Annotated in this window: 49 protein-coding genes and 2 pseudogenes (2 of these 51 only partly in view); 19 read left to right on the top strand and 32 right to left on the bottom strand. The window is 42.0% G+C overall.

All coding sequences use genetic code 11. The features are described 5' to 3' along the window. The 8 genes from glmU to E0H77_RS06140 all read left to right on the top strand — a co-directional run. Positions 1 to 117 carry the 3' portion of a bifunctional UDP-N-acetylglucosamine diphosphorylase/glucosamine-1-phosphate N-acetyltransferase GlmU gene (gene glmU / locus E0H77_RS06105; RefSeq protein ID WP_131375836.1) on the top strand. It extends 1,248 nt beyond the left edge of the window, so 117 of the gene's 1,365 nt are visible here — the last part of the coding sequence; the start codon falls outside the window, past its left edge; its stop codon occupies positions 115 to 117. A 12-nt stretch (positions 118 to 129) separates the two neighbouring features. Continuing rightward, positions 130 to 1,971 carry a glutamine--fructose-6-phosphate transaminase (isomerizing) gene (gene glmS / locus E0H77_RS06110; RefSeq protein ID WP_131375837.1) on the top strand — a complete coding sequence of 614 codons (1,842 nt, stop codon included), beginning with the start codon at positions 130 to 132 and terminating at the stop codon, positions 1,969 to 1,971. Between the two features lie 232 nt (positions 1,972 to 2,203). Next, entirely contained in the window at positions 2,204 to 2,803 is a 600-nt protein-coding gene (locus E0H77_RS06115) for a LysE/ArgO family amino acid transporter (RefSeq protein WP_131375839.1), read from the top strand. A gap of 512 nt (positions 2,804 to 3,315) precedes the next feature. After that, on the top strand, positions 3,316 to 4,923 hold the full coding sequence (gene mqo, locus E0H77_RS06120) for a malate dehydrogenase (quinone) (RefSeq protein ID WP_131375841.1): 1,608 nt from the start codon (positions 3,316 to 3,318) through the stop codon (positions 4,921 to 4,923). A gap of 90 nt (positions 4,924 to 5,013) precedes the next feature. Beyond that, positions 5,014 to 6,264 carry an MFS transporter gene (locus tag E0H77_RS06125; RefSeq protein ID WP_131375843.1) on the top strand — a complete coding sequence of 417 codons (1,251 nt, stop codon included), beginning with the start codon at positions 5,014 to 5,016 and terminating at the stop codon, positions 6,262 to 6,264. 15 nt (positions 6,265 to 6,279) lie between these two features. After that, complete coding sequence (locus E0H77_RS06130) at positions 6,280 to 6,723, top strand: hypothetical protein (protein ID WP_131375845.1); 444 nt, start codon at positions 6,280 to 6,282, stop codon at positions 6,721 to 6,723. 126 nt (positions 6,724 to 6,849) lie between these two features. Then, the gene (locus tag E0H77_RS06135; RefSeq protein WP_131375943.1) at positions 6,850 to 7,725 is read left to right on the top strand and encodes a homocysteine S-methyltransferase family protein; all 876 of its coding nucleotides are present in this window, start codon (positions 6,850 to 6,852) and stop codon (positions 7,723 to 7,725) included. Between the two features lie 5 nt (positions 7,726 to 7,730). Beyond that, complete coding sequence (locus E0H77_RS06140) at positions 7,731 to 9,071, top strand: basic amino acid/polyamine antiporter (RefSeq protein ID WP_131375847.1); 1,341 nt, start codon at positions 7,731 to 7,733, stop codon at positions 9,069 to 9,071. Positions 9,072 to 9,132: 61 nt separating this feature from the next. Here E0H77_RS06140 and gltP read toward each other — a convergent pair whose 3' ends face one another. Further along, positions 9,133 to 10,419: a glutamate/aspartate:proton symporter GltP gene (gene gltP, locus E0H77_RS06145; RefSeq protein ID WP_131375849.1), complete on the bottom strand. Its 1,287-nt coding sequence runs from the start codon at positions 10,417 to 10,419 to the stop codon at positions 9,133 to 9,135. Positions 10,420 to 10,943: 524 nt separating this feature from the next. Here gltP and E0H77_RS06150 point away from each other — a divergent pair. Beyond that, a complete protein-coding gene (locus tag E0H77_RS06150) occupies positions 10,944 to 12,314 on the top strand; it encodes a phosphohexomutase domain-containing protein (protein WP_165491499.1) in 1,371 nt (456 codons plus the stop codon). Between the two features lie 56 nt (positions 12,315 to 12,370). Here the strand turns inward: E0H77_RS06150 and E0H77_RS06155 are convergent, their stop codons facing one another. From E0H77_RS06155 to E0H77_RS06230, 16 genes and pseudogenes are all read right to left on the bottom strand, one after another. Next, entirely contained in the window at positions 12,371 to 14,203 is a 1,833-nt protein-coding gene (locus tag E0H77_RS06155) for an LTA synthase family protein (RefSeq protein WP_131375851.1), read from the bottom strand. A gap of 116 nt (positions 14,204 to 14,319) precedes the next feature. Beyond that, on the bottom strand, positions 14,320 to 15,336 hold the full coding sequence (gene galE / locus E0H77_RS06160; RefSeq protein WP_131375853.1) for a UDP-glucose 4-epimerase GalE: 1,017 nt from the start codon (positions 15,334 to 15,336) through the stop codon (positions 14,320 to 14,322). Between the two features lie 2 nt (positions 15,337 to 15,338). After that, on the bottom strand, positions 15,339 to 17,006 hold the full coding sequence (gene pgi / locus E0H77_RS06165; protein WP_131375855.1) for a glucose-6-phosphate isomerase: 1,668 nt from the start codon (positions 17,004 to 17,006) through the stop codon (positions 15,339 to 15,341). After that, on the bottom strand, positions 17,003 to 18,262 hold the full coding sequence (locus E0H77_RS06170) for a UDP binding domain-containing protein (RefSeq protein ID WP_131375857.1): 1,260 nt from the start codon (positions 18,260 to 18,262) through the stop codon (positions 17,003 to 17,005). The genes pgi and E0H77_RS06170 overlap by 4 nt, the downstream gene beginning before the upstream one ends. A 15-nt stretch (positions 18,263 to 18,277) precedes the next feature. After that, positions 18,278 to 19,153: a UTP--glucose-1-phosphate uridylyltransferase GalU gene (gene galU / locus E0H77_RS06175; RefSeq protein WP_131375859.1), complete on the bottom strand. Its 876-nt coding sequence runs from the start codon at positions 19,151 to 19,153 to the stop codon at positions 18,278 to 18,280. A 17-nt stretch (positions 19,154 to 19,170) separates the two neighbouring features. After that, complete coding sequence (locus E0H77_RS06180) at positions 19,171 to 19,788, bottom strand: sugar transferase (RefSeq protein WP_131375861.1); 618 nt, start codon at positions 19,786 to 19,788, stop codon at positions 19,171 to 19,173. Positions 19,789 to 20,545: 757 nt separating this feature from the next. Next, complete coding sequence (locus tag E0H77_RS06185; protein ID WP_131375863.1) at positions 20,546 to 21,658, bottom strand: glycosyltransferase family 4 protein; 1,113 nt, start codon at positions 21,656 to 21,658, stop codon at positions 20,546 to 20,548. Beyond that, complete coding sequence (locus tag E0H77_RS06190) at positions 21,655 to 22,803, bottom strand: glycosyltransferase family 4 protein (RefSeq protein ID WP_131375865.1); 1,149 nt, start codon at positions 22,801 to 22,803, stop codon at positions 21,655 to 21,657. The genes E0H77_RS06185 and E0H77_RS06190 overlap by 4 nt, the downstream gene beginning before the upstream one ends. Then, positions 22,800 to 23,696: a GDP-mannose 4,6-dehydratase gene (locus tag E0H77_RS06195; RefSeq protein ID WP_131375867.1), complete on the bottom strand. Its 897-nt coding sequence runs from the start codon at positions 23,694 to 23,696 to the stop codon at positions 22,800 to 22,802. Before E0H77_RS06195 ends, E0H77_RS06190 begins: the two co-directional genes overlap by 4 nt. Beyond that, a complete protein-coding gene (gene gmd / locus E0H77_RS06200) occupies positions 23,696 to 24,730 on the bottom strand; it encodes a GDP-mannose 4,6-dehydratase (protein WP_131375870.1) in 1,035 nt (344 codons plus the stop codon). Before gmd ends, E0H77_RS06195 begins: the two co-directional genes overlap by 1 nt. 52 nt (positions 24,731 to 24,782) lie before the next feature. Continuing rightward, positions 24,783 to 27,281 carry a glycosyltransferase family 4 protein gene (locus tag E0H77_RS06205; RefSeq protein WP_131375872.1) on the bottom strand — a complete coding sequence of 833 codons (2,499 nt, stop codon included), beginning with the start codon at positions 27,279 to 27,281 and terminating at the stop codon, positions 24,783 to 24,785. A gap of 10 nt (positions 27,282 to 27,291) precedes the next feature. Then, a complete protein-coding gene (locus E0H77_RS06210) occupies positions 27,292 to 28,605 on the bottom strand; it encodes a class I SAM-dependent methyltransferase (protein ID WP_131375874.1) in 1,314 nt (437 codons plus the stop codon). Next, the gene (locus E0H77_RS06215) at positions 28,602 to 29,822 is read right to left on the bottom strand and encodes an ABC transporter ATP-binding protein (protein WP_131375876.1); all 1,221 of its coding nucleotides are present in this window, start codon (positions 29,820 to 29,822) and stop codon (positions 28,602 to 28,604) included. The genes E0H77_RS06210 and E0H77_RS06215 overlap by 4 nt, the downstream gene beginning before the upstream one ends. Beyond that, on the bottom strand, positions 29,822 to 30,616 hold the full coding sequence (locus E0H77_RS06220) for an ABC transporter permease (protein WP_131375878.1): 795 nt from the start codon (positions 30,614 to 30,616) through the stop codon (positions 29,822 to 29,824). Before E0H77_RS06220 ends, E0H77_RS06215 begins: the two co-directional genes overlap by 1 nt. Then, on the bottom strand, positions 30,616 to 32,037 hold the full coding sequence (locus tag E0H77_RS06225) for a mannose-1-phosphate guanylyltransferase/mannose-6-phosphate isomerase (RefSeq protein WP_131375880.1): 1,422 nt from the start codon (positions 32,035 to 32,037) through the stop codon (positions 30,616 to 30,618). The genes E0H77_RS06220 and E0H77_RS06225 overlap by 1 nt, the downstream gene beginning before the upstream one ends. Positions 32,038 to 32,347: 310 nt before the next feature. Further along, positions 32,348 to 32,801, bottom strand: a pseudogene (locus E0H77_RS06230) (recombination directionality factor); the annotation flags it as partial. A 109-nt stretch (positions 32,802 to 32,910) separates the two neighbouring features. On the opposite strand from E0H77_RS06230, the pseudogene E0H77_RS06235 reads away from it, so the two are divergent. After that, positions 32,911 to 33,997: pseudogene (locus E0H77_RS06235) on the top strand (IS3 family transposase). A gap of 219 nt (positions 33,998 to 34,216) precedes the next feature. Here E0H77_RS06235 and E0H77_RS06245 read toward each other — a convergent pair. From E0H77_RS06245 to tviB, 7 genes are read right to left on the bottom strand one after another with little or no spacing between them, the layout of a single operon-like run. Then, positions 34,217 to 35,389 (bottom strand): glycosyltransferase family 4 protein, encoded by a 1,173-nt coding sequence (locus E0H77_RS06245; RefSeq protein ID WP_131375882.1) that lies wholly within the window; start codon positions 35,387 to 35,389, stop codon positions 34,217 to 34,219. Positions 35,390 to 35,392: 3 nt separating this feature from the next. Then, positions 35,393 to 36,430, bottom strand: coding sequence for an NAD-dependent epimerase/dehydratase family protein (locus E0H77_RS06250; protein WP_131375884.1), 1,038 nt, complete (start codon positions 36,428 to 36,430; stop codon positions 35,393 to 35,395). Beyond that, positions 36,427 to 37,533, bottom strand: a complete 1,107-nt coding sequence (locus E0H77_RS06255; protein WP_131375886.1) for a glycosyltransferase — start codon at positions 37,531 to 37,533, stop codon at positions 36,427 to 36,429. Before E0H77_RS06255 ends, E0H77_RS06250 begins: the two co-directional genes overlap by 4 nt. 12 nt (positions 37,534 to 37,545) lie before the next feature. Then, positions 37,546 to 38,628 carry a glycosyltransferase family 4 protein gene (locus tag E0H77_RS06260; RefSeq protein ID WP_131375888.1) on the bottom strand — a complete coding sequence of 361 codons (1,083 nt, stop codon included), beginning with the start codon at positions 38,626 to 38,628 and terminating at the stop codon, positions 37,546 to 37,548. Next, a complete protein-coding gene (locus E0H77_RS06265) occupies positions 38,625 to 39,584 on the bottom strand; it encodes a glycosyltransferase family 2 protein (RefSeq protein ID WP_131375889.1) in 960 nt (319 codons plus the stop codon). The genes E0H77_RS06260 and E0H77_RS06265 overlap by 4 nt, the downstream gene beginning before the upstream one ends. A 10-nt stretch (positions 39,585 to 39,594) precedes the next feature. Continuing rightward, positions 39,595 to 40,863 carry an oligosaccharide flippase family protein gene (locus E0H77_RS06270; RefSeq protein ID WP_131375890.1) on the bottom strand — a complete coding sequence of 423 codons (1,269 nt, stop codon included), beginning with the start codon at positions 40,861 to 40,863 and terminating at the stop codon, positions 39,595 to 39,597. Between the two features lie 8 nt (positions 40,864 to 40,871). Further along, the gene (gene tviB, locus E0H77_RS06275; protein WP_131375891.1) at positions 40,872 to 42,149 is read right to left on the bottom strand and encodes a Vi polysaccharide biosynthesis UDP-N-acetylglucosamine C-6 dehydrogenase TviB; all 1,278 of its coding nucleotides are present in this window, start codon (positions 42,147 to 42,149) and stop codon (positions 40,872 to 40,874) included. A gap of 286 nt (positions 42,150 to 42,435) precedes the next feature. Here tviB and E0H77_RS06280 point away from each other — a divergent pair, with 286 nt between their 5' ends. Together E0H77_RS06280 and E0H77_RS06285 are read left to right on the top strand one after the other, a co-directional pair. Then, complete coding sequence (locus E0H77_RS06280; RefSeq protein WP_131375892.1) at positions 42,436 to 43,134, top strand: FKBP-type peptidyl-prolyl cis-trans isomerase; 699 nt, start codon at positions 42,436 to 42,438, stop codon at positions 43,132 to 43,134. A 307-nt stretch (positions 43,135 to 43,441) separates the two neighbouring features. Next, positions 43,442 to 44,134, top strand: coding sequence for an FKBP-type peptidyl-prolyl cis-trans isomerase (locus E0H77_RS06285; RefSeq protein ID WP_131375893.1), 693 nt, complete (start codon positions 43,442 to 43,444; stop codon positions 44,132 to 44,134). Between the two features lie 55 nt (positions 44,135 to 44,189). Here the strand turns inward: E0H77_RS06285 and murJ are convergent, their stop codons facing one another. Then, a complete protein-coding gene (gene murJ, locus E0H77_RS06290; RefSeq protein WP_131375894.1) occupies positions 44,190 to 45,737 on the bottom strand; it encodes a murein biosynthesis integral membrane protein MurJ in 1,548 nt (515 codons plus the stop codon). Positions 45,738 to 45,807: 70 nt separating this feature from the next. Then, on the bottom strand, positions 45,808 to 46,383 hold the full coding sequence (gene ampD, locus E0H77_RS06295; RefSeq protein ID WP_131375895.1) for a 1,6-anhydro-N-acetylmuramyl-L-alanine amidase AmpD: 576 nt from the start codon (positions 46,381 to 46,383) through the stop codon (positions 45,808 to 45,810). A gap of 153 nt (positions 46,384 to 46,536) precedes the next feature. Here ampD and E0H77_RS06300 point away from each other — a divergent pair, with 153 nt between their 5' ends. Then, positions 46,537 to 46,914: a diacylglycerol kinase gene (locus E0H77_RS06300; protein ID WP_131375896.1), complete on the top strand. Its 378-nt coding sequence runs from the start codon at positions 46,537 to 46,539 to the stop codon at positions 46,912 to 46,914. Positions 46,915 to 46,952: 38 nt separating this feature from the next. Here the strand turns inward: E0H77_RS06300 and rph are convergent, their stop codons facing one another. After that, positions 46,953 to 47,669, bottom strand: coding sequence for a ribonuclease PH (gene rph / locus E0H77_RS06305; RefSeq protein ID WP_131312563.1), 717 nt, complete (start codon positions 47,667 to 47,669; stop codon positions 46,953 to 46,955). A 375-nt stretch (positions 47,670 to 48,044) separates the two neighbouring features. Between rph and E0H77_RS06310 the strand changes: the two genes are divergently transcribed. Further along, complete coding sequence (locus E0H77_RS06310; protein WP_131375897.1) at positions 48,045 to 48,641, top strand: TetR family transcriptional regulator; 597 nt, start codon at positions 48,045 to 48,047, stop codon at positions 48,639 to 48,641. A gap of 50 nt (positions 48,642 to 48,691) precedes the next feature. Here the strand turns inward: E0H77_RS06310 and E0H77_RS06315 are convergent, their stop codons facing one another. Next, positions 48,692 to 49,309 carry a thiol:disulfide interchange protein DsbA/DsbL gene (locus E0H77_RS06315; RefSeq protein WP_004902889.1) on the bottom strand — a complete coding sequence of 206 codons (618 nt, stop codon included), beginning with the start codon at positions 49,307 to 49,309 and terminating at the stop codon, positions 48,692 to 48,694. 183 nt (positions 49,310 to 49,492) lie between these two features. Here E0H77_RS06315 and ubiG point away from each other — a divergent pair, with 183 nt between their 5' ends. The 4 genes from ubiG (at position 49,493) to E0H77_RS06335 (ending at position 52,292) form a co-directional block, all read left to right on the top strand. Beyond that, positions 49,493 to 50,206, top strand: a complete 714-nt coding sequence (gene ubiG / locus E0H77_RS06320; RefSeq protein WP_131375899.1) for a bifunctional 2-polyprenyl-6-hydroxyphenol methylase/3-demethylubiquinol 3-O-methyltransferase UbiG — start codon at positions 49,493 to 49,495, stop codon at positions 50,204 to 50,206. Positions 50,207 to 50,209: 3 nt separating this feature from the next. Then, the gene (locus tag E0H77_RS06325) at positions 50,210 to 50,881 is read left to right on the top strand and encodes an HAD family hydrolase (RefSeq protein ID WP_131375901.1); all 672 of its coding nucleotides are present in this window, start codon (positions 50,210 to 50,212) and stop codon (positions 50,879 to 50,881) included. Between the two features lie 32 nt (positions 50,882 to 50,913). Next, the gene (locus E0H77_RS06330; protein ID WP_131375903.1) at positions 50,914 to 51,660 is read left to right on the top strand and encodes a YciK family oxidoreductase; all 747 of its coding nucleotides are present in this window, start codon (positions 50,914 to 50,916) and stop codon (positions 51,658 to 51,660) included. Between the two features lie 248 nt (positions 51,661 to 51,908). Beyond that, positions 51,909 to 52,292, top strand: a complete 384-nt coding sequence (locus E0H77_RS06335; protein WP_131375905.1) for an RcnB family protein — start codon at positions 51,909 to 51,911, stop codon at positions 52,290 to 52,292. Between the two features lie 26 nt (positions 52,293 to 52,318). Here the strand turns inward: E0H77_RS06335 and E0H77_RS06340 are convergent, their stop codons facing one another. The 4 genes from E0H77_RS06340 to ribF all read right to left on the bottom strand — a co-directional run bounded on the left by E0H77_RS06340 (position 52,319) and on the right by ribF (position 57,223). Continuing rightward, positions 52,319 to 52,801, bottom strand: a complete 483-nt coding sequence (locus E0H77_RS06340) for an FKBP-type peptidyl-prolyl cis-trans isomerase (RefSeq protein ID WP_131375907.1) — start codon at positions 52,799 to 52,801, stop codon at positions 52,319 to 52,321. Position 52,802: 1 nt separating this feature from the next. After that, positions 52,803 to 53,327: a signal peptidase II gene (gene lspA / locus E0H77_RS06345; RefSeq protein WP_116727834.1), complete on the bottom strand. Its 525-nt coding sequence runs from the start codon at positions 53,325 to 53,327 to the stop codon at positions 52,803 to 52,805. Further along, a complete protein-coding gene (gene ileS, locus E0H77_RS06350; protein ID WP_131375909.1) occupies positions 53,320 to 56,154 on the bottom strand; it encodes an isoleucine--tRNA ligase in 2,835 nt (944 codons plus the stop codon). The genes lspA and ileS overlap by 8 nt, the downstream gene beginning before the upstream one ends. Before the next feature lie 67 nt (positions 56,155 to 56,221). Next, positions 56,222 to 57,223, bottom strand: coding sequence for a bifunctional riboflavin kinase/FAD synthetase (gene ribF, locus E0H77_RS06355; protein ID WP_131375911.1), 1,002 nt, complete (start codon positions 57,221 to 57,223; stop codon positions 56,222 to 56,224). A 218-nt stretch (positions 57,224 to 57,441) separates the two neighbouring features. Between ribF and E0H77_RS06360 the strand changes: the two genes are divergently transcribed. Continuing rightward, positions 57,442 to 57,671, top strand: partial view of a 5'-methylthioadenosine/S-adenosylhomocysteine nucleosidase family protein gene (locus tag E0H77_RS06360; protein WP_131375913.1) — the beginning only. The gene runs 343 nt beyond the window's last position; only the first 230 of its 573 coding nucleotides appear in the window; it begins with the start codon at positions 57,442 to 57,444; its stop codon lies off the right edge, out of view.

Here is a 57,671-nt window from a genome sequence, read left to right on the forward strand (position 1 = left end):
ACCGTGGGTGCAGGTTCTGTAATTACTCGTGATGTTGCGGAAAATGCGCTGGCATTTGAACGCGCTCAGCAAGTCGAAAAAGCAAATTATCAACGTCCTCAAAAGACTAAGAAATAAAAGGTAAATTCTATGTGTGGTATTGTTGGTGGCGTTGCAGAACGAAATATCAGCGAGATTTTAATCGAAGGTCTCAAGCGTCTTGAATACCGTGGTTACGACTCGGCAGGACTGGCACTCATTAATCATGGACAAGTGCTTCGTGAGCGTCGTGTAGGTAAAGTGGTCAATCTTGAAGAAGCGGTTAAAACCCATCAAGTTGCAGGGACGTTGGGGATTGCGCATACGCGCTGGGCAACTCACGGTAAACCGACTGAAACCAATGCCCATCCGCATATTTCAGGCAAAGTGGCTGTAGTACATAACGGCATTATTGAAAACTATGCTGAACTGAAAGCCGATTTGCAGGCACAAGGTTATGTGTTTAGCTCTCAAACTGATACTGAAGTAGTCGCGCACTTGGTGGCTGAAGCTCTAAAAACTGCCGATTCATTGTTAGTTGCGGTACAAAGCATTGTGTCAAAACTCAAAGGTGCCTATGCACTGGGGATTGTACATGCAGACTACCCAGATGAACTGATTACCGTACGTGAAGGCTCTCCACTGGTGATTGGTGTCGGGATTGGGGAAAACTTTATTGGTTCAGACCAGTTGGCATTGTTACCGATTACCAACCGCTTTATTTACCTTGAAGAAGGTGATATTGCCCGCCTAACACGCACCAGCATTGAAATTTATGCGCATGGTACTCAAGCCATTCAACGTCCTGTGAAAGAGCTTGATGCAACGGTGAGTAATTCATCTAAAGGTGAATACAAGCACTACATGCTCAAAGAAATTTATGAGCAACCTGAAGCCCTACAGCAAACTATTTCTCAAGCGCTTAATGGCAATGCTTTACGTGAAGATTTCCTTGCTGATGCAGAAATCAACTTTAGTAATATTGAGCAAATTCAGATTATTGCCTGTGGTACCAGTTACCACGCAGGGATGATTGCCAAATACTGGGCAGAACAACTGATTGATGTGCCTTGCCAAGTGGAAATTGCCAGTGAATTCCGCTATCGCTCGCCTGTGATTATTAACCGTACTTTGTACGTGTGTATTTCTCAGTCTGGTGAAACTGCCGATACGCTTGCTGCACTACGCGACACGCAAAAACGTGCTGCAGCTAAAGGCTTAAGTATTGCCACCATGACCATCTGTAACGTTGCTACTTCATCAATGGTACGTGAAACTGATCATCATTTATTGACGTTGGCAGGCCCTGAAATTGGTGTGGCTTCGACCAAGGCATTTACCACGCAGTTGGCAGCATTAATGCTGTTATTACTAAAAATTGGTCAGGTCAAACAGCGTATTTCTGCCGAGCAGATGACTGAAATTACACATGCGCTTTGGCATTGCCCGAAAGTTATCCTAGATACTTTACAGCACAATGCTGAAATTCTGCGCTTGTCTGAGTTATTTGTTGAAAAGCAGCACTGTCTGTTCTTGGGTCGCGGGACTCATTTCCCAATTGCCTTGGAAGGTGCTTTAAAACTTAAAGAGATTTCCTATATTCATGCTGAAGGCTATGCAGCAGGCGAATTAAAACATGGTCCACTGGCACTGGTTGACAACGATATGCCTGTCGTCATTCTTGCACCAAAAGATGATATGCTCGACAAACTCAAATCCAATATGGAAGAAGTTCAAGCACGTGGTGGTGAGCTGTTTATTTTTGCCGATGAACAAAGTGGCATTGCTGAAAAAGACCGTCAACATGTGGTCAATATTCCAAGTGTCAGCACATGGCTAGCACCAATTGTTTACAGTGTACCTGTACAATTATTGTCTTACCATGTTGCAGTACTTCGTGGTACAGACGTAGACCAACCACGTAACTTAGCGAAGTCAGTGACTGTAGAATAAGTTTTAAAAAAAAAAATCGAAAAATGTATGAGAGTAATAAAGTACTTTCATACAAAAAATTCTCTCTAACAATACGTTGTGAGCAAACAGCCAGTGATTTTTAAATCACTGGCTGTTTTTGTTTATGTTCAAAATAAAATTTTTTTAGCCACCCTGATATTTTTTTAGTTTTACAGCTTTAAAAGCCTTTAAAAATCATAATGCTGATAATTTAATTTTCACTGAGTTGATCATGTCGGCATTTTTTTATGGTCTGGGTACAGGGTTTTCTTTGCTGCTCGCGATTGGCGCACAAAATGCGTTTGTCCTCAAACAAGGGCTCAAACAACAATATCTATTTGGAGTTGCATTCGTGTGTGCCCTCTCCGATTCTATTTTGATTTTTCTTGGCGTGACGGGTTTTTCACATGTGATTGTTCAATTTCCACAAATCCCAACTATTGCCCAATACGTTGGGGCAGTGTTTTTATTTGGCTATGGCTTACGCAGTTTTTATCAAGCCATTTATAGCGATGCTACCTTGGCTCCAAGTCAGCATGAGCCTGAAAGTCGGTTAAAAATTATTGGGATATGCTTGGCATTGACATGGCTTAACCCACATGTGTATTTAGATACATTATTGCTAGTCGGTTCTATTTCTACTCAATTTGCACCTAAAATTGATTTATTTGCCAGCGGTGCAATCCTCGCATCGTGGCTGTTTTTCTTTAGTCTGGCTTATGGCGCCAAAATATTACTGCCTGTATTTCAGCGCCCTCAGTCATGGAAAATTCTGGATGCTGTCATTGGCTGTATCATGTGGGGAATTGCATTGCACTTAGTCACGGGCTAAAACCACAAAATTAGCCGCACATTCTGGCAATGTGCAGTTTTTTTTTAAATCGCCATTTCCACTATGACGATGCTTTTCCAAATGGCGATCACGTTCATAACAACAAAAAAAATTTGATCTGGTATTTGGGTATGCATCATCATAACTTTTCAACCTTTAAGGTATTTATAACTTTATCTAAACAATTATTATGATTTAAATTTATCTATATTTTTCATAAATTTATATAAAATTTTAATCAATAATTGAAAAAATTGAATATTTTAAGAAATTAATCAAAATATAAGCAATTGAATATATTTATTTTTTTATAAAAATCAGTTTAACCAATTATATTAAAAAAAACTTTCTATTAATATATCTACACAATTGTTATACTAAAGTATTATTTTGTTCAATTTTTTTAGCTTTCTAAATCACCAGTTTTATTTTTTTAGCGTCTTTTGAACATTTTTTACATAGATCTTTTTGCCATTTTTTTGGCAAGTCATTTCATTTTTAAGGTCAATTGAATGCGTAATTTTTTAAAAGCATTACTCATACTGCTTTTGGTATTCATCATTCTTGCTGTGATATTCTTATTTAGACCAGTTGTGTCTAAAAAAATTAATACAACTCAAGGTGAACCTGTTGTTGATGTCGTACTGATTGGCGGCGGGATCATGAGTGCAACACTTGGGACTTATCTGAATGAGTTACAGCCAAACTGGCAAATCCGCATGTATGAGCGCCTCGACAATGTTGCTCAGGAAAGCTCTAACGGCTTTAACAATGCAGGTACAGGTCACTCAGGCTTCATGGAAATGAACTATACCGAAGAAAAAGACGGTAAAATGGACATTTCTAAAGCAGAAAAAGTCGCGTCTCAGTTTGAAGTCGCAAAACAGTTTTGGGCATACCAAGTCAAACAAGGCGTTTTGGGCACACCAACCAGCTTTATTAATCCTGTACCCCACCACGCTTTTGTGATGGATGACAACGTTCAATTCCTTGAAAAACGTTATGCAGCCATGATCAAAAGCCCATTCTTCCAAGGCATGAAATTTACTGAAGACCCAAATCAGATTAAGCAATGGGCACCTTTAGTCATGGAAGGGCGTGATCCGAAACAGAAAGTTGCGGCAACCCGTATGGAAATTGGTTCTGATGTGAACTACGGTTCAATCACACGCCAATTGGTCGGTAATTTGGAAAAATCGTCAAACTTCAAGTTGCAAACATCGACTGAAGTGACTGGCATTAGCCAAAACGATGACAAAACTTGGTCTGTTGCATTTAAAGATTTAAAAACAGGCAAAGTCGACCATGTCAAAACTCGCTTTGTGTTTATTGGTGCAGGCGGCGCGGCCATTAAGATGTTGCAAATGACAGGTTTACCAGAAGCGAAACAATATGCTGGTTTCCCTGTTGGCGGTGAATTCCTGATTACAGACAATCCAAAAGTTGCAGCACAACATACGGCGAAATTGTATGGTCGCGCAGATTTTGGCGCGCCACCAATGTCCGTACCACATATCGATACTCGTTATATTGATGGTAAGAAATATGTGTTGTTTGGCCCATTTGCAACTTACTCAAACAAGTTCCTGAAAAATGGTTCACAGCTTGATTTGATTGCCAATACCAACAAAAACAACGTTTTGCCAATGACTGCAATTGGTATGAAAAACATGGACTTGGTGAAATATCTGATTAGCCAAGTGATGATGTCGGACGAAGACCGTTTCCGTGAATTGAAACGCTACTATCCAAATGCCAACCCGAAAGACTGGCACTTGAGCCAAGGTGGTCAGCGCGTACAGATCATTAAGAAAGAACCAGGCAAACCTGCAAAATTGCAGTTTGGGACTGAAGTCTTTGTTTCCAAAGACCACGCTATTGCAGCATTAATGGGCGCATCTCCAGGTGCATCTACTTCTCCATACATCATTTTGAATGTTCTGGAAAAAGCATTCCCGACACAAACCAAAGGTGAATGGAACGGCAAGTTGCATGAAATTATCCGTTCTTATCAACAGGACTTGGGTGAAAACCCAGCCTTGTTAGATCAGGTACGTCAATACACCAGTTCAACACTGGGCTTACATTACACGCCTGTTGCACAACAAGCGCACAAGTAATTTAAATCATTAAAAGCAGAAGGGATGAAGCCATTCATCCCTTTTGTCATTTTTAAGCCCTAACCTATTTTTTGATTTTCAAGATCTCTAATGTCTGACACGATTTCACCTTTTGCTGCCCTGACTTGTCGCGATTTCTCGTTGCTGACGCTGAATCAGTGCTGCCTGACGCTGGCGATTTTGATTCAGGAAGTAGTGCTGGGTTTTTATCTATATCAACTGACCCACAACCCGATTATGCTGGGTTTGGTCGGCTTGGCAGAGTTTGCTCCCTTTGTGCTGCTATCATTTTGGGGCGGTTATATTGCAGACCGTTTTAACCGACAACGTATTTTACAACTCAGTTTTAGCAGTTCGATTCCTTTATCGGCTCTGCTGTGGCTGTGTTTTTCAAGCCATCAACAACAGCTTTTATCCGATACACTGTTTTTAGTGGGTGTTTACGGGATCATCTTTTTATTTGGCTGTATTCGGGGGATTTATAGCCCATGTTTTAATTCGCTGCGTCCATTTCTGGTTCCCGAAAAACTGTACAGCAATGCTGCAACATGGACAGCACTCTGCTGGCAAATCAATGCGGTGCTTGCTCCTGTTTTGGCTGGACTACTGCTGGCGCATGCAGGTTTAAATACAACTTTTATGCTGATTGTACTGCTATTTATGCTCGGTAGTCTGGCACTTTGGCGACTCAAAGCGCGAGATTTTCCACCACTTGCCAATGGCTCAGTCTGGTCGAGTCTAAAAGATGCTGCGACATTTTTACTGCAAAGTCGGGTGCTGTTCTGGGCGATGTTGCTGGATGTCAGCTCGGTATTTTTTGGTGGTGTAATTGCACTGCTGCCGATGTTTTCTCAAGATGTGCTGCGTCTTGATGCGGACGGTTTTGGTCTGCTGCGTGCCGCACCTGCCTGTGGCTCATTGCTGATGATGAGCGTGTTAGTGAAATTTCCACCTCAACAGCAACTTTGGCAAAAAATGCTGTATGCCGTTGCGGGTTTTGCTTGCTGTAGTTTTACCTTTGCGCTCAGTCGACATTTATACCTTGCAGTGCTGATCTTGCTGCTGATGGGTGCATGTGACAGTTATAGCATTGTGATTCGGCAGACTTTACTGCAGCTCATCCCACCCAAAGCCATGCTGGGGCGGGTTGCCGCAATTAACGGTATTTTTGTGACCTCAGGCAATCAACTCGGTGCATTACAGTCCTGTATTCTGGCGCGTTTACTTGGGGTTATTCCTGCAATACTACTCGGTTCAAGTTTGTCTTTATTGACGGTGATTCTAAGTTATCGACAAACCCGTGATCAGACCTCTGATCGTTCTTTTTCCAATAAAACTTAAATGTATTTGCCGTCTATGTCTTGGTCAAAATTGAGCCTCTATCTTCTATATAGTTTATTTGGCTTGGCGATTTTACACGCCTGCTATATTGCAATTTTAGGTGGCACGGCGATTTTCTTTTGGCTCGACCTCAGCTTGGTTGTGGTTTATCAATTGCAACTCAAACAAAGTTTGTTACGCAGTTGTAGCTTACTGATTTTACCGATTTGTCTGTTGTTATCGCTGTATCTGCATTTGTCTTTTATTGGCTTGTTGTTACCGCATTTGAGTTTGTCCGCCTATTATTTTTGTCGTCGTTCTAAACAGCTCAATGAATGTCAACATTTACTCTTGGCGAGCCTGCTGAGTGTATGTTTGCTGATTTTTTTGAGCGTGCAAATCACCTATTTGCACCACCTGCAACAGCACTATGCTTCATTTCATACAGATGAGTCATGGCAACAGTTTGGCACTTTATAAATGGTTAAGAATATCTGCTCAGCTTCATGATTTTACTGAATATGATTATCAGAAACTCCATTAACCGACAAATAAGCTTTTGCGTATACTAGAGCGCTTTTCGTAAAACTTTAGAAGAATTGTATGATGAAAATTTTAGATGGTGGTGTAGGACGTGAATTGGCGCGTCGTGGTGCACCATTTCGTCAACCAGAGTGGTCTGCACTTGCCCTTTGGGAAGCTCCCGAAATTGTCAAAGATGTACATCTCGACTTTATTCAGTCAGGTGCAGAAGTCATTACTACCAATAACTATGCAGTTGTTCCTTTTCATATTGGTCAGGAACGTTTTGATGCTGAAGTTCGTCAACTGGTTCAAGTCGCGGTTGATCAGGCCAAACAGGCGGTTCAAGAAAGTGGTCGCAATGTCCAGATCGCAGGTTGCTTGCCACCATTATTTGGTTCGTACCGCGCCGATTTATTTCAAGAAGATCATGTGCGTGAACTGGCTTTGCCGATTATTGAAACATTGGCAGATCAAGTTGATTTTTGGTTGGCTGAAACTCAATCCAGCCTGAAAGAAGTGGAAATGGTACACAACCTCCTTCCAAAAGATGGCAAAGCGTACTGGGTTTCTTTCACCTTGCAAGATGTGCTGCAACAAGACCGTGCTTCCTTGCGTTCGGGTGAAAACCTTGCACAAGCGGTTGAAGTAATTCGTCGCATTGGAGCAGAAGCCGTACTATTTAACTGCTGTCAGCCTGAAGTGATTTTGCAAGCCATTCAGGAAATCAAACAACTTGCCCCCGAGTTGACCATTGGTGCTTATGCCAATGCTTTCCCGCCACAAGATGAATCTGCCACTGCCAACGATGGCTTGGATGAAGTGCGTCAAGATCTTGACCCAACGGCATATTTGGGTTTTGCCAAACAATGGCAAGATGCAGGCGCATCTTTAATTGGTGGTTGCTGTGGCATTACCCCTGCGCACATTGTCGAGCTTTCTGCATTTTTTAAAGAATAATTATCATGTCTTCTGCAAAAATTGGTTTACTATCGCTGACCGCGCTGGTATTTAGCTCCATGGTCGGCTCTGGGGTATTTAGCTTACCGCAGAACATGGCAGCTGTCGCCAATGGTTCAGCCCTGCTGATTGCATGGTTGATCACAGGGGTCGGCATTTTATTCTTAGCATTTTCGCTGTTGTATTTATCGCGTCAATACCCTGAACTAGACGGCGGAATTTATAATTATGCCCGTGCAGGTTTTGGCGAACTGATTGGCTTCTGCTCTGCATGGGGCTACTGGCTGTGTACCACGATTGGCATTGTCGGTTATGTAGTGATTGTATTTTCAAGTCTCGGCACATTCGTGGATAGCAAAGAGCATGTGATCTTTGGCGACGGCAATACCATTTATGCCCTGATTGGTTCATCAGTCTTTGTTTGGTTGGTGCATTGGCTAGTCAGTCGCGGCATTAAAGAAGCGGCAGTGGTCAACTTGATCGCCACAATTGCTAAGATTGTGCCGATGGTGGTATTTATTGCCTGTAGTTTGGTCGCATTTAAACTGGATTTATTCACACTCAATTTGAATGACTTCTCCTTAAAAATGCCACTTTGGAAACAAGTCAAAGACCTGATGCTGATTACCTTATGGGTATTTACAGGGATTGAAGGTGCGGTCGTGCTGTCTTCTCGGGCGCGTAACCGTAATGACATTGGTAAAGCGACTGTTTTCGGGGTGTTATTGGCACTGGCTTTTTATATAATGGTGACCATCTTATCGTATGGCGTAGCGAGCCGTGCCGAGATTGCAGGTATGCATAACCCGTCTATGGCGACTATTTTGACCCAGTTGATTGGTTTACCAGGCACGATTGTGATTACCGTCGGTCTGATGATTTCGGTGGCATCCTCTTATTTAAGCTGGACATTGTTCGCTACGGAAATCCCGTTCTTGGCTGCGAAGAATGGCGCTTTCCCTGCAACCTTCCTCAAGACCAATCAAAATAACGTGCCGATTTCATCGCTGTGGCTAACTTCGATTGTGGTACAAGCTGCACTGATTGGCGTGTATTTTTTCAATAAAAACTACACATGGTTATTGATGATCTCTTCTGTCATGATTCTGTTGCCGTATTTGTTGGTTTCGGCTTTTTATCTAAAAGAATCAGGCAAAAATAAACAGCCTAAACATATCCTGATTGCCTTGGTTGCTACCATGTATGCAGTATGGTTATTGTATGCGGCAGATCTATCATTGCTGTGGGATTCGGTACAACTGTACACGGTTGGCTTAATGATTTTCATCTATAGCTATGTAAAACATAAAAAACGTCTTAGCGCTGATGACCAATCATTCACATAAATTAATCCCTGACATAAAAAACGGCTCTGATGAGCCGTTTTTTTATCTGCCAAAAATCATCTTATTTGTAAGATGCTTCATAGGCTTTTGCTTTGTCTTCGTCAAATTGCTTCTGCCATTTACTGATGACCAGTACAGCCAAGGCATTACCCACCACGTTCAATGCAGTACGTGCCATGTCTAAAATACGGTCAACACCTGCGATAAACGCCAGACCTTCCAGTGGAATACCCACTGAACCCAAAGTCGCTAGTAGCACCACGAAAGATACGCCAGGAACACCTGCAATCCCTTTTGATGTCACCATGAGGGTCAAGACCAACACGATTTCTTGAGTGATCGACAAGTCAATGCCGTAAAGCTGAGCAATAAAGATTGCTGCGATACTTTGATACAGTGTAGAACCATCAAGGTTGAATGAATAACCTGTCGGTACCACAAAGCTCGCAATGGCTTTTGGTGCACCGTAAGCTTCCATTTTTTCCATGATACGTGGCAAAACGGTTTCAGAACTTGCAGTTGAGTACGCCAAAATCAATTCGTCTTTGAGAATCTTGATCAGGGTAAAAATGTTCAGACCACAAATTTTTGCCACCAGACCGAGTACACCGATCCCGAAGAACAAAATTGCGCCATAAACCAAAATCACCAGTTTTGCCAAAGGCACTAAAGATGCAAAACCAAAAGTTGCCACAGTCGCTGTAATCAGTGCAAATACACCCACAGGCGCATATAGCATGATCATGTGCGTGACTTTAAACATCGATTCAGAAACCGCTTTCAACACATTCAGTAATGGTTGTTTGGTTTCTACAGGAAGAGCCGCTAAACCAATCCCGAACATCACCGAGAAGAAAATAATCGGTAACATCTGCCCACTTGCCATCGCACTGAAGATGTTCGATGGAATCAGGGACAAGATCGTTTGCATCAAACCATGAGACTGCGATTTTACTTCTTCAGTCGTATGTTCATATTGGGAAATATCCACTTTATGAAGCAACGACATGTCAACGCCTGTACCAGGATGGAAGACATTGGCACACACAATACCGACAACAATGGCAATTGTTGTAATAATTTCAAAGTAAACAATGGTTTTTACACCCAAGATCCCAAGCTTTTTGGAATCTCCAACCCCGGCAATACCCAAGATTAAAGTTGAAATCACAATCGGCACAACGATCATCTTGATCAAGTTAATAAAAATTTGACCGGCTGGTTTCAAAAAGTTATTCACAACATTTTGCTGAATATCGGGTTGGTTGTGTAAAATTGTTCCCACAACGATACCCAAAATCAATGCAATTAAGATTTGCCAAGCAAGACTAATCTTGAATTTGTTCATAGGCTGAGACCTTATACGATCCAGTTAGTTGTCCACAGTAATGGGCAGACATTAACGACGGAAGATGGAAAAGAATAAAGCATATAAGTCGAAATCCAATTTCGAGGCCGCTCCAAAATGCGACTACTCTACTCATGGGTTATTCTCTCGTCAACATAAAAAATTTACAAACAACGAACAAAAAAATCTAAAAATACAAATCTTCATTTAATTCAAAATCTTATTTTTACTTTTAAATTTATTTTTTATTAAGAATTTATTAACAATTCATTAAAACATCTTACTCTATATGAATAAAATACAAGAAATATAACTATAAGTTATTATTTTTCATATATTTAATTTCTATTTTTTTATAAAAAACCTCAATATTAATTGGAAAAATGTCTAATTGCTTAAAATGCCAATTTATGCTTTAAAAGTTCATGGTTTCGAGGTCATCTGTTGTATTCATACGTATAAACATATCCCTAAAGCCCGCTATAATGTGTTCTTCCAATAATAGTATTATCCTTATTCAAATCATGACTAAACTCAGCTGTTTTAAAGCCTACGACATTCGAGGCAAACTCGAAACTGAACTCAATGAAGAAATCGCCTATAAAATTGGTCGCGCTTACGGTCAGATCTATCAACCTAAAACCGTTGCCGTAGGCTGTGATGTGCGTCTCAGTAGCGAAAGTTTAAAACAAGCCACGATTCACGGTCTAAATGATGCAGGCGTGAATGTTCTCGACTTAGGCATGACAGGCACAGAAGAAGTTTACTTCGCAGCTTTTCATCTCGATGTTCAGGGCGGGATTGAAGTGACTGCCAGCCATAACCCAATGGACTATAACGGCATGAAACTGGTTCGGGAAAATGCCCGCCCAATCAGTGCCGATACAGGATTAAAAGAAATTCAAGCATTGGCTGAAAGTGCTGCATTTACTGAGGTCAGCCAAAAAGGTACAACCCAAAGCTATAATATTTTAGCTGAATTTGTGCAACATCTTTTGACCTACATTCAACCTGAAAAAATTCGCCCACTCAAATTAGTGGTCAATGCAGGTAATGGTGCGGCAGGTCATGTGATTGATGCGATTGAAGCACAATTTAAAGCACTCAGTATTCCTGTCGAATTCATCAAGATTCATCATGAAGCCGACGGTACTTTCCCAAATGGTATTCCTAACCCATTGTTGATTGAAAACCGTGACAGCACTTCACAAGCTGTGATTGCACATCAAGTCGATATGGGGATCGCATGGGATGGCGACTTTGACCGCTGCTTCCTGTTCGATGAAAAAGGTCAGTTTATTGAAGGCTACTATATTGTCGGATTGTTGGCACAGGCTTTCCTATTACAACATCCCAATGAAAAGATTGTGCATGACCCTCGTCTGGTCTGGAATACACAAGATCTTGTCGAGAAATATCAAGGGCAAACTGTACAGTCCAAATCAGGTCATGCTTTTATTAAGCAAATCATGCGTGAAGAAAATGCGATTTATGGCGGAGAGATGAGTGCCCATCACTATTTCCGCGATTTTGCCTACTGTGACAGCGGTATGATTCCATGGTTATTAGTTGCGAACCTGTTGTCTGAAACCCAGCAATCTTTGTCGAGCTTGGTAGAAGACATGATTGCCAAGTTCCCATGCAGTGGTGAAATCAACTTTAAAGTGGCTGACAGCCAAGTCACCATTCAGAAAATTTTTGATCATTACGCCGATCAAAATCCAGTCATTGACCGTACAGATGGCGTGAGTCTCGACTTTGGCGCATGGCGTTTAAATATCCGTGCATCCAATACGGAACCATTACTACGCTTAAATATTGAAAGTCGTCGTGATAAACAACCTCGCCCAATGCAAAGCTATGTGGATGAACTTTCAACCATGATTCAAAGTTAATCACGGCTCATCATTCGGCAATTAAAAAGCTCGGAATCAACCGAGCTTTTTAATGCTTAATTTGCTGTTTGAGGCTTGAGCAGCTGATAAGTAAAATTTTGTCCATTTAACGTATCATTGTTTAAGGCTTTATATTGATCAAGCAATTGCGCCTTATCGAACTGACACGAGGCTTTTTCATGAATAAATTTCTGATGAATCACATCGTAACAGCGTGAAATACGTTCAATGAACTGATAATACGGTGGCAAAGGCAAATTCGCTAGATGCAAAATTTTCGGTGCTAAAAAGCTGGTTGCTATATACGGCTGCGCCAGTATTTTTCGCTGTACAGGATAATTACTCCACAACATTAACGGCGTTTCGTAAGCATTCAGCTCCTCGCGATTCGGGTCATTCTCAAAATAATGATATTCATCATACACATTTTGCAAATTGGGCAAATGGTCACCAAAAGCAATCACAATGGTTGGACGATCTAGGGTTTTGACAAACTCAGTCAAATTCCGAATATGCTGATCGGCACGCGCCACCCCTGCACTATAGGTTGCCATTTTCTGCTGTGCGCTTTCTGACAGGTTCGGATTGAGTTTATAGGACTGTGTCCCATAGCGGTCATCCGAATATATCGGATGGTTTTCGACTGTAATCGCATAAATAAATTTAGGCTGGTCGCTAGCTAAACTCAATTCGCTTTTAATCGAATCAAAGATCACATCATCATTCGCCCAGCCTGCCTGATTAAACAACGTAGTACGATTGGCTGAATTCATCATGTTTTCTAGAGACACAAACTTGTTAAAGCCCATCTGCTGATAAACACGGTTACGGTTGTAGTAATAACGCCAGTTGTTGTGCATGGCGATGGTGTCGTAACCCAAGCTGTTCAAATATAACGGCAAGGAATAAATCGGTTTACGGATTTTGGCCACATAAACCAGCTCGTTACGAAAGAAAATCGTATTTAAACTGGTGAGCGCTTCAAATTCGACATTGGCAGTTCCACCACCGAATGATGGAGACAGGAGTGCCGACACCCGATTTTGACTGGTAAATGGAGTTAAGTTCTTGGGCAATTTTTTATCGAGTAAGCGCGGATTCCACATCGACTCATCCATGACCACTACAATATTCGGTTGCCCAGTTACACTCGTGGCGATAGGCGCGACTGGCGTTTCTAACGGTTTAAAAATCTGTTCAATGGTTTCACGTGAAACCGTTTCATGGGGTAAAAAAGCCTCAGTTAAGCTATCCAAAATTTTCGACATGAAAAATGTGGTAAAGCCAAAATTCTGAATCTTACGAAAATCGCCCATCCAGTCACTGCGGGTATTGGGAAAGCCTGACATATTTAAGCAAATACTGGGATAATCAGGTTTGCTGCATGCCCCTATCGGGCTTTTGATATAATTTAAATAAATTGCTGAGCAGAACATCACCACACTCAGTGTAATCTGTAGCCAATAAGTTTTGAGTAATGTCCTTTTTTCTTTTTTAAAACAAACCATCAGCACTGCAATAAACACCACAACAAATGCAAAAAAGACAATATTGAGTGCTACAGGTGCAGCCTTAAAGGCTTCTGAAAACAATAAAATATCGTCAGGGCTAAAGTTGGTGGAGAGATATTTTTCTTTTTTAAAATTAATAAATTCAATCAAGCCCACAAAAACCTGACTCAGGATCAACGCGGTATATTGTCGCCTTAAAACCGCCGCAAACAGCAAAATCAAACTGTAATTAAAAATACAAGACATCAATGTCTTAGCAAGACGATCTGAAAAAAAGCCATCAAGGAAAAAATTCCAGTTTGAGGCAAGGTAGATTGAAAAAAATGTAGAAAAACAAGCCACAAGCAAAAAGAGAATTTGCTGGCGTAAGGTGTTCATAAGGCAGGAGCAAGGAAATTAATCAAACAGATGGTAAATTATAACAAAAGAGTCAGCCCTACGGGAAACCGCCAATAAAAATGGCGCATTCAGCGCCATCTCTATCATTGTATGGGTTAACGATAACCTTGTGGATTCTGTTTTTGCCAGTTCCAGCTATGTTTCAGCATATCCTCTAACTGATACTGTGGCTGCCAGCCCAGTTCTGCAATTGCACGAGCATTATCGGCAAAACAGGTGGCGATATCGCCTGCACGGCGTGGGGCGAATTCAAAGGCAATCGTCACACCATTAATCTGTTCAAAGCTGTTTTTAATTTCAAGAACTGAAAAACCCCGTCCTGTACCAATATTCCATACACGACAACCCTGCTGTTGCAGACGGTTTTTCAGCGCGCAAACATGGGCATTGGCTAAATCCACCACATGAATATAATCTCGCACCCCTGTACCATCAGGCGTGTCATAATCATTGCCAAAGATTGCCAGTTTTTCGCGTTTTCCAACAGCAACCTGTGTGATATACGGCATTAAATTGTTGGGAATACCTTGTGGATCTTCACCGATATGCCCCGTTGGGTGTGCGCCGACAGGGTTAAAATAACGCAGCAAGGCAAATGACCAGCGTTCATCGGACGCTGCCAGTTTTTCCAGCATTTGCTCAACGACTAATTTAGTATAGCCATAGTTATTATTCGGCATGGCAGTTGGCATGTTTTCATTCAGTGGCGATGGGTGTGCATCACCATATACCGTTGCAGACGAGCTAAAGACTAGACGAAATACCCCCGCCCGCTGCATTGCCTGTACCAAGTTAATACTGCCAGAAATATTATGATCAAAGTAAGTCAACGGGATCTGCTGGCTTTCACCCACAGCTTTTAAGCCTGCAAAATGGATCACTGCATCAATCGCATACTCGGCAAAAATCTGATCCAGTAATTGACTGTCGCGAATATCACCTTCGATAAATTGCAGTGATTTTCCTGCAATTTTTTGTACGCGCTGCAAGGCTTCAGGTGAACTGTTACTTAGATTATCCAGTACCAACACTTCATAACCTGCTGCAAGCAAGGCGATACAGGTATGCGAACCGATATATCCAGCTCCGCCCGTCACTAAAATCATTGCCATGTTTATTTTCCTAACAGAATCTTGAGTAAGCCTTGTGTCGATGCATCCAGTTGCGACTCATCTTGCTGCTGACCATTTAAAATCGGCAATAACTGATTGGCAATTTCTTTACCTTTTTCCACGCCCCACTGGTCAAAGGGATTAATGTTCCAAATCACAGATTGCACAAAAACTTTATGTTCATAACAGGCGATCAGCATGCCTAAGCTATACGGATTGAGCTCATCCACCAACAGAGTTGAACTGCCTTGGTTACCAGCATACTGTTTATAAATGGGTAAATGATCCAGCTCACTTTTATCCAAAGCTTGATTACCAAATGCCAGTAAGCGTGATTGTGCCAAACAATTCGAAAGCGCCAGATGATGCTGTTCGATCAGGGCACTGGCATTTTCCACATAAGTAAATTGTCGGGCATTGTAACGTTGTACAGGAGCAATAAAGTCACAACTGACCGCATGTGTCCCCTGATGGAGCAATTGGTAAAATGCATGCTGGGCATTTGGGCCAACTTCCCCCCAAACAATCGGGCAGGTTTTCATGCTCACTTTTTGCCCATTGCGCTGAATCGATTTACCATTCGATTCCATTTCCAGTTGCTGCAAATACGCCGCAAAATATTTTAAACGCCCATCATAAGGTAAAATGGCATGGGTCTGTACATCGAGAAAATTGGTATTCCAAACGCCAAGCAGCCCCATGAGTACTGGAATATTCTCTGCAAAATCAGCTGAACGGAAATGCTGATCAATCGCATGTGCCCCTGCTAAAAACTGCTGAAAACCTTTAACGCCAATGGTTAAAGCAATCGGCAGACCAATACATGACCATAGCGAATAACGCCCACCCACCCAGTCCCAGAGCAGAAATTGTTTATCCGCAGCAATTCCCCATGCCGTCATCTTGTCTGCTTTGGTCGATACGCCAATAAAATGGCTTTTCGTGACCTTATCTTGCTGGCCCAAAGCTTTTTCAAGCCACAAACGCGCAGTTTGTGCATTGGACAGCGTATCAATCGTACCAAAAGATTTAGATGAAATAATAAACAGTGTTGTTTCGGGTCGTAGCTGATGCAGCAAATCTGAAAGTTGGCTACCATCCATGGTCGAAACAAAATGCACATGCAACGATTTTGCTGTATTGACTTTAAAATCAGACAAAGCATGTGTCGCCATCAGTGGCCCTAAGTCAGAGCCGCCGACTCCGATATTGACCACATCCTGAATCACTTCGCCTGTTGCACCGCGATATTGCCCTGCATGAATTTTCTCCACCAAAGCATACATACGCTGTAATTGCTGCTGAACTTGATCAGAAAATGCAGGAAACTCAGCGGACTTCGCAGGCAAACGCAGTGCCCAATGCATCGCTGCACGCTGTTCAGTATAGTTAATCCGCTGCTCGGAAAATAAGGCTTGAATCCATTCCTTAAGCTGTTGTTGCTCAGCCAAGCGAACTAGCTGCTGGATAATCCGCTGGTCAATACGTTGCTTACTATAATCCAGAAACAACTGTTCAAACCGCAATGAAAACTGTTGAAAACGCTCAGCATCCAGCTCGAATAACTCCGTCAGATGTAACTGTGACATCGTTTCAGCCAAACTGCTGAGTTGTTGCTGTGCCAAACTGGTTTGGTGTTTGGGGAAATGGGTAATATTTTCTTCTGTCATTGTCGACCAACCCCTGCGTAGGCAAAACCTTGTGCCTTCACATAATCAGGATCATAAATATTGCGTCCATCCAGAATTAAAGGATGTTGCATCAACTGATGCAAAAGACGATAATCTAAACTTAAATACTGTTTCCATGCTGTGAGCAAACACAGTGCTACTGCACCTTGCGTGGCTTCATACTGATCTTCACACAACACCAGATCAGCACGGTTTCCATATTGCTCAGCAATCAGTGGTAAGGCCTGTGGATCATGTAATTGTACAATTGCACCTTGTGCCCAAAGCGCCTGCAACATGGTATGAATCGGAGAGTAATCCGTACGTGGCGTGTCCTCTTTAAATGAAGCACCCCAAATTGCGATAACTTTGCCTTTCAGATCACACTGATAATAATTCCATAGCTTACGAAACAGAATTTCTTTTTGTTGTTCATTAATTTCCCAGACCTGCTCCAACAACTGACCTTTCACCCCTGCATCCGCAATCGTTTTAGACAGCGTTAAAATATCGTGGGAAAAGTTTGCTCCACCAAAGCCTGCACCTGCTGCCAAATAACTCGAACCAATTCGATTATCTGCACCAAGGCCTAAGCGAACATTGGCAATATCAATATTGAGTTTTTCTGCCACCTGAGCCAAATCATTCATATAACTAATGCGTGTTGCCAACATGCCTGAAATACTGAGTTTAGTAAACTCAGCATCCAGAATTGGCATAAAGACATAATGATGATTTGCATGATAAAAAGGTCGTAAAATCTCTTTGATTTGTGCTTTCACGTCCAGATGATCAATACCAATCACCACATGAGAAACTTGCAAGACACTATTAATGGCATTACCTTCTTGCACCATATCTGGCAAATAGCACCAATAATCTTGAGGCAATTTTTGTTTTAAAGCTGTTGTCCCATTTAAACCAAAGCTAGAACCATTAATCATTAACTTCGGATGAATAATCGGCTGTTGTTGTAAATAATTTAAAATAAAATCAACTTGTTGTTGTTCATTACTGTTAAATGCAAAAAAATAAGCATCTATATGTAAAGGGATCTCGGCTAAATCACATATCGATAATCTTTTCGTCTGTGCCTGAGTAGAGATGAGCTGATTAACCGTTTTATCTTGATATTGAATAGAACTCGTTTGATCATCTTTTGAATATGGGCTCCAAAAAACCTGATGTCCATATTCTGCAAATAACCCAGCCATAACGCCCGCATTCAATGTCGCTCCATAAACTGCGATTTTCATGGCATTTCATCTCTCTTAAAGTTTTAGTTCCTGAATAAGTTCAATAAATTTTTCACCCAATTTAGGATGTTCAACAGCATAATGTAATACAGCCTTGAGGTAACCCAGCTTACTGCCACAGTCAAATGTCACACCAGACATCCGATAGGCTTCCACCACATCAGTTTGTTGAAGCATGGCAATCGCATCGGTCAGCTGGATTTCATTGCCTGCGCCTTTCGGTGTCTGCTGTAATAACTGCATGATTTTGGCAGGTAAAATATAACGTCCGACCACAGACAAATTGCTTGGTGCAGTGCCTACAGCAGGTTTTTCAATAATGCCCTGCATGACTATACTTTGCCCTTCAACAGGGACTGTATGCACATCGACAATGCCATATTGATCGACCAAATGGTCAGGCACAGCTTCAACCATAATTTGCGCAGCTTGTACCTGTTGATAACGCGCTGCCATTTGCGCCAAATCATTTTGCTCAGTTTGGCTTTTGACCAAGACATCGGGCAACAATACTGCAAATGGCTCATTACCAATCACTGATTTGGCACATAAAACTGCATGTCCTAAACCCAAAGGCTGCGGCTGCCGTACACTGACAATACTGACATGCTCAGGCACAATCTGGCGAATCTCTGCCAACAAGTCCCATTTTTGTTTTTGTTCTAATGTGGTTTCAAGTTCAAAATTACGGTCAAAATAGTTTTCAATCGAGGCTTTCGAAGAATGTGTCACCAAAACAATCTGTTCAATACCCGCTTCGACTGCTTCACGCACCACATATTCAATTGCAGGTCGATCAACCACGGTGACCATTTCTTTTGGAATTGACTTGCTGGCAGGTAAAAACCGTGTTCCCAAGCCTGCAACAGGCAATATGGCTTTTTTAATCATTCATTCATTCACAATTATCAAGTTTTTCTTTGTTTTGATGCGTCAGAATCACTGCCTGTAAATAACGATGGCCCCACATGTCCTGGCGCATTAATGCCTTCTTTTTTCAGCATCACCGATACGGTCTTGAACATGATTTTAAAGTCCACCCATGCATTGTGATGATCGACATACCAGACATCGCATTTAAAACGTTCTTCATAATCAAGCTCATTGCGCCCACTAATCTGCGCCAGACCCGTCATGCCTGGACGCACTTCCAGACGGCGTGCCTGTTCAGGGGTATAGTGCTCAACAAACTCTTTGAGCATCGGACGAGGCCCCACTACACTCATATCGCCTTTAATGACGTTGAGCAATTGCGGCATTTCATCCAGACTGGTTGAACGCAACTTTTGGCCAAACGGCGTAATGCGCTGATCGTCTGGGAGTGGATTGCCATGCTGATCAAGCGCGTCTTTCATAGAGCGAAACTTCATCATTTTAAACAGCTTGCCATCTTTCCCTGGACGTTCTTGGTAAAAGAAAATTGGTGAACCCAAATTCTTTTTGACCTTGAAGGCAACATAAATAAACACAGGCAGCAAAAGAATAAAAGCTGTTATAGAAATCAAAATATCAATAAATCTTTTCATTACCTTCTACTACTTAAATCACATTACTTTTTTCTTAGAAAAATACTATAAATTTTTTCTAAGAGAGAGCTGGGCATTAATCGAATAGAAGAGGGAAAAAGCATCAAAGTCAAAGCACTAGGTAAAGTTTGAAACCTCAGCTGTCTCTTCAACTTTAAAATTGTAACTCGCTTTTGATATACTTATACCCTTGACGCCGACCATGTACACCGTGGTCAATTCTAGCATAAACTAGAATCTCTGGTAAATTTGCAAATTGATACCCTTTAGCTAAAAGCCTCAAAAAAAGATTATAATCTTCCATCCACCAATGATGGATTGGATAGACAAAATAAATTACTAATTAAGTTTCAATCAGTTATATTTTTTAAAAAAATTATGGCGTAAAAAATAATTGGTTGGTTAAATACCTACCCATTATTCAATCTAATTTTCAGTTAACTACCTAACTGCTAATCAGTGTGCAAAATTGACTAGAAATCTGTGGGAAAAAGCGTCCAATTTTGACCACATCAGGCTAACAAAGGGAAGTCCACCTTTAATGGCTGCTTAAACTCTACTTTTAACTTCGGTTATTTATGGAAAGATTACCAAACCATCTATATGTCGACGGTATTTTTTAAGATGAGGAATATTTGGTTGAGGAATATTTATTGATAGTATTTACCAGTTTTTATTACCTATAAAATTTAAATTTTTATTTGATAAAATGTAATAAATATCGATTGATCATAGCAAAAAAAAACAAGAAAGTACTCTAACTATTCAGCAAGGTATTATATACGTCCATATACTGACCAACCATTCGCTCAGCAGTAAATAATTTTTGATAACGTTGTTGGGCATTTTGTCCATACCGTACAGCCAATGCAGGATCTTTCCACAATTTAAGCATTGCATCACGTAAAGCTCCCGGTTCTGATGGTGGAACTACCAAACCCGTTTCTTGATGAATATTAATGTATGTTGTACCAGTACCAATTTCACTTGAAATTAAAGGTTTGCCATACATAGCCCCTTCCAATAAAGAAATACCAAATGCTTCGGAACGAAGGTGTGATGGAAACACTATGCCATAACATAACTCAAGTAAGGCAAATTTATCCTCATCAGGCAACCGCCCCAAGAAATGAATATTATTTAAACCCATTTTGGCAGCTTGCTGACGCAATTCATCCTCCATAGGCCCTGCCCCCATAATGACAACAGGCAAATCCACATCTCTCATAGCTTCGACCAAGATGTGTAGTCCTTTGTAATAACGTATTGCTCCAACAAACAAAAAGAAACGCTCTCCCAAACACTGCTGCCAATATTCTCGGCGTGCTATGTCACTTGGAAGATAAGCAGCGCGGTCAAGTCCAAGAGGAATGACGCTGGTTTTATGTTGGTAATGCTGCAGTATCGGACTAGTAGCTAGATAGTTTGGAGAAGTCGCAACAATTTGATCAACACTATGCATAAACCGATGCAACAAAGGGCGATACAGTTGTAATAGCATCTTCTGCTTAACAATATCTGAGTGGTAGGTTAATACAGTAGGTTTCTGACAATTGGTTGAAAAATGCACCAAATCCATGAATGGCCATGGAAAATGGTAATGTACTATATCCGCCTGCGAAGCTAGCTCGCGAAAGTCTTTAAACACTGACAGTGAAAGCCCTGTAGAAGCGAGATATAAATCTAGTTTAGCTGCATGGGTAATGTGATGTGCATATGGCTGATTACGAAATGGACCCCGTTTACTCAATGATAACACCTCGGATGTCACTCCATGAGCTCGACTACCTTCCGCTAACTGGCAAATAACCTGTTCCACGCCTCCAACCGAGTCAGGATAATAGCATTTGAAAAAATGCAGAACTTTCATGTCCTAGTCATCCATACACTACGGTAAACTTCAGCCGTCTGTTCGGCACAACGCGCCCAAGAAAAACTTTTAGCTCGCTCTAATCCTCGCTCTCGAGCCTGAGTTCTCCATATATCGTCTTGCAAACCCTGCTCTAAAAGTTGTGATAAACGTTCAACATTCTGCGCCTCAATCATCAATGCAACATCCCCAACCACCTCTGGCAGTGATGAACTGTCAGAACATACAACTGGTATACCTGATGCCATGGCTTCTAGCACTGGCAAGCCAAAACCTTCGTATAATGAAGGAAAGACAAACAGCCGAGCTCCAGCAAATAACAATGGTAATTGTTCAGCAGGCAAGAAACCTAAATACTTCGCCCAGCCTTCATTCTCGGCTTTTTGGATGCGTTCATGAATTGCTTCACTACGCCAGCCATGATAACCAGTCAGCACCAAAGGCCATCGTTGACGGATAATAAGTGGCAACATGGCATAAGCATCCAGTAAAGCCAAAATATTCTTTCGAGGTTCTATGGTGCCAACAAATAATGTGTAAGCGCCCATTTTCAATCCGTACTGCTGTAAAAGCGGCTCCAATTCATCTGCTGATCGAGGATGAAACTCATCTCCACAAGCCAACGGCACAGCATGAATCTTGTCGATAGGCCACGAAAAGTAATTTGCTAATTCTTCACGTGTATATTCGGAATCAGTAATCAGCGCATCTGCTGTATGAATTGTTTTTTGCAGCTCTTTTTGCATATAATGAATGCGTTGTGGTGTATTACACTGTGTCCAAGTAAATGGCGATAAATCATGGAATGTCGCCACCTTCGGACCAGCAAAAGGTGGAAGAAAGAAATTAGGTCCATGATAAATATAATTCTCATGGCCACGCAATGCCTGAGCTTTTAGCTGCGGCATCAGCAATCTGTAGGCTTCACTAGCTAGATAACTGCCTTGGACTAACCGTTTAAGTTTATGTTGTCTTCCGGCCTGTTCTTCTACTTGAGGCAATCCAGGTAAAAACTTTCTGCCAGCAAAAAAACGAAGATCCGTGATCTCCGTCGATTGCTGTAAATGTCTAGCTAGCTCATACGTATAACGACCAATCCCTGTGAGAGGAAAACGCACAGGCTCTACAGATAATATAACCTTCATTTAGCTTCCAACATCCAGCATAAAGTTTCTTGTAATGGCGGGGTCTGCCAATTTCCAATCAGCTTGCGCAATAAACCTGCATCACCACAAAGTGTTTTGACTTCACCTGCACGTACAAATGCAGGGTTAACCCGGATATCTAGATGATGTCCACTTACTTCTTCAATCATTACCACGACTTCTCGTAACGAATGGGCATTGCCAGAACACACATTGACGGTATGACCGAAAGCTTTCGCTTCAATCAGGCGACGATAGGCATTCACGACTGCCCTGACATCACTGAAATCTCTCCACACATCAAGATTACCTAACTCAATTTCGTTCGCCTGATGACGGAAATGAGCCACAATCTTCGGCAAAAGGAAATTTTCAGTCTGCCCCACCCCTGTATAATTAAAAGGTCGGGTGATGATAATCGGCAACCGATCTTGCCACAGTCGCGCCATATACTCCATGGCCAACTTACTAACGGCATAATCATTGGCAGGAGCTGCTAGAGTGAACTCAGACAGCACACCTTCCGAGGTATTACCGTAAACATTGGCACTGCTTGCTAGCAATACGGCCTCTGGAGTTTTATCTAAAGCAGCTAATGCAGCCAACAAATTGCGCGTGCCTTGTAGATTCACCTGGTAAAATGCGTTCGCATAACCATGCCCAACAAATGCAATTGCAGCCAAATGTATAACAATATCTGGTTGTACTTGATTAAGTACTACAGAAATCTCCGCAATACTTAATAAGTCAGCCTGATAATAATCAACAGCTGTAGAAAATTTAGTCCCTAAACCAACTACATGATATCCGGCAGATCGCATTTCTTCTGCCATATATTTTCCAGTGAAACCTTCACTACCTGTAATCAATACTGTTTTGGCTGCATTTATCATCAGAATGAAAAACCTTGTGTATTACGGCGTAAGTCTTCTTCCACCATCATTTGACAAAGCTCTTCTAAAGTAGTCTTAGGCTCCCAGCCCAATTTTTCTTTTGCTTTTAATGGATTACCAATAAGCAATTCAACTTCAGCAGGACGATAGAATTTAGGATTGACGCGAACCAACACTTTGCCGCTCGCAGCATCAATTCCCACTTCATTCTCATCTTTACCTTCAAAACGTAGGGTATAGCCAGCAGCTTTGAATGCCATAGAGACAAAATCACGCACAGTTTCAGTACGGTTAGTCGCCAATACAAAAGTATCAGGTTCATCCGCCTGTAACATACGCCACATGCCTTCTACATATTCTTTGGCAAAGCCCCAGTCTCGTTTTGCATCCAGGTTACCAAGTTCTAATACATCAAGTTTATCTAGCTTAATTTTTGCAACCGAATCTGTAATTTTACGGGTCACAAATTCACGACCACGGAGTGGAGATTCATGGTTAAATAAAATACCGCTACAGCCAAAAATACCGTAACTCTCACGATAGTTAATTGTCATCCAATGTGCATATAATTTTGCCACGCCATATGGGCTACGTGGGTAGAATGGGGTGTCTTCGACCTGAGGAATAGCTTGCACTTTACCAAACATTTCCGAAGTAGAGGCTTGATAGAAGCGAATTTTAGGATTAACAATTCGGATTGCTTCTAGCAAATTAAGCGGGCCGATCCCGGTAATTTCTGCAGTCGTCACTGGCTGATCAAAAGATACGCCTACAAAACTTTGTGCTGCCAAATTATATACTTCAGTTGCACCTGTAGTTTGTAATAAACGAATGCTCGCGGACAAATCTGTTAAATCATATTCGACCAGATATAAGTTTGGATGTTTATCAATTCCCAGTTCTTCTATACGCCAAAAATTTACTGAACTTGTCCGACGGTAAGTACCATAAACTATATATCCTTTTTCAAGTAATAATTGTGCTAAATAAGCACCATCTTGTCCTGTAATGCCCGTAATAATAGAAGTCTTCATGAAAATATACCTTATACAATAAAAGTGTTAAACTCAATCCAAAAACATCAAATCAAATTAAATCAAAAGCTATCAAAAGCTGGTAAGCGCTTTGCTTCCATGTTAATGTATTAATAGAACAAGATTTTGGATATTGATCCTGTGAGAAAAGCTCAATCCAGTTATCTATAAAAGTTGCCAATTCAATATCATCATTACAATTAAAATAAGCTGCATGCTCTCCTGCAACTTCTCGAAATACAGGAATATCCCTAGCAATTATAGGAATATTATGTTTTGATGCTTCAATAATAGGAAGGCCAAAACCTTCTCCTAAGCTTGCCGCAATAAGACAACTAGAAGAGTTATAAACTAAATCTAAGTACTCGTCACTAATACCCTGTAACCAAAATAATTTTTTACCTAACTCTTTGTGACTTTTTATCCTATTAATAACCTGTTTATTACGCCATCCTTCTTTACCAACAATAACCAGTACTTTATCAGATTCAGACTGTGACCAAAATTTTTCAAATGCATCTAGCACTAGACCATGCCCTTTACGCGGTTCAACCGTACCCACCATCAAAAATGATTTTGATTTTTTTATCGTTTCTAAAACATAATTAGAATTATCTGGGAGTCCTCTAGAAGGGATGGAATTATCTATATCTGCACCAAGATAAAAATGACGAATTTTTAAGAACTTATTTGACACAGTAACATTCTTTTTAATCCAATCTTGTAATTTATTTGCAACATCTTTAGATATACATAAAGCATAATCTGCAAGAGCTACCACTTTAAGCCATTCTACAAATTCTGATGATAAAGCAGGTACAAAAAATTCAGGAAATTGTACTGGTAATAAATCATAAACTACTACCCCAATTACTACTCCACGTATTTGCAATTCATTTAATATCGCTTTTTTTGAAATAAAGCTACCAGGGTGAAGATCAATAATTAAAATATGATCACCTGGAAAAAAATGCACAATAGAATCAGTTAATGCTGAGTCTTCAACTGGGTAAAACCTACCATCTTTATTTAAAGAATGATAAAAATGATGATGACCAGCATAAGAAAAGATTGGTGTTACAGTGTAGCCTTCAAATTCATTAGTTGATAATTCATGCAATATAGCTCTTACAACACGCTGTATACCAGTAGCATGATCAAAATGTATTAAGCAACTAATATCAATATATATTTTCTTTTCATCACTTAGATAATTAGCAGCAATAGATTTACTTATTAACTTAATTTCTTTTTCCTTAAAAGAATATTCTTTTACTAACTCCCCCACTTTTTTTATAATTAAATCACTCTGGTTTAATTCTGTTTTTTTAAATATTTTGCTTAAATAAATATCTTCAAATTTTTCTAAAATTATCTGAGCAGATTTATCCCAAGAAAATTTATTAAGCTGTTCATTTTGAAATTTAATTAATAACTTACGATAGGATTCATCAGTAATAATTTTGCTGATTTTTTTTGCTAATTCATCAATGTTAAATGGATCAAATAAAGCATCTTCACATCCTACTACTTCTGGCAAACTGGAGGAATTAGCTGCCAAGACTGGAGCACCGCATGCCATAGCCTCTAAAGGTGGTAACCCAAATCCTTCACTATAAGAAGGAAAAACAAATGATGTGCAAGTATTATATAATACTGAAAGATCCTCATCTGCTATATATCCTAAAAATATCAATGCTTGTTTTGGTATTAAATATTCTTTTGATATTGTTCTTAAATGTTGCTCTGCTTGTTTAACTTCTTTTCCCACCATGACTAATGGATAAGAATTTTGCAGACTAGAATCAAGTTTAGAATAAGCTTGTATTAAAGAGTGTAAATTTTTATGATCATCTGCCCCACCTACATACAAAAGAAAACTATTATTATTTAGTTCTGGTACAATATCTTTCACTAAACAGTTTTTTTGAAAAAAAACATCCTTTCTGTAAGAATTTGGCGCTACTAAAATGGTATCTGAATTAATATGCAGACGTTTATTTATTTCTTTTTTAGAAAAATCAGATACTGTTAATATTAGATCCGATTGTTTTGTTTGATTAATTTTATCTAAATACCAATCCCGAATAAAACTAATAAGATACTTATCTTCATAAATAAGTGGTATAACATCATGTAATGTTGTGCATATTATTACATTATTACAATATTTACCTATACTAGTTACAGCATTTTCTTGCCATCCTTCTTGAAAATTAGGAATCCATAATATATCTGGACTGAGTTCATCGATACACCATTCTCTTATTAATTCAGCAGTGGCTCTATTTCCCGAATCACCTGAAATACCACTTACATCTTTAAAATAGTGTAACCAAAATTTAATATTTTCAGGTTCAATTACCCCCCCAAAAATATCATAAACTTCTACTTTACTTGCTCCTAGAGATGCATTGGCAAGCAGAATTAACTCATGCTTACCTTGATTTATTTTTGCAAGTGCCTTAACAATTTCAACAACATAACGTCCAACTCCTCGTTTACCTGAGGCTTTACTTTGAGCACATTGCACATCAACAACAATTCGCATTTTGAACTCCTTAATTATCAATAACTTTTTTCAACTTTTCATGTATTTCGGATTCAAAAGGAGTCAATAATATAATTTCATTGCTATTGTGATCTCGTCTTTCTGCACTGACCAAAGTTAATTTTGATTTAGCTACTAATTGAGCAAGATAACTATGCAATCTTGGAAATTTACTAATTATCTTAATAATATTACGTTTTAATCGTGGTCTTCTAGAAAGAAAATTTACACTCTTTCTAATTGATTTCTTTAATGTGTTTTTAATGGAATTAAATAGTTTAATCCTATTATTAACTTCAAATATTTCACCCGTGATAATTTTTTTTATAAGACGCAAAGGTCGAGTTATTTTCCAAGATAAACTTTGATGTAGATCAATCACTCGCTGATGCCAGTAAGTTATTTGAGATCGCAATTCTTGTTCTGTTGATTCAAACTTAACAACCTCATTTTGTAATTTATTCACTTTTTCCTTTAAAGATTGAATATCATCTTCATTTAATTTAACAAGATGATCTAACTTATTTTCGATATTATCTATTTTTTGTGCTTTCATATCTACTTTTTCTATCTCATGTAAAATAGCAGTATCATAGCGTTCAGCCAATATGCTTAATTTTAGCCCATATTCTTGAGTAAAAGCGTGATCAAATACATCTAGCACCTCTATAGAAGCTGTTTTTTGTGCTATTACTGCATAATCTGGACTTACCCCTTCGATAACATCATTCAAGTTAGGAGAAATCTTTTTAACAAGTTCTTTAGATTCTTGTAATCTCATAACTTTTGTACGAAAAAAACCATAATATTCAGGCACAAATGAAAGCAATAGAGGCGGTATCGGTCGTTGGTGAGTTGGATCTAAATAAAAATTACGGGTTGCAACAGCAATATTCTCAGGATTGGGAGTTTCGAGAATCAATAATCCACCTGGTTTCAATACACGATGTGCTTCTAAAACAAGTGTTCGGAGCTGCTCAAAAGAGATATGTTCAACAACATGAAAAGCAGAAACTATTGCTTGACTTTCATCTGGAAGCTGAGAAAGAAATTCAATAGCATCTCCTTTCATTGCAGGAAGATTTCGATCTATACAGCCTTGGAGCATTTCCTCATCTTGATCTATACCTTGAGGTAAGAAGCCCTCTTGTAAAAGCAATTCAAGCCATTCACCTCTTCCACATCCTAAATCAATTGCAGGTGCTGTTAAATAAATTTTTGTCAAAGGTAAAATAAAGGGAAGGTAAGCACGTAAACGTGTGATAATTAATTCACTAGAACCTCTATATCTTTCCTCAAAAGCTCTATAAAAATTATCGCTCATTGAGAATACTCCACAGTAGATGGCAGCCAAGCTACCCCAACAAAACTATCTTTATCTATGTTAAGAACATTGAAAACTAGTGCTAAATCTCGCCACTCATAATTCTTATTTATATGGGTATCACCAGCATGCAAAGCAATCGCAACTGAATATGTACCTGTTCCTAAATTAGCAAGAAATTGAAAGGTAAAAGTCATTACAGTACCCTTTTTCACTGCCTGCAGTTTATGTTTGAGGTGATGTGTATTGGTACCAAAAATTGACTGACCAAGCCTATCTTTAATCATATAACCAATAACGAGTTCAGGGATATCTTCAACAGCTCTTACAACGACTTTCAATTTTACCAATTGGCCAACATTTACAACTTCAATGCGTTCATCCTGCTCATTTAGCAGGATGACTTCATCCAGCGTAGCCTCGCCAGTTCCAGAAATAGTTTGTAATTTTCCATCATCTGCAGCCTGTTGCCTTACAGTCTGGTTTTCCCGTTCAGCCAATAAAGCATTATAGTAATCCATCACTGCCTCTGGCTCACCTTCCATTACAAAGTGCCCAGCGCTAAGCAAAACAGCCCGGTCACAAATACTCTGAATCGCCTGTTTATCATGGCTAACGATTAACAACGTAGTACCTTGTTTACGGAACTCTCGGATCCGATCAAAGCTTTTATGCTGAAAATAAGCATCACCTACAGACAGTGCCTCATCCACAATCAAGACGTCTGGCCGAATAGCGGTCGCCACGCTGAAAGCCAAACGCATTTGCATACCACTACTATATACACGCACCGGTTGATCAATATAGTCACCAATTTCAGCAAATGCTTCGATTTCAGGCATCAAATGGGCTATATCAGCGCTACTCATTCCCAACAATTGTCCAGCCATAAATGCATTTTGTCGGCCCGTAAAGTCAGGATGAAATCCCATCCCGAGCTCAAGCATAGCCGCTACACGACCAGTCATTTTCACGCTACCGGTAGTAGGCTGAGTTGTACCAGTAATCAGCTTAAGTAAGGTGCTTTTTCCCGCACCATTAATTCCAATAATACCGACAGCCTCACCTGGCTGAACTGTAAAATTAATATCCTGCAATACCCATTTTAACTGGTGATATTTTGCATTACCTGGAGTAAACCACTCACACAAACGTGCCCATCGGTTAGAATATTGCTTGTAGGCCTTGCCTAAGTTACTAACAGTAATCATACCCATCAGAGTTCATCCACCATTTCACCCACATGCTGGCGAAATAAACGCATTCCTAAACCACATAACACTAATCCCAGTACAAATGGGTAAAGAAGCGTTACCCAGTCAGGCAACTGACCTAAAACAAAAATACCTTGGTAGGCTTGGACAAGTGGATACATAGGATTGAATGCCATAAATGGCTTAACCGATTCAGGCAGAATGCTCGCGGGGTATACTACAGGAGTAAACCAAAACCAAAATTGTAAAAAGATGCCAAAAAATTGACCAACATCCCTAAAAAAAACATTCAGCACGCCCAACGTCATACCCAAACCGATAGCGAATAGAAGTTGAATGAGCAACACCGGAATGATGGCTAAACTTACCCAACCCGGCCAAAAGCCAGCAAAGAGCAAGAAAACCAAGAATAATCCGAAGATGATGGCAAAGTTAACACCAGCATTGAGCACCGTAATGATAGGCAAACTCATGCGAGGGAAACTAATTTTCTTAAGCAAGTTAGCGTTATCTAAAAAAATGTTTTGGCCGCGCCCAACGATCTCGGCAAATAACCCCCAAGTAAGAGAACCTGCACACAGATAGATACTATACGCAAAACCATTATCAACTCCCGGCAATTTTGCTCGCATTACTTGCGAGAAGATAACCGTATAAACGATGATCATGGCCAGTGGATTGAGAAACGTCCAAGCTGCACCTAATAATGAATTGCGGTATTTACTTTGGAATTCGCGTTTTACACTACCGTAGATAAATCCACGGTAGGCCCACAAGGGCCTTAAAATGCCAATCATTAAGCTCGCCCGTAATTATCTTCAAAGCGAACAATATCATCTTCCCCTAGATACTCACCACTTTGTACTTCAATCATCACCAAATCGAGTATGCCAGGGTTTTCTAAACGATGCTTATGACCTGCAGGAATATAGGTAGATTCATTTGTATTAACAAAGAGTTCCTTTTCACCATTGATCACTTTAGCCATACCACTCACCACAATCCAATGTTCACTACGATGGTGATGCATTTGCAAGCTAAGGCTAGCACCTGGCTTCACTTCAATTCGTTTTATTTTAAAGCGAGGGCCTTCTTCCAATACGGTATAAGTCCCCCATGGGCGAGATACAGTGCGGTGAAACTTGTAGGTTTCATGTCCTTGTTGCTTCAAGGCATTGTAAACAAATTTGACATCCTGAACTCTAGACTTGTCTGCAACTAACAGAGCGTCTGGAGTATCTACAATTACTAAATTATCTACCCCTACAGCTCCTACCAATCGACCAGTACCCTCACAATGGATATAGCTATTGTGGACGTCATGTAGAATTGTATCACCGGCTAAAGTATTACCTGCAGCATCCTGCTCACCTAACCGATCCATTGCCGACCAGGAACCAATATCATCCCAACCTATATCACATGGCACAACAGCAACATTTGAGGAACGTTCCATTACAGCATAATCAATAGAGATATCAGGAACGCTAGCGAATGCAACCTTATCTAAGTCTGTCTGCTTCAATTCAGTACTATGCACTGTACGTGAAACTTTCAAGCAATTGCGAACAGCTTCCATCACTTTTGGACAGTGCTGAGTCATTTCGCGGATCAAGGTTCCAGCCGAAAAACAGAACATTCCAGAGTTCCAATAGAAACGTCCCGAAGCCACATATTCTTGTGCAAGTGCTAATGAAGGCTTTTCTACAAAGCATTTGACATTATTACCATCAGCTTCAATATAGCCATAACCTGTTTCTGGTGCATTTGGCGCAATACCAAAGGTCACCAATTTACCATTACCCGCAAGTGATACAGCTTGATCAACTGCCTCTGCAAATGCAGAATGATTACTAATCAAATGATCTGCTGCCAGCACCAATAGCAATGCATCATCTCCATGATGTTGCATCACCTGTAACGCAGCTGTAGCTACCGCAGCAGCCGTATTGCGGCCAAATGGCTCCAAAATAAAACTGGTTGGCAACCCAGTATCATTAACCTCGCTGTAATCATCCAAAGTTTTGAACTGTAAATCCCTGTTTGTTACCGTGAGAATTTCAGTCACGCCTGGTAAGGCAGCACCACGTATAAATGCTTTCTGTAACAGACTTTCACCATCAGTCAGACGGATAAATGGTTTAGTATGTTGCTCACGAGAGATAGGCCAGAGTCGTGAACCAGCCCCACCACAAAGAATTGTTGGTATTAGTTTCATAAATATAATCTGATAGTCTGATTGGCCTGCTTACACAAGTTTCTGATTTATTTTTTAAATGAATTAGTCATCTAAATAATTGCGAAGCAATCTTAGCTTAATATAACTATCTATTCAATAATACTTGGCAAACTATAGCTTACTTGAATAAAATTTACTTATTCTTAAAAAAGGGAATCTACCGATCCCCCTTATAACTAATTCATTACCTGCACACTATCTTTTAGCTCTTGCTGAATATTAGACATACACTGCCGACCTGTCTTCAGACTTACGGATTTGCCTTTTTCTTGTGCAAAAGAAGTTTCCGCATAAAACCCCTCCAGCACATCCACCCTCTCCTCACTGTTCACTTCAAATCGGGCATTGGCAAAACCCACCTTAGCCACATGATCCAGTGCTTCCTGATAAAAGCCTGTATCTTTGCTTTGCTGGTCAATTTCTTTAGCAGTCCGAATCGCATCGTTTAGGCTGATGCCATCGCATAAAGTTAGATCAATGTAATACACTGGCTGGCGGTAGCTTTGCGTGGTGCTTTTGCCGCGCAGGATCAACTGCAACGGTAGGCAAGGAAGTAAATCCCCTGATGCCGCCGCATGGTAATAAGACAGTCATGCCGTCAAAGTGCGGATACTGTTAAAACCTGTGGTTCTAAAGATAAACGTACCAAATCCATCGCCATCATCCAGATTGACATGCAACCACCCATAAGGCTTGCAGTTCCCACCCTGTGCCAGTGGACATAAATCTGGCGATGGGCAGGGTGAACTACCACCACTCTCCTAGACAAATATCGTCTATTCTTTTTGCATAGGAGAGAACCTTATGAGTGGATAACGATATACCCCAGAATTTAAAGATGAAGCTGTTAAATTGATTACTGAACGTGGATATTCTGTCACTGATGTCGCAGAACGTCAGGTGTATCACAGCACAGCATTTATAAATAGCTAAAGGCATTACGCAACAACCCTGATGAACATGAACTGCTCGAGGCAAAGAAAGAAATCCTTCGCCTTAAAAGTCAGCTTAAACAGACTGAAGAGGAACGGGATATCCTAAAGTGAAAGCACTGCTTTCACGCCGCTTTGCAAGCCTACCCGAGTAAAGTATCAGTTTATACTGGAATACAGCCATCAATTTAAGATTAAAACGATGTGTCGGGTTCTTAAGATTGCGCGTGCTGGCTATTACACCTGGTTGCATGAACCTGAATCAGGTAGGACTATTGAAGATAAGCGGTTATTACAGCTCATCCGTTCCTCTTATGATGCCAGTTATGGCATCTATGGTTATCGTCGCATCACGCTGGATCTTAAAGAGCTAAGTGAAAGCTGTGGGCCTAATCGTGTGCTAAAGATCATGAAGAACAATGGTATTGCCGCTGTTCGAGGATATAAGAAGCATAAAAGTTGGTCGTGGTCGTCCTCAAATTGTACCACCTAACCATTTAAATCGAGAATTTGTTGTAAACACACCTGATACCTCGTGGGTGACTGATATAACTTACATTCGCACATGGCAAGGCTGGTTATATCTGGCTGTGGCTCTTGATTTATATTCAAGAAAAGTCATCGGTTGGTCAATGAAACCTACTCTTGCCAAAGATATTGTTTTGGATGCACTTCTCATGGCAGTGTGGCGACGTAGGCCTAATGAACCTGTGATCATACACTCAGACCAAGGCTCACAATACAGCAGCGGAGACTGGTAGAAATTTAGTCAGAAGCATAACTTAATACCCAGCATGAGCCGCAGAGGGAACTATTGGGATAATGCTGTTGCTGAATCTTTTTTTAGCAGCTTAAAGAAGGAAAGAATTAAAAAGAGGATCTATAAAACACGAGAAATGGCCCGTGCAGATGTGTTTGATTATATCGAGATGTTTTACAATCGAATCAGGCGTCATTCGCATCTCGATGGTATGAGTCCAGAAGCATTTGAGGCAGCTTCAAAATGAGGCTGTTTTATGTCTAGGATACTGGGAGCTGTCCACAGCATTATCCCAACAATTCCCTCGTCTAGACATACTTTGAATATAATTGTTTGTCAGTAATAGGATTCTAAAATCACGGCTGCAGTACTGACTGCTATTGAGATTTACTACAATCGAATTAGACGACATTCTGCAAATGGCTGGTTAAGCCCGGAAGTCTTTGAACAGAAATATTTTAAGAATTTAGAGGGATCGGCTGTCCACAATACTCTCTAGGATCAACTTCATAAATTTCATCATCTGTTGATTGACCCGTTTGACCTCATAGCGCTGCTGCACCAATGCCAAAGAGCTGGCAGCCATCTGTTCAATCTGTGCAGGCTGTTCAATCAGGCGCTGCATCGCTTGTGCCAGTGCATCGGCATCGCGGACAGGGACTTTAAAACCATTTTGCCCCTCAATCACCGTTTCCTTACAACCTGGTGCATCGGTGGTGATAATCGCACGACGCATCGCCATGGCTTCAAGCACCGAACGCGGAATGCCTTCACGGTAGGAGGGCAATACAAAAATATTGGCTTGGCAAATGGCTTGACGTACATCACTGAGTTTACCCCAATACTGAATCAAACCTGCGGCCATCCACGCTTCCAGATCGTCCTGAGCAATTGCAGCAGGGTTTTCATCAATCCAGCCGACCAGATGAAAATGTGCTGCAGGATAGCGCTGTTTGATTTGCTTGGCTGCGGCAATGTATTCATACACGCCTTTGTCTTTCAACAAACGTGCCACCATCAAAAAAATCGGCTGCGGTTGACCCTTTTCATCCAGTATTAAAGGCTGTGGGGCAAATTTTTCGGTATTCACGCCTGAGCCATTCACAATATAGGTTGGGATTCGCTGAGGTAAATGCTTCAGCTCACGCACCAAAGCCAAATCATCGGCATTTTGGAAAATCACCGCGCTGGCTTTACTCAAGGCAAAGCGAAAAATCTGGTTAAACAGACGTTTCACATATTTAAAACGACCTGCTGACTGATCATTCTGAAAGGCAAAGCCCAAACCGCTGAGTAAAATATAGCGTTCAGGCACTTTCGCTAGATACGCCGCAATCGTGCCATACAGAATCGGTTTAATGGTGTAGCTCAGAACTTTATTGGGACGTATGGCTTTAAGCTGCTGGTAAATTGCCAACATGGTTTTCGAGTCTGCGACAGGATTGGTACCCATTTTTTGTAATGGGTAACTGTGTAAAGCAAATCCCAATTTCTGAAAATACGCCTGATCTTCGGGATACAGCTCGATATTCGGCGCAAGAATGTGAATGGCATAGCCTTTCGCTGCAATGCTATTCAGCAGGTCACCCCGAAAATTTCGGACGGTATGCAGGTCGTTGGAAATAATGCAAAATTTCATAGATTACTTTGCCAAACCCTGTAAATGCTGCACATACCACGGCATGGCTTGTACAATGCCCTGAGCAATATTGAACTGCGGCTGATAGCCCAGCAAGGTTTGAATTTTTGAAATATCGGCTTGCGAATGGCGCACATCGCCTGCACGGAAATCACGATAGACAGCCGCCTGAGTATAATGCACCGCATTTTTCGCCAAGGTTTCAGTCAACATGGTAAACAGTTGATTTAAATCAGTTCGTCCACCAACAGCCACATTATAAATTTGATTGAGTGCAGCCGTGTTTTCAGTAGTCGCTGCCAACAGGTTTGCCTGTACTGCATTGGCAATATAGTTAAAGTCGCGACTGGTTGAGCCATCACCATTAATATACACCGTATCGCCCTGAATCATGGCAGCCGTCCATTTTGGAATCACCGCGGCATAAGCACCATCAGGCGTCTGGCGTTTACCAAAAATATTGAAATAACGCAGACCAATCGAATTAAAGCCATAACAACGCTGGAAAACACTAGCATACAACTCATTAACATATTTGGTCACGGCATACGGCGACAATGGATTGCCAATAATCTCTTCTTTTTTAGGCAAGGCAGGATGATCGCCATAAGTCGAACTACTGGCAGCATAGACAAAGTTTTTGACTTGGACCTCTTTGGCAGCCACCAACATATTCACAAAGCCCGAGATGTTGGAAGCATTGGTCGCAATCGGGTTTTCAATCGAACGTGGTACTGAACCAAGCGCCGCCTGATGCAACACATAATCCACACCTGCACACGCTGTTTGACAGTCTTCAAGGTTGCAAATATCACCCTGAATAAATTTGAAATTCTGCCATTGCTCAGCCGACACGGTAGCCTGCACTTCATCGAGATTGTGCTGAAAACCTGTCGAAAAGTTATCTAAGCCGACCACACGCTGACCCAGCAACAACAGTTGTTCCAGCAAATTTGAACCAATAAATCCCGCGACGCCTGTGACTAACCACGTTTTGGGTTGCTGTTGGAGTTGTTCACAACATTGTTGATATTGGCTCATGATGCTGTTCTCTCAGTACTGAGGTGATAAAGTGCCAACCATTGTTGCAGCATACTCTGCATGGAGTAATGCTGCTGAATGCGCTGACGGTTCTGCTGCCCCAATTGGGCTTTTTGTTCTGTCGACAATTGTAACGCTTGGACAAGTTTTTTGCTGAGCATTTCTGCGTTTTGTGGCGGAACCAGCCACTCAGGCTCACCCAACACTTCTTTTACGCCACCGCAATCGGTCGCCACCACCACACGTTCACAGCTCATGGCTTCTGCTACTACCAAGCCAAACCCTTCCCAAGCCGAGGACAGCACAAATACATCTGCCGCCGACAGCAATGCTGCAACATCATGCCGCACGCCCAGAAAACGGATCTGATCTGCCAAGTTCAACTGCTGCACCTGCTGTTCAAGTTCAGCGCGTTGCACCCCATCGCCCACAATCAATAACTGAGCTTTTGGCTGAGTTTGTTGGAGTAAGCGAAATGCCTGAATCAGGTTGGGATAATCTTTGGCTTGCATCAAACGCCCGACCGCCATCAATACAGGTGTCTCTGCTGAACAGCCCAGTTGCTGACGAAGCTGCTGACGTGCCAATGCAGAATATTGAAATTTTTGTGTATCAATGCCGTTGCTGACGGTGGTGCTTTTGGCTGCACTAAAGGCTTTTTGGGCAATAAAAAAATCGGTGGCTTCCTGACTGACATTGGTATTCAGATCACTATAACGGTCGGTCAAGCGGTACAACCACTGCCGTGCTTTACCTCCAATCGCCTTGCTGTGTGCAGTACAAATCAAATATGGAATCTGTGCCGAACGACGTAGCAAACGAGCAAATAAAATCGCATGGAACATGTGTGCATGTACCACATCGGGCTGAAACTGCTGCATGATCTGGGCAAAACGCTGGGCACTTTGCGAGAAGTTCGCCAGTGAATTTAAACCCAGTTGAATCAGTTCAATCTCGGCTTGCTGTGGTCGAACCTCAATTTCGCCACGCAAATAAGCGATTTTGACCTGATGCCCTGCCATAAACAGTTGATCAGCAAGACTGGTCACGACTTTTTCCGCACCACCCAAACCCAAGCCTGTAATCAGCAACAAAATTTTCATGGTCAAACTCGCTTAAGCTTGGGCAAACAGTTGCAGCCACTGTGCCACAATCTGCTCGGTGGAATACTGTTGCACATGTTGCTGATTGTATTGAGCAATCGTTTGATAATGCTCAGTATCCAAGCTCATCATCTGCGCTAATTTGTCACTCAAAGCCTGTACATTTTCAGCAGCAACCAATCGGTTTGGCGTGTTGGCCAAAATCTCACGTGGGCCAATCGGACAATCAAAAGCCACAATCGGCAAACCAAAGCTCAGAGCTTCAAGCAGCACCATGCCAAAGCCTTCAAAACGCGAGCTTAAACAATATACTGAAGCCTGTGCATAGTACGGTGCAACCTCGGGGGTCGCAGCCACCCAATCCACCGACTTTTCAATGCCAAGTTGTGTTGCCTGTTGTTTGAGAGCCTGCTCCTGCTCACCACTACCAACAATCCGCAGCGTCCAGTCAGGATACTTCGAGCTGAGCAATTGCCAGGCCTCAAGCAGCAAATCAAAACCTTTTTCAGAACGTAAGCGCCCAACCGCAAGCACCGTTTTATGGTTTTGACTCGGTAACTGTGTAGCAATCTGAAAAGGTGACGGATTGGCAATTGCTTGAATCTTCGCTGAGATTTTAGCAATGCCCTGCTGCCATAACTGTCGGTCATGTTCAGTTAAAGTCACCACCGCATCGGCATGGCGCGCTGCCCAGACACGCCCGACACGGCGCAAACGCAGACCTAAATCCACTTCAAAATTAAAATGTTCCCAGCAAATATGCTGTACCTTCAAACCAAACAAGGCAGGTACAGTAAAAATGCAGGAAATGCTGTCCACCACGACCAAATGCTGAATCTGCTGCTGCTGGACAAAACGGCGTATTTTCCAAATTGTCCCGAGTAAATGACTTTTCATCGACACAGGCTGTGGATAAAGTGCATGGTTTTCCACACGGGCATCCAAGGCAAAAAATGGACGCTCACCTTGTGATAAATTCAGAATACACACCTGCTGTCCCTGTGCAGCTAAGGCATTGGCGACCAGTGTCGTAACGCGCTCGGTTCCACCTGCAAGGTTGAGATTGCCAATCAGAAAGCAAATTTTGCCGATCATTTTTTCAGACCCAAACGGCGCAAGGTACGGTCAAACAATAAAAATGCCACGCCATAATGGAAAAACAGACGATTCCCACGGTTACGGATCATCTCTTCATTGAGTGGATGCTGACGCATTTGCTGTTTTAAAGTTTTCCAGCGCTGCTGCGCCGCGCTGATTCCATCGGCATTCAAGACATCCATAATATGCGACTGGCTAATCGCAATCATGGTTGCCACCAGTTCAGGATGCTGTTCAATACGTTCTAAATAAAACAGCGGCACGCCACCCAAATCATCAATATTTTTACGGGATTTGGTCGCGGTAATGCCTTGCGGATTGATACGGTAATTGATCAACACTTCAGGGCTGAAATAAGCGGTTTTTGCTGCGAAAAATAACAACGGTGTGGTGTAGGCATCTTCATAGTTTTTGCCCACAGGAAAGCGAATGTCTTTAAATAACTCGCGTTTATAGACCCGCAGCCATGCAAACCAAGCCGAACGGTTGGACAGTTCCAGTAAAATGTCCTGATTAAGGGTTTGCAAACCTTGCTTGGACATACGGTGTAAAAACGGAATGGTATTGCCTTGGTCATCCACCCGTTGCACTGCAAATTGCACAATGTCGGCATCGGTCTGAATGCCTTTAAACACTTCAGCAAAATACTGCAGATTGAGATAATCATCTGAATCTAAAAACGCTACATACTCGCCTTGCGCCTCTCCAATCCCTGTATTACGTGCCCCACTCAAGCCCTGATTTTTTTGTCGAACAATACGAAATTGCTGCTGTACCGTTTCAGGCTGCTGTGCCAAAAACTGCTGCGCTTTGGCAACCGACTGGTCTGGACTACCATCATCGACCACAATCACCTCAACCCCAGGCACAGGCAACTGCTGGCAGATACTGGTCAGGCATTGTTCAATGTATTTTTCGACATTATAAACAGGGATGATCAAGCTCAGCTTCATCGGAGTATTCTCAGCGTTTTAAATAGGTAGACGGTTTAAAGATACGAATATGCGTGTCTAAAATTAAACCCTGCTTATAAAAGTAATTAAACAGCGTTAAAGACAAAATTTCTGTGGCGAGAATCGCAAAAATCGCCCCATACAAGGCAAAATAATGAATCGCCAAGAAGGTCACGATGACATTAAATGCAACCAGAGTCATGGTCTTATGATGCAAATAATCATAGGCATTGAACTTGATCAGATACTTTTCTGCTACGGTCGACATGCCTGAAAACAGGGTCACGAACACTGCAATAATCAGAATATCATTGACCTGCTGATAGGCAGCACCATACAACCACTGGATAATCCAGTGCCCGAACAACGCGAAAAATACCGCAGCCGAAGACGCAATCACGATAACCATCAAGTTTAAACGTGCCACCATGTTCTGGCTGCGTTCAAAGTCTTTTTCCGCATAAATCTGGGTTAAAAAAGAGGAAATAAAAGCATTTAAAACAAAATAAAAACTGCTACCAAGGGTCATTGCCACCGAATAAATCCCCAGATCATGCTGTGACTTCATCCCCAAAAACAGTTGCGAGGTCTTGGTAAAAATCGCAATCGACAATGTATACAGCACCAGTTTGCGTCCGACTTTCAGCACATAGCCGCGATACTGCTGTAACCGATCGGCAATACGCTGAGGATTACTCAATTTTTTACGCGCAAAAATCATCCGACGCATCAAAAATGGCACCAGCGTCACCAACACAATCGGAATACTTAAATAGCTGACAGGCAACTGCAATTCAGCAATGCCATAACGCACAATCAGGCTGACCAAAATCGCGGTGACATTGCAGATGGTATTAAAACGTGACTGCAAAGTGGCATTGAAATAAATGCTATATGCCGTGTCATGCAGAGAAAAATACACCCCGATACAGGCAGCCACCGAAAAAATAAAGGTTAGTGGATCAACAGTTAAATACAGATACAACAGCACCAGACTGGCAAAGACCGCAAAAAACAGGTTGCGTAAAGTACGCGTGGCAAAAATGATGTGTTCGCCTGTTTTGCGGTTTTGACTAGTTTTTTGGAAAATCAGGTTGTCTGAGCCAAACAACGATACCGTTTGCACAATTGCAAAAATCGAGGTGGCAAAAGTCAGCTTCCCGAAATTGGCAGGGCCAATATAACGTGCCACAAACGAGGTCACGAAAATTAATCCAAAAATGGACAACAGCTTTTCAGCCATCATCCACAATGAATTGAGATAGACTTTTTTACTCATGATGCCGCTTACAGACGGATGTCCACACAGTCTTTATCGAGCACATATTTCAAGTCATACAGCACAAAATTGGCTTTACACATTTTGGCAATATCGTCACGGCTTAACTGTTTAAACTGCTGATGAGCAACGGCTAACACCACCGCATCATAGTAATGGTTTTTCGGCTGATCAGTCAGTTCCAAACCATATTCATGCTGCACTTCGGCAGCATCGACCCACGGATCATACACATCGGCCTGAATGTGGTATTCCTGCAATTCATGAATAATATCAATGATGCGAGTGTTGCGGATATCTGGACAGTTTTCTTTAAAGCTCAGACCCAGTACCAAGACTTTTGCGCCTTCGACCTGAATACGCTTTTTCACCATGGTTTTGACCAGTTGCGTCACCACATAAGCACCCATACTGTCATTTAGACGGCGACCCGCCAAAATAATTTCAGGATGATAACCAATTGCCTGCGCTTTATGGGTTAAATAGTACGGATCAACCCCAATACAGTGCCCACCCACCAGACCTGGACGGAATGGTAAGAAGTTCCACTTGGTGCCTGCGGCTTTGAGCACATCTTCGGTGTCGATGCCCATTTTATTGAAAATCAACGCCAGTTCATTGATGAGTGCAATATTGACATCGCGCTGGGTGTTTTCAATGACCTTTGCCGCTTCAGCGACTTTAATACTCGGAGCTTTGTGTGTACCTGCGGTGATAATCAGGTTATAGACTTCATCGACATAATCGGCAATTTCAGGGGTTGAACCCGAAGTAATTTTTAAAATATTAGTGACGCGGTGTTCTTTGTCGCCTGGGTTAATGCGCTCTGGGCTATAACCTGCATAGAAATCCTGATTAAAGATGAGACCTGACACTTTTTCCAGTACAGGAATACACACTTCTTCGCTCGCTCCCGGATACACGGTCGACTCGTATACCACGATATCGCCTTTTTTCAGGACTCGACCAATACTTTCTGAGGCTTTCACCAACGGGGTTAAGTCAGGCTGTTTATACTGGTCAATCGGCGTCGGGACAGTCACGATAAAGAAGTTACAATCCTGTAAATCATCAATCTGGGTGGTATAGCTTAAATGGCTTGCCTGTTGTAATTCTTCTGGCGAGGTTTCCAAAGTATGATCCTGACCGCTTCGAAGTTCATCAATACGCTTTTGTTGAATATCGAACCCGACTGTTGCGACAGTTTTACCAAATTCGACAGCCAGAGGGAGTCCCACATAGCCTAAACCAACAATCGCGATTTTGAGTTGATCTCGTTGCAACATAGACAGTCCGATCCTAATCAATAAAGTAAAAGAGGATCATAATGGATGATCCTTACAGGCTGACTAATATAACAGAAATCAGACTGATTTTTCGGATAAAAAAGCGAGTTCGAGCTTTAGTACCGGCTGGCTTTATTTACAGATTTAAAACACGTTTTTGGTCAGATTAGGCGGTTACTTCACACAAAAAACATACCGTTTGTTTACAATCCATTATATGCTTAGAGCCACCAATGCCTGCATGATCAGGCAAGCTGTTTTAATCAAATAAAATTGGATTCCTCTTATGAGTAAAGCCTTACCCGTTGCTGTTGCAGTTATTTTAGGCGGCGCTGCACTTGTTCCTGTTTTTTATGCATCTCAACACCCTGCTCCAGCAAAGACCCATCGCGCATCAGCAGGCACGTCATCTGAACCGAAAAAGGTTCTGAGCTATATGCAAGGCTACCAAATGGGTGGTCAGGTTTCTCCTGAAATGGATATTGACGGTTTTGCCCAAGGTCTGCGTGACGCTCGCGAACACAAACCGCACGCTTACAACGATCAGCAAGTTAAAGAAGCTATCGTTAATTATCAAAAAGAATTACAAGGCAAGCTGACCAACTTGCAACAACAGAACAAAACTTTCCTTGCTGAAAACGGCAAGAAAGCTGGCGTAAAAACCACAGCTTCTGGTTTGCAATATGAAATCATCAAACAAGGTACAGGCAAACAGGCGACTGCCAATTCAACTGTAAAAGTGAATTATGAAGGCAAACTGGTTGACGGTACGGTCTTTGACAGCAGCTATGCGCGCGGTGAACCGGCTGAATTCCCACTTGCAGGTACGATTCCAGGCTGGATTGAAGGGATTCCATTGCTCAAAGAAGGTGGCAGCATCATGCTTTACGTTCCAGCCAAACTGGCTTATGGTGAACAAGGTAACCAAACCATTCCACCAAATAGCGTATTGATCTTCAAGGTCGATTTACTTGCTGTGAAATAATCAAAACAATGGAAAGTCACTAGGGTCTGTTGAGGTTTCGCAGGCGTCTGCGACGACAGCTATTTTTTGAGTATTTCGAGGCAAGAACGATGAAATTTAGTGATTCTAAATAAATCATTATTAACCAAGAAATACTCAAAATAACCGAGTTGCCACGGATTAGGGCTAAAACTTGGTTATGAAACTCGACAATGGAATCACCATTGCTTTCGTTCCATGTCTGGTTTAAGTCATTTTGCCAATAACGTAGGACATAGATGAAATATCAATAAACCCTGCTCTCCATTTGTATTTTAGGAAGATGATAATGAAAAAAATCCTGAGCTTTGTGTGTATCTTCTCTTGTTTATCCACGCCCGTATGGGCAGCCAGCGCCATTGATGCCAATAGCTCGCTTAGCACACAAGCAGGTTATAGTTTTGGCTATCTTTTGGGAAAAAGTAATGCTGAAGCTATACAAGGGCTCGATTTAAATGCCTTTGTTCAGGGCTTGACTGCTGCATCGCACAACCAAAACCCTGCATTATCAGAACAGGAAATGGCAAATGCCTTGGCGCTTTATAAAAAACAAGCTGAAGCCAAAGACCTTTTGCAACATCAGCAGCAAGCTCAAATCAATGCTAAAGCTGGCGCTGATTTTTTAGCCAACAATGCCCACCAAGCTGGCGTAGTGACTACTGCCTCAGGTCTGCAATATCAAGTGATCAAAGCAGGTCAAGGCAAAAGCCCAAGCAAAAATAGTACAGTTGAAATCAACTATGAAGGTCGGCTGATTGACGGCACCGTTTTCGATAGCTCAATTGCCCGTGAACAGGCGGCTGATTTTCGAGTCAGTGAAGTGGTCAGCGGCTTGGCCGAAGGTTTACTGACCATGAAAGAAGGCGGTAAAACCCGCTTCTTTATTCCAGCCAAACTGGGTTATGGTGAAATTGGTGCTGGCGATGCCATCGGCCCCAACAGCACCCTGATTTTTGATGTAGAGCTGCTTAAAATTAAATAAAGAATTAAAAAATCAGTTAAAAAAAACCGACATCTTAATGTCGGTTTTTTTATATTTAATGCTCAGGACGGAGGTGTCGCGGGCGAAAGCCTGAAAGCAATAAACCAATCGTATAGGTAGCCGCTCCAACCACGCACAGTGCTGTTAGCTCTACGATTTTCATCCATGTAGACAAATGCCCGTCGTATAGATGTAAACCATACGCCAGTGCGCCAGCCATACATAAATTGGCAAAGCCATACTGTGCAAAAATCTTTTTCCAGTGTGCACCAAAACGGTAAATATTGCGCTTATGTAAGTAGTAATACAGCATCCCTGCATTGACGAATGCCGAACCTGAAGATGCAATTCCAAGTGCCATATGCTCAGCATGCCAGTGAATGGATTTAAAGAAGCTAATCAAAATCACGTTTAAAATCGCATTGGCAGCAACCGCCATTAAGCCCACACGAACTGGGGTTTTGGTATCTTGCTGGGCATAAAAACCAGGAGCAAACACCTTAATCAGCATAAATGCCAATACACCACCACTCATACACTGCAATGCCAGTGAGGTCATGTGGGTGTCTTCTGCGGTAAACTCACCACGTTGGAACAAGGTCTGGATAATCGGCGTTGACAACATAAATAGAGCCACACTAGCAGGCACACCCACCATGATGATGACACGTGCAGCCCAGTCAATCATGCCACGAAAGCGTTCGAGGTCTTGCTCAGCATGACGCGCTGACAATGACGGTAAAATTACTGTACCAATCGCCACGCCAATTAAACCCAGTGGCAACTCAGTCATACGCTCGGCGCTATACAACCATGACACCGAACCACTTTGCATGAATGATGCCCAAATGGTATTCAGCAACAGATTGATTTGCGTCACCGACACGCCAAACAGTGCAGGCAGCATCAGCTTGAGAATACGCTCCACCCCTTCGTGTTTGAAATCGATGCGTGGTGGAATCAGCAATTTCTTGCGCCACAACTCAGGAATCTGGATGGTGAGCTGAATAAAGCCCGCTGCCAGCACCGCCCAGCCCAATGACATGATTGGGGTTTGCAGATACGGCGTTAGCCACCATGCCCCTGCGATCATCACCAGATTCAGCAAAACTGGAGAAAACGCTGGACTAAAAAATGCGCCGTAACTGTTCAGGATACTGCTGGCAAATGCCGTCAGTGACATAAACATCAAATACGGAATAGTCAAACGAAACATTTCAACCGCTTGTGCGAACTTGTCGGGATCATTGTGGAAACCTGGCGCATAGATATACACCACGGCAGGCGCGATGATCATGGCGAGCAAGGTAATCGACGACATCACCACCAGCAGGCAGCCAAACACCCGACTAATCAGGATTTGCACTTCTGCATGTAAACGTCCGGTTTTGTACTCAGTCAAAATCGGAATGAAGGCTTGGGAAAATGCACCTTCGGCAAACAGTCGCCTGAAAAAATTGGGAATGCGAAATGCAACTACAAAGACGTCGAATTCTTTGCCTGCACCAAACACGTTCAGCAACACCATGTCACGCACCAGTCCCAACACACGGGACAGCATGGTCATTGCACTCACGATAAAGGTCGACCGCCAAAGCGCCATCGCTTACACCTAAGTCAAATTGGAAGTGGCTATTTTAATGAAAAGCCCAAACAATTTCGTTATTAATTCTTCAATTTCTGTGATTTTCTTTGTGTAACAATTCTCGAAAATCTGCCCAGTGAAAATGCATCCCTGGATCGGTTTTACGCTGCGGTGCAATATCGGAATGCCCCGCAATATGCTGCTGAATCTGCGGATAAGCTCGCTGCAAAGCTGATACAACCTGTGCAAGCACCTGATATTGTACAGATTCAAATGGGAGGTCATCACTGCCTTCCAGTTCAATCCCAATCGAATAATCATTACATTCAGGCACACCCAAATAGCTCGAACGCCCAGCATGCCATGCCCGATCATTAAAATTGACAAATTGCAGGACTTCACCTGTTCTTAGTATTAAAAGATGTGCTGAAACCTGCATACCTTTAATGGTTTGAAAATACGGATGTGCATTCCAGTCCAGTTGATTTTGAAAAAACTGCTGAATGTAACCTCCTCCAAATTGCGAAGGCGGTAAACTGATATTATGAATCACCACTAGCCGAATCTGCGTTTGAGCAGGACGCTGATTAAAATTCGGGGAAGGCAACTGCTGTGCACCGTGTAACACGCCATCCATTACTTTAAATTTTGTCTGGTTTTGCATCTTCACTCCCGCATTAAATCACATGCAAGCATTTTAACTGACCCAGACCTGAACTGCGTAACTTAAAAATCCAAGCTCCGAGCATCTCGTTATTTTTTACTTTTTACCAGAGGTTGATTAACATACCCCTAGTTTCTTTATCTGTAGACTATCATGGATCCATACTCACCGCTGAAAGGCAAAACAGGAATCAAACGTATTCTGAATGCGACGAGTTACTCAATCGCTGGATTTAAATCCGCCTTTCGCTATGAAGCCGCCTTTCGCCAGATTGTCTTACTGAATATTGTCTTACTCCCGATAAATTTATGGCTCAGTTTGTCAAAATTAGAGCATTTGATTTTGATTTTAGTGGGCTTACTGGCGCTCATTGTTGAATTATTCAATTCAGCAATTGAAGCGGTAGTGGATCGCATTTCACTAGAACGTCATCCTCTGGCAAAAAATGCCAAGGATATGGGCAGTGCTGCACAATTTGTGACGCTGAGTATGATTGCAATTGCATGGGCAAGTATTCTTATCTTCAAATAAAAAAAGACTCCATACGGAGTCTTTTTTTAGCGATTGACTTACCAGCCTAAAGCTTGTTGCTGTTTTTTAATCAGTTCTTGAATACCTTGCTCAGCCAGTTCTAACATGGCATTACATTGGGTACGGGTAAATGGCTTATCTTCTGCTGTACCCTGAATTTCAATAAACTCACCAGCCTGTGTCATCACCACATTGAGGTCTGTTTGGCAGTTTGAATCTTCTTCATAGCAAAGATCAAGCAGCACTTCATCTTGGTACATACCCACAGAAATTGCCGCGACCAAACCTTTAAGTGGGTCATGCTTAATTTTCTTTTGCTCAAGCAAAACATTCATGGCATCGACCAGTGCAACCGCAGCGCCTGTAATTGCTGCTGTACGTGTGCCACCATCGGCCTGAATCACATCACAGTCGATAGTGATGGTATTTTCACCGAGTTTTTTCAGATCAATCATGGCGCGCAGACTACGCCCAATCAAACGCTGAATTTCCTGAGTACGACCTGTTTGCTTACCACGTGCCGCTTCGCGGTCAGAACGGGTATGAGTCGAACGTGGCAACATGCCGTATTCTGCTGTCACCCAACCTTGACCTTGACCTTTTAAAAAGCGCGGTACACTGTTATCAATACTTGCGGTACAAAGGACTTTGGTATGACCAAACTCAACGAGAACCGAGCCTTCAGCATAGCGCGTGTAGTTACGTGTAATTTTCACATCACGCAATTGGTTTAATGCTCGTTGGTCAATACGCATAATTTTTCCTTCAGTGTTCAGCCAAAAAATTCACGGGCAAGTATAGCAGAATCATTGCCCAATTTTAGAAAATGATCTATTCGACACATAAAGCTCATCGACTAATAAAAATACAAGATTTTGAATTTAATTATTTTTTATGAAAAAGAATATTCTTTTTTTAAAGATGTAAATGAATCTGCTGGTGTAAGCATCGCCTACTGCTTTTTAGGCGAGTTGATTTCGCTCAAACCCAAATAATCACATTAACTATATAACCATATGATTTATATTTAATATTTTCAAAATATAGCAAAAACACACATCTTCTTTTTACAAGAACCGCTATACTTATTTCACAATACATAGAAAAAAAATTGTAAGGATGGACTTGCTATGTCAATACGTGCAGAGCGTAAATTGCAGAGTCAGCAAGCAATTCTGGAACAGGTATTAAAGCTGAACTATGCAGGTCAATGTTTTAACAGCATTAGTTTACGGCAACTGGCACAAGCAGTCGGCATGGTGCCTAGTGCCTTTTATCGTTATTTTCCAAACAAAGAACAATTGGCAATCGAACTGGTGGATCAAACCTCTTTAATTATCAAAAGCCACCTGACTCAGATTTCGGAGCATATCCAACATAAAAACAGTGAAATACTCGAAACGCATTTATCGTTGTTTTGTGGTCAGATCCAGCAAAAATCTGCACATTGGCATTTTTTTATTGTAGAACGCTGGGGGGGAGGAACTTTTCTTCAAGAAAAAATCCGTCAGGAAGTGATGTTTTTAATTGATGATCTGGCGCAGCTACTCAACAAAAGATATGCTGGGCAGTGGCTTAATCCTCAACAACCCCTAGCGTTGGCAGAGCTCTGCATTGAATTGCATTTTGCCTGGATCATCAAATGGCTGCATAACCATGAAACCCAGCAAAAAGATCAGTTATTACAGTGCTTCATACAACAGCTTCAATTTATTCACTTTCCTTAAGCCAATAAAAAAGCGCATGTGAACATACGCTTAAAAAAACATCAGGTGTATTATTTACTATGGCGCTCTTTGTTAATTAAGTAACTCACCACTTGAGGTACTTTGCCATCTTCACCTCGAACCAGATATTTACCATTCACCACAACCGCAGGCACACCTGTTAACTGATATTGCGCAGCGAGCTGATTGGACTGTGCAACTTTGGCAGTGACTGCAAAAGAACTATAGGCTTCATTGAATTTTGCTGCTGGCACACCATATTTGGTGAAAAATTGTGCCGCTGAAGCCTGATCAAAAATTTGCTGGTTTTTCAAATGAATGGCATCAAACAATGCCAAATGGGTACGTTTACGTACTCCGAGTTGTTCAGAAGCATAATACGTACGTGCACCTGACTCCCAAACTGGGTTCATGGCTGCAGGAGAACGGACAAAATTCACATCTTTAGGTAATTTTTTCAACCATGACTGCATATATGGTTCTAATTTAAAGCAGTGTGGACAACCATACCAAAAAAATTCACGAACTTCGATTTTCCCTGGAACATCAACCTTACCAGGATTTTGCAAAACCGTATAATCTTTACCCGCAACAAAATCCGCCGCCATAGCGTTGGCTGAAAATGCCATAACTGTTGCAGCTAAGCCATTGATAATGAATTTTTTCATTGATTGATGTTTCCTTATATAAGATTTTGACTAGCTTAGCTGTTAACTATAAAACATCTATGCAAAAAACGTTTTGTTTCTGTCAACTTTTTTACAGCTTTTATCGCTTTTTTCCCAAGACGCGCTACACTAGCAACGAAAACAAATCTTTTAAAAATGAAGCACTGTACTGAGGTGAAGGTCATGTCACAGCTGAATGTTGATCCACAAGAAATTGCAAAATTCGAAGCTCTCGCAGCCAAATGGTGGGACCAGCATTCCGAATTCAAGCCCTTGCATCAGATCAACCCGTTACGTTTAAACTGGATTGACGAACTGTCTGGCGGCTTACGTGGAAAAAAAGTGCTCGATGTCGGCTGCGGTGGCGGTATTTTGGCAGAAAGCATGGCACGTCGCGGGGCAGCAGAAGTACTTGGTATTGACATGGGCGAAGCACCACTGGCGGTGGCACGTTTACATGCCGAACAAGAACAGGTCGCCAATATCCAATATCGTCAAATTCCTGTCGAACAGCTTGTCGAAGAACAGGCAGGTCAATACGATGTCGTGACCTGTATGGAAATGCTGGAGCATGTGCCCGACCCTGCTTCCATTATTCAAGCCTGTCAACGTTTGGTCAAACCTAATGGTCATGTGTTTTTCTCTACCATTAACCGCAATCCAAAATCGTATCTCTTTGCCATTATTGGTGCTGAATACCTATTGCGGATGTTGCCTAAAGGCACACATGACTATCATAAATTTATTCGCCCATCCGAGCTGGCTCAAGACATTCAAGCCGCAGGTCTGAAACTGAAACAAATGACGGGCTTACATTACAATCCACTCACCAAACATTATTGGCTCGCGCCGAATGTCGATGTGAACTATATGGTGTATACACAAAATCTGGTCTAAGCAATGAAAGCAGTCTTATTTGATTTAGATGGTACGCTGATTGATACAGCGGCCGACTTTATTCGTATTATTCAAGACATGTGCCGTGAACAGCAGCGCCCTGTCGTAGACGCCGACTGTATTCGCAGTCAGGTGTCTGAAGGCGCACGTGCAATGGTGAAACTGGTCTACCCAGAACTCGCGCTTGATGATGCAACTTTCTTGGCACATCGCCAAGACTTTCTAGAGCGTTATGGTAAACAGATTGTGGTGGATACCGATCTGTTTGAAGGCATGTACCCGCTGCTTGAAATGCTGGAACAGCACCAGATTCCTTGGGGCATTGTCACCAACAAACCGCGCAATTTGAGCGAGTCGTTATTAGAAGCGCTGAATTTACAACAGCGTTGCTCGGTTCTGGTCTGCCCTGACGATGTCACACATGCCAAACCACACCCAGAACCGATGTTTTTAGCTGCCAAACAGCTTGAGATTGACCCGCAGCAGATTATTTATGTGGGTGATCATCCGCGCGATATTGAAGCAGGTCGCAATGCAGAAATGTATACAATACTTGCCTCTTATGGTTATCTACCTGTACAGCAGCGCGATAATTTACAGGCATGGCAAGCTGACTGCATTATTGAAAATGTCGCACAGCTTCAGCAGGTCTTGCAGCAACATCTAAAAATTTAATAAACAAATCAATGACGAATGGAGGTTTCATAATGAAATATTCAGAATATCAACCTCGAACTGACTTATTAAAAGACAAAATTATTTTAATTACAGGTGCGGGTGAAGGTATTGGGCGTGCAGCAGCCATCAGTTATGCCTTGCATGGTGCAACAGTGGTACTGCATGGACGCACGCTGAACAAACTTGAAGTCATTTATGATGAAATTGAAAGCTTGGGTGCACCGCAACCTGCAATTCTCCCTTTACAGCTCTCCACTGCCTCTAGCCGTGAATACGAACACTTGGTCGATACTCTAGAACACCAGTTTGGTCGCCTCGATGGTATTTTGCATAATGCGGGTATTTTAGGCGAACGGGTGGCTTTGGCAGATTATCCAGTCGATGTCTGGGATGAAGTCATGGCGGTCAATTTGCGCGCACCGTTTATTTTGACGCAAACGCTGTTACCTCTCTTACAAAAATCAGAAAGTGCTTCTGTGGTATTTGCCTCCTCAGGTGTGGGGCGTGAAGCACGTGCCATGTGGGGTGCTTATTCGATTTCAAAAGTTGCGGTTGAAGCCATGAACAAGATTTTTGCTAGTGAAAATAGCTTTGCCAACATTCGCTACAACTGCATTAATCCAGGGGCAACTCGTACCGCGATGCGTGCCAAAGCTTTCCCACAAGAAGACCCGCTCAGCTTACCAACACCAGAAAGCCTAATGCCTGCATATTTATACCTTATGGGCGAAGACAGCATCGGGATGAATGGTCAAAGTATTAACGCACAAAACTGATGTGACCATTAGATAAAATCATTATTTTAACGTCTGCATCTGATGCCTTTGCCCCGAACTTCAGCATCTTTAAATGAAGATGCTGTTTTTAGATCACAATGACAATAAAATTTGCATAAGAATCGTGAATATAGCCAATATTCCAATGTTTTTTAAAAAATCATGTCATGATCTTCACAGTTTCTCTGCATTTTTTTTATACAGTAGTCAAGCCAGTTAGGCATACGTAATACATTCGAGGAAGCAAAATGAAACAAAGTTTAACAGCGATGGCGCTATGCTTGACTGTTTGGCTAAGTATCCCCGTTGCTTTTGCAGGCCAGCCGCATGGTGGAAATCCGGGTCGTGGTGGCGACGGCTTTTTTGATTCTACAAATGAGTACCGTGATGCTGTTTCATTGCAAGATTTACAAGAACGTCGCCGCCAACGTGAAGAGCGTGGTTTTGAACGCTTAAAACAACTCAAGTGGCAAACGGGCTATACCATGCCACAACACTACCGTAGTGACCGTTACAAAGTCGATTATAATTATTATCAGCTACCTAGACCTAAGCATGGGCAGCAGTGGTATAAAGTCAATAATGACTATTTGCTGATTGATGATGACAATACCATTATTCAGGTACATTAAAAAAAGCTCCCGAAGGAGCTTTTTTATTACATAATTTTAATGCCTTGCTGCCCTGCTGGCGTCACCTTGAAAATCTCGACTTCAAAGGTAATATTCTTGCCAGCCAAAGGATGGTTAAAATCGATTTCAGTAATATCCTCATTTACCGACTTCACCACACCAAACAAGCTTGATTTAGCTTTATCTTCAAATTCAATCATGTGTCCAACCACTGGACGCTGCTCAAATTTGACTGTATCAAAACGCTGAATATTTTCAGGATTCCAAGGACCAAATGCATCTTCAGGGGGTAAATGCACGGTACGGCGATCACCTGCACGTAAACCAAAGAGTGCCTTTTCAAAACCAGGTAACAAGTTACCATCACCAATCACCAGACTGACAGGTTCTTCTCGGTTACGGGTATTGTCAATTTCCACGCCATTTTCAATCGCAACTGAAAAATGCAAATCAACTTTTGAACCTTCGCTGACGCGGGTTTCTTCATTGGGATTAATAATTTCAACCATCTTAGTTTTTTACATCCGCTTTGCGCTGCTTTTCCAAAAAGAACGTGTCGATTAACAACAAAATCGTTCCCAAGGTAATCGCACTATCGGCAACATTAAACGCTGGGAAGTTGTGATTTTGATAATAAACATGTATAAAATCAACAACATAACCCAAAGTTACCCGATCAATCAAATTACCTAGCGCACCACCTAAAATTAAGGCAATTGCTGCAGGTAAAACCTTCGTATACTTTGGCATACGCATCAGCCAAAATACAAAAATCAAAGACACGAGCCCAGCCAGTCCCATAAACAAATAACGCTGCCAACCGCCTGCATCCGACAAGAAGCTAAACGCCGCACCATAGTTATGCAGTAATGTCCAATTTAAAAATGGCATCACAGGAACAGGTTGCGCATACATCAAAGCGGTGCTGGCAATGTGTTTGGTCCATTGATCCAGCCCGATGGCTAGGGCAGACAGCCCCAACCACAGGATGTTATACGCATGAAATACTAAACCCTTGTTTTGAGGATTAGGCATACTTTCTCTCTTCGCCAGAACCGGCAACATTCACAATACAACGAGAACATAAACCAGGATGTGCTGCATGTGTGTTGACATCTGGTAAGACATGCCAACAACGTGCACACTTCTCACCTTCAGCAGCAGACACCTGAACACGTAATCCATCTAGCTCAGTTGCTTCGCCTTGTTCTGCAAAAGCATGCACCGCCACTTGCGAAGTAATCAAGACAAAACGGAGTTCATCGCCCAATTTGTTGAGTACCGCAGCAAGTTCAGGTTGCGCCCAAAGTTCAACTTTCGCCGACAAATTACTGCCGATGAGTTTAGCGTTACGCGCCACTTCAATCTGTTTATTTACTGCTGATTTTACTTGAATTAATGTTTGCCAATCCGCCTCTGACAACAAGTTAGCCGTCACTGTTGGAATTGCATACCATTCAGTGGTAAACACGTACTGTTCAGATTGCTCTGGAATCAGCGGCCACGCTTCTTGTGCCGTAAAGCTCAAGATTGGGCTCATCCAGCGAACAAAAGCTTGTACCAGATGATACAACGCAGTTTGTGCTGAGTGACGTGCTTGTGAATTTGCATTGGTGGTGTACTGACGGTCTTTAATGATGTCGAGGTAGAAACCACCCAAGTCATTGATACAGAAGTTGGTCAATGCGCTGCACACCACGTGGAAATTCATTTCGTCATAAGCTTGAGTAATGACGTTTTGAACTTCGTTGGCACGTTGCAAGATGTATTGATCGAGTGCGATCAATTGCTCAACAGGTAACAAATCAGTACTTGGTTTGAAACCATTTAAGTTTGCCAACAAGAAACGTAAAGTGTTACGGATACGGCGATAGCTGTCGCTGACACGGCTAAAGATTTCTTTAGATGCTGCAATTTCATAACGATAATCGCTCGATGCCACATATAAACGTAGACCGTCTGCACCCAACTGCTTGATGATTTCTTCCAGTGGGATGTAGTTGCCTAAAGATTTAGACAATTTACGACCTTTTTCATCGACAGTAAAACCATGCGTCAACAAAGCTTTATACGGCGCGCGGTTGTGAATCGCGATCGAAGTCAACAAAGATGACTGGAACCAGCCACGGTGTTGGTCTGAACCTTCCAGATACAAATCCGCAGGGCTTTGTAATTCATCACGTTGCTCAAGCACCGCATAGTGGGTTGTTCCAGAGTCAAACCAGACGTCTAAAGTATCGCGTACTGCATTGTACTGGTCAGCATCTTCACCCAAGAAATCTTTGGCACTGCGATTAAACCATGCATCAATGCCTTCTTGTTCAATCAGTTTTGCAACTTCTTCTATCAGCTCAGGCGTACGCGGGTGCAACTCATTGGTATCTTTATGCACAAAGAACGGGATTGGCACACCCCATGTACGTTGGCGGGAAATACACCAGTCTGGGCGACCTTCAATCATGGATTGAATGCGGTTTTGACCCCAGTTCGGAACAAACTGAATGTCTTTTTCAATCGCGTTCAATGCACTATCACGTAGACCTTGCTGATCCATGCTAATGAACCATTGTGGTGTTGCACGGAAAATGATTGGAGTTTTGTGGCGCCAGCAGTGTGGATAGCTGTGCTTAATCGGATTGTGCGCCCAAAGACGACCAGTTTCACCCAATGCAGCAATAATTTTCGGATTGGCTTTATAGATATGCTCGCCTGCAAAAATCGGTGCAGTTGGCAAATACACGCCATTACCACCCACAGGATTGTCTACTTTCAGGTTATAAATCAGACCAACCTTATAGTCGTCTACACCATGACCTGGTGCGGTATGAACTGCACCTGTACCACTATCGGCAGTGACGTGTTCACCCAAAATTACAGGCACTTGGCGCTCTGCGATCAGTGGATGTTGCAGCTGTAGATTTTCCAGTTTTGCACCAACGAAGTCAGCTAAAACTACAGGATTTTCTAATTTGTAACGCTCACATGCAGATGCAACCAAACTCGTTGCCAACACAAGGTTTTGCGCGCCACGATCCGTTTGTACCTGTACCAACTGGTATTCAATTTCAGCATGCAATGCAACTGCTTGGTTGGCAGGCAATGTCCAAGGTGTGGTTGTCCAGATCACCAAGTCAGTTGGATTTTTGACTTCAACGCCTAAACGCGCTGACAAATCGGCAAGATCAACCACAGAGAAACCGACGTCAATCGCATCGGATTTTTTATCTTCATATTCGACTTCGGCTTCTGCCAAAGCTGAACCACAGTCCAAACACCAGTTGACTGGTTTTAAACCTGGCTGAATGTGACCATTTTTCTGAATTGTACCCAAAGCACGCACAATATCCGCTTCTTGTTTGAAGTTCATGGTCAAATACGGATTGTCCCAATCGCCCAAAATACCCAAGCGTTTGAAGTCATTGCGCTGAATATCGATTTGCTCTAAGGCATATTCGCGGCAGTGTTTACGGAAAGTTGCAGCATCAACTTTTTCACCGACTTTACCGACTTTTTCTTCGACTTTAAGCTCGATTGGCAAACCGTGACAGTCCCAACCTGGCACATACGGCGCATCAAAACCATCTAAAGTGCGGCTTTTAACAATAATATCTTTGAGAACTTTGTTGACCACATGCCCAAGGTGAATCTGACCATTGGCATACGGAGGGCCATCGTGAAGCACATATTTTTTCTTGCCAATACGCAAAGCACGAATCTGCTGATAAATGTTGTCAGCGTACCACTCTTCTAACCATTTTTGTTCACGTACTGCCAAATTTGCTTTCATTGCAAATTCAGTACCTGGCAGATTCAATGTGGCTTTATAATCCACTGCATTTTCAGGTGTTTGCTTATCGCTCATGCAAGTTGCTTCCAGTTCTGTCTGCGCTAACGCCGACACGTTGTACCATCAAGATTAAAACTAAAATTTAAAAAGGAAATTCGTTGTGTTGCTCACGAAACATACGTAATTGTACAACATCATCCTGAATTCCGGCTTTGAGTGCTTCTAAAGAAGGATAATTCCGTTCACCATGCAAAAAGTGTAAGAATGTCACTCGCATTAATAAACCATACAGATTAGCAGAAACCTCAGGAAAATGTACTTCTAAACGCCATTGCGGGTGTTCCTGACGAATCGCAGGACGCGTACCGACATGTCCAGCACCAAACAATGCCGTCGGTTGATAACCCTTAACACCGAGTTGATCAGGTGAGTCTTGGCGGACTTTGGCATCGAGTGCTGTTGTTTCACAGACCACATCAACCGCATAAATCCCGTTGATACACGGACGATGACGGTTTAAACGCACATTAATGGTCGGGAAATCAATGGTGCGTCCAATCTGGTCACCATATTGTACCCGCCCTGTAATACTATAAGGTCGACCCAGCAGGCGCGCAGCCAATGCCAGATCCCCCTTTTGCAAGGTTTCACGAATACGGGTTGAGCTGACACGCTCGCCATCAAGTTCTACGGTATGTAGGTTGGTGATACCAAAGCCATACTGACGTAAAAACTCGGCATTACCCTGACGGTTTTTGCCAAAATGAAAATCATCACCCAACACCAAATGCTGGGCATTGAGTTGTTGTTTTAAAAGCTCTGAAAATTGCTCGGCACTCAAGCTACGAAAGTGATTGTCAAATTTGGCAATCACCACATAATCCACACCCAGTTCGCTTAAATATTCGACTTTTTCGCGCAATGAAGTAATGCGTGGCGGGGCCTGATAACCTTTAAAAAACTCCAAAGGTTGCGGTTCAAAAATCATCACGGCAGTTTTCAACTGCTCGGCTTGCGCTGCTTGTTTGAGCTGAGCAATCATGGATTGATGCCCAAGATGCACACCGTCAAAGTTACCAATGGTGACGGCAGTCTTTGGCAAATCTAAATCGGCTGTCATTACATTCAAACGAAGTAGCTTCATGGCACTTTTAAAAATTGATGATTTCAAAGCCAACTATTGTGCCATATTCTGATCAATTCGTCTTGTGGTTGTTTTTATCAAAATTTAATGATTAAAAACATATGTTTATCTATAAAAAATTACATTTATTTCGAACAAACAAACTTAGCATATCTCTTACAGATCAACACAATTTGGTTATACTAAACACGCAGCCTTAACTCCAAAGAGAAGATCGATTGAACACTTTGCACGACCATGCCCTGATTATGGCTCTCCCTAGCGAATCGCAAGGTTATTTTGAACAGCATGGTATTCCAGTACACTATAGTGGTATTGGTAAAATCAATGCGGCATTTAAAGCCTATGACGTAATTCAGCGTACAGGTTGTAAAACCTTGATCAACTTTGGTACAGCTGGTAGCTCAAGTTTTCCACGCCATGCACTGGTCGAAGTACAACAATTTGT

It is taken from the genome of Acinetobacter brisouioides, from assembly GCF_004331075.1.
Taxonomy (GTDB): domain Bacteria; phylum Pseudomonadota; class Gammaproteobacteria; order Pseudomonadales; family Moraxellaceae; genus Acinetobacter.

What these genes read in the sequence shown, in the direction of transcription:
- glmS (WP_131375837.1), top strand. Translation starts at nt 130, where the DNA reads ATGTGTGGTATTGTTGGTGGCGTTGCAGAACGAAATATCAGCGAGATT.
- E0H77_RS06115 (WP_131375839.1), top strand. Translation starts at nt 2,204, where the DNA reads ATGTCGGCATTTTTTTATGGTCTGGGTACAGGGTTTTCTTTGCTGCTC.
- mqo (WP_131375841.1), top strand. Translation starts at nt 3,316, where the DNA reads ATGCGTAATTTTTTAAAAGCATTACTCATACTGCTTTTGGTATTCATC.
- E0H77_RS06125 (WP_131375843.1), top strand. Translation starts at nt 5,014, where the DNA reads ATGTCTGACACGATTTCACCTTTTGCTGCCCTGACTTGTCGCGATTTC.
- E0H77_RS06130 (WP_131375845.1), top strand. Translation starts at nt 6,280, where the DNA reads ATGTCTTGGTCAAAATTGAGCCTCTATCTTCTATATAGTTTATTTGGC.
- E0H77_RS06135 (WP_131375943.1), top strand. Translation starts at nt 6,850, where the DNA reads ATGAAAATTTTAGATGGTGGTGTAGGACGTGAATTGGCGCGTCGTGGT.
- E0H77_RS06140 (WP_131375847.1), top strand. Translation starts at nt 7,731, where the DNA reads ATGTCTTCTGCAAAAATTGGTTTACTATCGCTGACCGCGCTGGTATTT.
- gltP (WP_131375849.1), bottom strand. Translation starts at nt 10,419, where the DNA reads ATGAACAAATTCAAGATTAGTCTTGCTTGGCAAATCTTAATTGCATTG.
- E0H77_RS06150 (WP_165491499.1), top strand. Translation starts at nt 10,944, where the DNA reads ATGACTAAACTCAGCTGTTTTAAAGCCTACGACATTCGAGGCAAACTC.
- E0H77_RS06155 (WP_131375851.1), bottom strand. Translation starts at nt 14,203, where the DNA reads ATGAACACCTTACGCCAGCAAATTCTCTTTTTGCTTGTGGCTTGTTTT.
- galE (WP_131375853.1), bottom strand. Translation starts at nt 15,336, where the DNA reads ATGGCAATGATTTTAGTGACGGGCGGAGCTGGATATATCGGTTCGCAT.
- pgi (WP_131375855.1), bottom strand. Translation starts at nt 17,006, where the DNA reads ATGACAGAAGAAAATATTACCCATTTCCCCAAACACCAAACCAGTTTG.
- E0H77_RS06170 (WP_131375857.1), bottom strand. Translation starts at nt 18,262, where the DNA reads ATGAAAATCGCAGTTTATGGAGCGACATTGAATGCGGGCGTTATGGCT.
- galU (WP_131375859.1), bottom strand. Translation starts at nt 19,153, where the DNA reads ATGATTAAAAAAGCCATATTGCCTGTTGCAGGCTTGGGAACACGGTTT.
- E0H77_RS06180 (WP_131375861.1), bottom strand. Translation starts at nt 19,788, where the DNA reads ATGAAAAGATTTATTGATATTTTGATTTCTATAACAGCTTTTATTCTT.
- E0H77_RS06185 (WP_131375863.1), bottom strand. Translation starts at nt 21,658, where the DNA reads ATGAAAGTTCTGCATTTTTTCAAATGCTATTATCCTGACTCGGTTGGA.
- E0H77_RS06190 (WP_131375865.1), bottom strand. Translation starts at nt 22,803, where the DNA reads ATGAAGGTTATATTATCTGTAGAGCCTGTGCGTTTTCCTCTCACAGGG.
- E0H77_RS06195 (WP_131375867.1), bottom strand. Translation starts at nt 23,696, where the DNA reads ATGATAAATGCAGCCAAAACAGTATTGATTACAGGTAGTGAAGGTTTC.
- gmd (WP_131375870.1), bottom strand. Translation starts at nt 24,730, where the DNA reads ATGAAGACTTCTATTATTACGGGCATTACAGGACAAGATGGTGCTTAT.
- E0H77_RS06205 (WP_131375872.1), bottom strand. Translation starts at nt 27,281, where the DNA reads ATGCGAATTGTTGTTGATGTGCAATGTGCTCAAAGTAAAGCCTCAGGT.
- E0H77_RS06210 (WP_131375874.1), bottom strand. Translation starts at nt 28,605, where the DNA reads ATGAGCGATAATTTTTATAGAGCTTTTGAGGAAAGATATAGAGGTTCT.
- E0H77_RS06215 (WP_131375876.1), bottom strand. Translation starts at nt 29,822, where the DNA reads ATGGGTATGATTACTGTTAGTAACTTAGGCAAGGCCTACAAGCAATAT.
- E0H77_RS06220 (WP_131375878.1), bottom strand. Translation starts at nt 30,616, where the DNA reads ATGATTGGCATTTTAAGGCCCTTGTGGGCCTACCGTGGATTTATCTAC.
- E0H77_RS06225 (WP_131375880.1), bottom strand. Translation starts at nt 32,037, where the DNA reads ATGAAACTAATACCAACAATTCTTTGTGGTGGGGCTGGTTCACGACTC.
- E0H77_RS06245 (WP_131375882.1), bottom strand. Translation starts at nt 35,389, where the DNA reads ATGAAATTTTGCATTATTTCCAACGACCTGCATACCGTCCGAAATTTT.
- E0H77_RS06250 (WP_131375884.1), bottom strand. Translation starts at nt 36,430, where the DNA reads ATGAGCCAATATCAACAATGTTGTGAACAACTCCAACAGCAACCCAAA.
- E0H77_RS06255 (WP_131375886.1), bottom strand. Translation starts at nt 37,533, where the DNA reads ATGAAAATTTTGTTGCTGATTACAGGCTTGGGTTTGGGTGGTGCGGAA.
- E0H77_RS06260 (WP_131375888.1), bottom strand. Translation starts at nt 38,628, where the DNA reads ATGATCGGCAAAATTTGCTTTCTGATTGGCAATCTCAACCTTGCAGGT.
- E0H77_RS06265 (WP_131375889.1), bottom strand. Translation starts at nt 39,584, where the DNA reads ATGAAGCTGAGCTTGATCATCCCTGTTTATAATGTCGAAAAATACATT.
- E0H77_RS06270 (WP_131375890.1), bottom strand. Translation starts at nt 40,863, where the DNA reads ATGAGTAAAAAAGTCTATCTCAATTCATTGTGGATGATGGCTGAAAAG.
- tviB (WP_131375891.1), bottom strand. Translation starts at nt 42,149, where the DNA reads ATGTTGCAACGAGATCAACTCAAAATCGCGATTGTTGGTTTAGGCTAT.
- E0H77_RS06280 (WP_131375892.1), top strand. Translation starts at nt 42,436, where the DNA reads ATGAGTAAAGCCTTACCCGTTGCTGTTGCAGTTATTTTAGGCGGCGCT.
- E0H77_RS06285 (WP_131375893.1), top strand. Translation starts at nt 43,442, where the DNA reads ATGAAAAAAATCCTGAGCTTTGTGTGTATCTTCTCTTGTTTATCCACG.
- murJ (WP_131375894.1), bottom strand. Translation starts at nt 45,737, where the DNA reads ATGGCGCTTTGGCGGTCGACCTTTATCGTGAGTGCAATGACCATGCTG.
- ampD (WP_131375895.1), bottom strand. Translation starts at nt 46,383, where the DNA reads ATGCAAAACCAGACAAAATTTAAAGTAATGGATGGCGTGTTACACGGT.
- E0H77_RS06300 (WP_131375896.1), top strand. Translation starts at nt 46,537, where the DNA reads ATGGATCCATACTCACCGCTGAAAGGCAAAACAGGAATCAAACGTATT.
- rph (WP_131312563.1), bottom strand. Translation starts at nt 47,669, where the DNA reads ATGCGTATTGACCAACGAGCATTAAACCAATTGCGTGATGTGAAAATT.
- E0H77_RS06310 (WP_131375897.1), top strand. Translation starts at nt 48,045, where the DNA reads ATGTCAATACGTGCAGAGCGTAAATTGCAGAGTCAGCAAGCAATTCTG.
- E0H77_RS06315 (WP_004902889.1), bottom strand. Translation starts at nt 49,309, where the DNA reads ATGAAAAAATTCATTATCAATGGCTTAGCTGCAACAGTTATGGCATTT.
- ubiG (WP_131375899.1), top strand. Translation starts at nt 49,493, where the DNA reads ATGTCACAGCTGAATGTTGATCCACAAGAAATTGCAAAATTCGAAGCT.
- E0H77_RS06325 (WP_131375901.1), top strand. Translation starts at nt 50,210, where the DNA reads ATGAAAGCAGTCTTATTTGATTTAGATGGTACGCTGATTGATACAGCG.
- E0H77_RS06330 (WP_131375903.1), top strand. Translation starts at nt 50,914, where the DNA reads ATGAAATATTCAGAATATCAACCTCGAACTGACTTATTAAAAGACAAA.
- E0H77_RS06335 (WP_131375905.1), top strand. Translation starts at nt 51,909, where the DNA reads ATGAAACAAAGTTTAACAGCGATGGCGCTATGCTTGACTGTTTGGCTA.
- E0H77_RS06340 (WP_131375907.1), bottom strand. Translation starts at nt 52,801, where the DNA reads ATGGTTGAAATTATTAATCCCAATGAAGAAACCCGCGTCAGCGAAGGT.
- lspA (WP_116727834.1), bottom strand. Translation starts at nt 53,327, where the DNA reads ATGCCTAATCCTCAAAACAAGGGTTTAGTATTTCATGCGTATAACATC.
- ileS (WP_131375909.1), bottom strand. Translation starts at nt 56,154, where the DNA reads ATGAGCGATAAGCAAACACCTGAAAATGCAGTGGATTATAAAGCCACA.
- ribF (WP_131375911.1), bottom strand. Translation starts at nt 57,223, where the DNA reads ATGAAGCTACTTCGTTTGAATGTAATGACAGCCGATTTAGATTTGCCA.